The sequence below is a fragment of the Synechococcus sp. H55.7 genome, assembly GCF_047462395.1.
Classification (GTDB): Bacteria; Cyanobacteriota; Cyanobacteriia; order Thermostichales; family Thermostichaceae; genus Thermostichus.
The window spans coordinates 112,394-160,741 of sequence record NZ_JANSJD010000003.1 but is presented as its reverse complement, the minus strand read 5'-3'; the positions used below and the strand labels follow the sequence as shown (position 1 = coordinate 160,741).

Here is a 48,348-nt window from a genome sequence, read left to right as displayed (position 1 = left end):
ATAAACACGAATCTGTCGCGCTTGAGCCAGTCATCGACGATGTCGAACCATCCTCGCTCCTGGCGTACGCGCCCTACTGCGATGGTCATAGGACGATCTTCTCCAGAAAAAAGACAACCGATGAAACCAATAAAGTGCAATGCAGCAGCGCTCACAGTATTTCTGAGCGGCACTGTCCTTCTATCTTACGAAAAATTAATAAATTGCAACACCTTCTCAGGATAAGGCTCTGCCCCGGCTTGGCCGGCATAGGGATCCCTTGTGTTTTAGGATGGGGAGGGTTTTGGCCGAGGGAACTGGGCCGGGAGCCGTCCGCCTCAGCAAGACAAAGGTCATCGCGATAGGGAGGGCATTGTGGTGCAAGCCAGGATTTTGTTTGCAGCGGCGGAGGCAGCACCCCTGGCAAAGGTGGGGGGCATGGCGGATGTGGTGGGATCCCTGCCCGTCGTTTTGCGCAAGCTGGGGCAGGATGTGCGCATCATCATGCCCCTGTACGGGTTTCTCTGGGACAAGTTCGGCCCGGAACCGGAGCAATATCCCCGCTCCAAGGATCCCATCTGGTCCAAACAGGTCATGGGCCAGGTGGCCGATATTTACGAAAGCGTTTTGCCCGGCACCGATGTGCCCCTCTACCTGGTCAGCCACTATTGTTTTGCCCCCCACCGCATTTACTACGGCGAGGACGAGTTCTGGCGCTTTACTTTTTTTGCCAACGCCGTGGCCGAATTTGCCTGGACCTACTACCCTTGGAAACCCAACATCATCCACTGCCACGACTGGCACACCGGCATGATCCCGGCCTGGATGCACCAGGCTCCTGACATCGGCACCGTCTTTACCATCCACAACCTGGCCTATCAAGGGCCTTGGCGTTGGCAACTGGAACGCATGACCTGGCTGCCCTGGTATTTTTCCGCCCACAACACCATGGCTGCCGGGATCCTCTATGCCGACCAGGTGAATACGGTTTCGCCCACCTATGCGATGGAGATCCGCACCCCTCTGCATGGAGAGGGCCTACAGGATCTGCTGGCCTGGAAAGGGGAGCGCCTGCGGGGGATCCTGAATGGGATCGACACCGAGCAGTTCGATCCCCGCACCGATCCCGCTCTCGAGGCCAACTTCAGCGTTGATGATCTGAGCGGTCGGGCGGTGAACAAAGCTGCGTTACAGGCCCGCCTGGGCTTGACCGTCAACCCCGACGTATTCCTGCTGGGCATGGTGGCCCGTTTGGTGGAACAGAAAGGGATCGACTTGCTCATCCAAACCCTGGATCGCTTTTTGGCCTATAGCGATTCACAATTTGTCTTGCTGGGCAGCGGCGAAGCCTACTACGAGGGGCGGATCCGGGAGATGGCCGAGCGGCACCCGGGCAGAATGGCCTATCAACAGGGTTACCAGCCGCAACTGGCCCAGTTGATCTACGGAGGAGCCGACGCCTTTTTGATGCCCAGCCGCTTTGAACCCTGTGGCATCAGCCAGATGATCGCCATGCGTTATGGGTGTGTACCCATCGTCCGCCGTACGGGGGGGCTGGTGGATACCGTCAGCCATCATATTCCCAGCAAGGGAACCGGCACCGGCTACTGCTTTGATCGCTACGAAGCCCTGGACTTCTACACCTGCTTGGCGCGGGCTTGGGAGGCTTTCCAGCACAAAGACACCTGGCAGGCGCTGCAAAAGCGGGGCATGGCCACCGATTTCAGTTGGCATCGCTCGGCGCTGGAATACCTGCGCATGTACGAGCTGATTATGAACTTGCCGCTGAGGCCGGAAAAGACCTCCTCTCAGGCTCAACCCGCCCCATCCCTGCCCAGTTCCACTCCCGCCAAGGCTGCGCAGCCACCTCCTCGGCAACCCCTGGCTGAGGGGATCCCTGAGCTGCAGCAGAGCCACGCAGAGTGAGGTAGAGTGGAACGGGTCAACGAGGTTTTGAGGGTTACCTGCCAATGTTCGGACGACGTCCCGCTGTTGTCGGCCAAAGTCGGCGCCAAGAGGCCGCTGCCCAGGGGCTCAACCTTCTGCGCCGTTCTTGGGCGCGGCTGGCTTTCGGCTTGTTGCTCGGCCTTGTCCTGGGCGCGGGCTCGAGTCTCTGGGCCACGGCTCAAGAGCTGCCCGCCGGACAGCAGCTCGTTCCCAACCCGCAGCAGTTTCGCGCTCTCGAGCAACCCAGCAATGCCCTCAGTGTGTTGCGAGCTGAACAATTGGCCGCCGAAGCCGATGCCGCCATCCAAGCGCAAAACTACGACCAGGCCATCCAGCTTCTGCAACAGGTGTTCGACGCCTACAACCAGCGCTCCAACTACCACCAAGATCTCTCCCGTGCCTTCGCCGGGATCCAAAACCGCATCTCCGAAGAGCAGCGGGAGCTGGCCCGCGTTGCTGCCCAGGCTCGGGATCAGGCTGCCTACGATTTGGCCGTGGTCTATCGGGCTGCCGGACGTCCTGAGGAGGCCGTGGGCTGGTTGATCCAGGTCATCAAGAGCCAGACTCCAACCCGGGAGCTGGGCACCCAGGCCTACCAGCAGCTTCTGGAAATTGGCTTTGTCAGCACTCCCTTCCCCTAGCGCTGCTCTTCCAGCTTGCGATAGAAAGCCAGCGCCGTTTGCCCATAGGCCCGCTGGTCAAAGCGCAGCAGGGATCCCATCTGGTCGGGTAGCTCCTGGCCGCTGCGATGCTCGACGATCAAAGTTCCGCCTGGCTTGAGCAAGGGCGGGATCAGCGGCAGCAGGGGGGCGTACAGACCCGCCGCGTAGGGGGGAGCAAAGTAGACGTAATCAAAGGGATCCAAACCCAGCCCTCGGCTGAGCAGCTTGCGGGCATCTCCCTGGATCACCTGAAAAGCTTGCCCCGGCTGGGCCACCTTGGTCCAGTTGGCCTGGATAAGGCGACAGGCAGAAGCAGCAATTTCGATCCCGGCCACAAAAGCCGCCCCCTGGCACAGGGCCTCTGCCCCCACCGTACCGGCCCCACAGCAGAGATCCAGCCAGCGACAGCCTTCCACCTGCCCTCGCAAGATGTTGAACAAGGCTTGCCTCACCCGGCCAGGGGTGGGTCGAGTACCCAGGCCGGCAGGGGTCTGCAGCGCTCGTTTGCCGCTGATGCGCAAGCCCATAGGCATCTATCAAGGGGTAGGTGTGGCAGGCAACTGGCCGGTCAACCCGCTGCGCTGGGCGGCGCGATCCCGTTCCATCTGGATTTGCGACACCAAAGCTTCAGGCAACTGGGCAGAAGCCTGCAGAGCTTGATCGAAAAGGGGGACAGCCTCCTGGTCTTGACCCTTGGCAACCAAAATTTGCGCCTTGAGGTAGTAGAGCTCCGGGTTGTTGCAGGAAGCAGCAATGGCCCGATCCACCGCCTCCAAGGCCTCGTCAAAGCGCTGCATATCCCGATAGGCCAGAGCTTGGCCGCGGTAGGACAAATACTCAGGCGCCGCCAGGCGAAATTGATCCAACGCCTTCTCCCGGTAGGTCAGCAGCAAATCCATATAGCCGTTGAGAAGATTCAACTCAGGGTCGCTGCTGTCCACAGCCTGGGCGGCCCGGATGGACGCAAACAATTGGTTGAGGGTGGGCAATGCCTTGGGCAAGCCGAGCACCACCCCCTCCCGCACCACGATGTTGGCCGCCTCCAACCCATAGCCCACCCCCTCATACAGGTTGCCGCGCAAGGGATCCGTCTTTTTCATCTCGGCGGCCACCTGGCGGGTTTGGGTGGCCAACTGGGCAAAAGCATCCAGATCCCCCTCTTGGTAGGCCAGCGCCGCCAGCAAGGCATAGACCATCGGCTCTGCGGGAGAGGACTTCTTGGCTATTTCCAGCTTCTCTCGGCTCTGGCTGTAGCGGCCCGCGCAGAAGAACTCCTCAAACGCCGCAGCCACTTCCGGGCTGATGGGGCGGGCATTGGCCCCGCTGCGAAACGGATCCTGGGCCCAAACCGGCAAGGCGGATCCCCATACCCAGCACAGGATCCCCACCAGCTTGGCCCCTCTGCTGAACTTGTCGCTTCTCATCCTCTGTGCCTCAACACCCACTGGGACCGGTCTAGCGAATCGGCGCGTGCTTGACCTGCTCTTCAGCGCAGCAGTTGCGCAATCGCAGCAATGGCCGCATCCTGAACCAACTCGTTGGGCTCGTAGGCCAGCAGATCGTGTAAGGGATCCAGAGCGCGCGGATCCCCAATTTGGCCGAGGGCGCGGGCTGCTGCCTCCCGCACCACCGGTTCTCCATCCGCAAGCTTGGTCAGCAAAGCCGGCACCGCCTCAACCGCCCGCATTTGCCCCAGCTGGTAGATGGTTTGCAGTTGGGCCTCCAGGGGAGTTGCTGCAACCGTGGGAGCCGAGCTATACACAGAGATACCTGAAGAGCTGCCATAGGAGTAGCCGCTGCCCGCCATCGAGATGGCCGAGAGAGCCTGCAGCGCCTCTAGGGCACGATATCGCTCTGTCTCGCTCATCTGAGGCAGTTGGGCCACCAGATCATCAAAAGCTCGCTGTACAGGATCGGCAGCCTGGTGGGCAATGCGGGTTAAGTGGCGGTCAGCCTGTACCTGCTGCCAAGACTGAAACGCTGCCAGACCTGCCACCACCAAAGCCGCATCGGCCAAAACAGCCAGCAGCGCCATTCCCCCCCAGATCTTGCTGCGACGGCTGAGCTTTCGCATCTGCTTATCCACGTAGCTAAAGGCCTGGTGCTGCCGTTCCCAGAAGTCGGGGGCCACCTGCAGAGTTTGGGCACTCAGATCGGGAGACAGAAGGTTTTCCTCGCGGGCTACCTCCAAGCTTTGTAGCCTTTGGTTCAAGCGAGAAAATTGTTTCGTCCAGAGCCAAGTAAACATCAAGTCACACCCTCCCTCCAAGCTTGCCCATAGCGGCTGGTGCTGTCACTCGGTGTCAGGCAAAGTTTGCCGACCCTTCCCTGCCATAAAGGTGAACTTATGCGCCAGGATAGCAAAAGCACCGGCTCCCCACCACCCAGTCTTTAACTTGAACTTGGGGTTGCAGGATGTCACTCATTGTAGACAGGCCGGCGAAGGGTGCCGACCGCGTCAGCGGGACGGAGTCCTTGGGGTTGACCGTACTTGCGTGAGTGCTAAGCACCACTTCGCGACCGAGGGAAGCCGCAGTCTTCCCTTCTCTTTTGAGCAACAAGGGGAGTGAGGACTTGACGAGCTTGGGGGGGAACAAGCCCAAAGGCTACGGGCTACTATGCCTCATAGTTTGGCCGGAGCACTCTGGGGTTTACAGGCATCACGATGTCTGAGTTCCCCAAAGGTCTGTAGATTACAAGGACAAGCCCAGCTTGACTCCAAGCAGGGCATGGACCAGTAGCACACACAGGATGAAGCTGCCCACATAGGCATGGGTGGTGCGCAGGGCCTCGCGGTTGCCCCCAAAGCCGCTGAGAGACAAAGCGCCATTGGCCGCCAACAACAGCAACACCAGGGATCCCGTCCAAAAATGGGGGCTGCTCAGCAGGGGCTGGCCCTGCATGACCAAGGAGAGAAGGCCGCCGGTGTAGCCCAAGGCAATGAAGGTGGCCATCCAGGGAGCCAATTTGCGGTGATCCAAGAGCGGCTTTTGGGCCGATTCCGGCAGGGATCCCTCTGGCGTTGTGGAGGCGGCTGCCAGGCGCAAGACCCGCCCCCGCCAACCGGTCAGGCCGACGAAGCTGCCCATGACCACCACCACAATGCCCATCATCAGAGGATGTCCCCATTGCACAATGGGCTGGGGCAGGTTGAAGCCGGCAAAAAACTGGGCCACCGGCTGCAAGGCAGCCGTCAACTCATCCGAAGTTGCCGACAGATCGGGCAGAGCCACACTCAGCATAGGGATCCCTCCACCTTTGGGACAACTACAACTTTTTAACCAGTCTCCTTAACAAATCTACAACAAACCCACCTTCGATGACAGATGCCGGTGGAAAGCTTCAGGGGATGCAGCCGCAACGGTAAAATATCTAGCGGTGAAGCCGTGGTCGGCCACAGATCTTCGGCTACCGCCTGCTAACGAGCAAAACGGAGTTATTCACATGGCCAAGTTGTTGTTGGGGGATCAATCCTTTGAAGTCGAGCTGCTGACGGATGTGCCCACCAATTGGCCTGGAATTAAAGTCATGTCCAAGGGAGCTAAGCTGGATATCCCGGCGGGAACAGTGGTGAGGGTGGAGTCAGAAGATGACCATGTAACCGGCTCCTACAAGGTGGTTTATCGTTTGGCTCCCGCCTATCCCCGCAGTTGGCGGCTGCTTTTGGAGCGGGAGAGCGCGGCTCCTGCACCTCAGGCGGAAGCGGCCCCAGCCGCTCAGGTCGCCCCCTCGGCGGCCTCGTCCCTACCCAACAGCGACAAGATTTTCACCCTCAAAGTGTCCGGTTTGGTGGGAGGGGGCGTGCGCAAGAGCGTTGTCGAGTACAAAGTGCCCTTCAGCCGCCTTTCTCAAGAAGTGAAGCGCATCACCCAAAGGGGGGGCAAGATCGTCAGCATTACAGAGTCCAATCTGTTGAGCAACCTGGAGTAGGGCCCAGCTCCCCCTCTGGGGTCTGTCTCCAAGGCTGCCGATCCAGGCCCCTTCAGCCCAAGCCGCTTTGACGGGCGCTCCCTGCTGTTTTTCCGGCGGCGATTGCATGGGTATCCCCAATCGGAAGAGAGGGGTGGTAGTCTGGCGTTGGTTTTGCCCTTGTCTGGGGGTAGGCTTTGGGTGGGAAAAGGCATTCCAGCAAGGGCTCAACTCTTGCGCTTGAGCGCCGATAACACCATCGGGAGTGGGGAGGAGGTCATGACGTCTCGGCAGCATCCGACGCGCTTGGGAGGGTCGATACCCCAAGGCAATTCAGGCTCCAGATCGACAAGGGGATCCCAGCCGTACTCCTCGCCCACTCCAAGACAAAGCCTTTCCGATTCCTCTCGGCATGCGCCGGCAAAGGCTCGACCTAGGGTGCTCCCCTTTCTAAACTTGCTGGTGATCCTGCTGGGATTTGGGACCGGCGCCCTGGTGGCCTGGGCAACCGCTCATCCCAACTGGGCCAGCCGCCTGCCGGCGCTCTTGCCGCCTCTGGCCGAGATCCCTGCCCCCCGCGCCCAGGCCAAGGCAGCCCAACAGCGCCCGTCCCTCCCCCAAGAGCCGCAACTGCAGCGGGATCCTTTTGCGTTGGATCCCTTGGCCAGCCTCTCCTACGTGCCCGCCATCATGTATCACGATGTGGTGGCTGGCCGCAAAGAGGTCTGGTTTGACACCACAGCGGCGGAGCTGCGGCAGCACTTTGAGGCCATCAAGCAGGCGGGGCTGACCCCCATCCACATCGACCAACTCTACAAACACCTGCGGGACGGGGATCCCTTACCGGAAAAAGCCATCCTGCTCACCTTCGACGACGCTTACCTGGGCCTGTACGAGAACGCCTACCCGCTGCTGAAGGAGTACAACTACCCTGCCACCTATTTTGTGCAGACCGGCTTTGTCGGCGTGCCCACCAGCAAAGACCACTTCACCTGGGATCAGATGCGGGAGATGGATGCCAGCGGGCTGATTGACTTTGCCGCCCACACCGTCAACCATCCCCCCGACCTGCGGCTGCTGGACGATGCCCGCCTGCGGCGAGAGGTGTTGGACTGCAAGACCAAGCTGGAGCAGGAGCTGGGCCACCCCATCCACTACTTCGCCTATCCGGAAGGCAATCGGGACGAGCGGGTGAAGCAATACCTGGCGGAGGCGGGTTACTGGATGGCCTTCACGATGGATCCCGGCTTTACGGGACAGTCGCCCAACTTGCTGGAGGTGCGCCGCTTTAACCAGTTTCGCCTCACCGAGGCCATTATCGGCGCCCGCACCTTCACCCTTGGCCGCAGCCCCGACTACTGGCTGGATGGGACGCAACCCTTGACCCTGACCGATGAGGTGATCGACAGGGTGCGGGTGCTAACCATCCGCGGCGGACGGGCAGCTACAGTGCACGCGGAGCGGCGCTACGAGGTAAGAACCCTAGTCCAGCGCTACCAGGCCGATGCCGGCATTAACGGCAGCTTCTTCTCCATCCCTTGGATTAACTCGGCCAGCAACGTCATGGTGGGGCCAGTGATGGCCGCCAACCACAAGACTTTCATCCCCGGTCGCCCCGAAGACGACAAGGTGGTGCGCGGTCGTCCCCTGGTGCTGCTGGGCAGGGATCGGCTGCGCTTTGTACCCTTTGATCCCGACACCATGACCCAGCTCGACAACCTTCGCCAGCTCATGCCGGATGTCACGGATCTGTTTGTGGCGGGCTTGTGGCTGGTTAAGGATGGCCGCGCCCTCTCTCCGAGGGAGATCGACTCGTTTCGCCTCTCCAGCGCCGCCGAGTTTCGCCCCCGCGCCTTTTTTGGCGTAGACAACCAGGATCAGGTGGTGATCGGGGTTACCAAAACCCACGTCAACGCCGCCATCCTGGCCAGCCTATTGCCCAAAATCGGGATCCGTGAGGCGGTGCTGCTGGACTCTGGCTTCAGCACCTCACTGGTCTACCAAGGGGAGATCCTCGCCACCGGCCATGCCGGCCCCAACCAGCCCAGCCGCCCTGTCCCCCACGCCATTTTGCTCTACGACCTGACCCGTCTGTGGAGGGAGGATCCCCGCCCGCAGGAAAGGGCCGCTTCCACAACCGATCGGGTGGAAGGGCTGGTGCAGCTTCTGCCGGCTAGCGACCAAGATGCAGCCAAAGCCTACCTGAACAGCGTTCTGGCCGGCCAGCGCACCCTCAAGCGGGGGGAGCGGGGCCCGGCCGTGGTGGCGGTGCAACTGGGCTTAAGCCGCCTGGCCGCTCAGCAGGGACGGCTGGATCTGCTCCCCTCTGGCCCTGATGGGGTATATGGCAATGAGGTGGCCCAGGCAGTGGCAGAGTTGCTGTTGGCCGAACCTGGGCTGGGCGAGACGGGATCCCCGCAAGCGATCCCCACTCCCCTGGTGGCGGGAACGGCAACCCCATCCAGCGGCGGGGACGCCATCGATGCTCAACTGCTGCAACGGCTGCTGGAGCGGGTTAATCTCGCCCCGGCCTCTGTGTTGGTGGATACCCGTCTGGAGCGGCCAACTTGGCCTCTGGAGCACAAGCCGACCCGGAAGCTGCTGCCGAGAGCGGCTCTAGAGTAGAGTTAGGGGGCCTCGACTCTGGACCCAACTCCTTGGGGATCCAGCCCTCCCTGCCAACCTAGGCCATTGCGGAGAAAGACAGGTCTGCCGGCAACAAACACGCCCATAACCCGGAAGGGCTTCTCCCGCAAGATCACCAGGTCGGCCCTCAGCCCTGGACAAAGAGCCCCCCGATCCTGGAGGCCAACGGCCTGGGCGGGGTTGCGGCTGACCAAGGCTATGGCCTGGGGCAACTCCAAAGCCTGCTTCTCCGCCAGGGCAAAGGCAGCTCTTAGCGCGGCAGCCGGCGAGTAGTCGGTGGCCAGAGCACCTAGGGATCCCGCCTTCAGGGCTTGCAGGGCGGAGAGATTGCCCACATGGGAGGATCCCCTAAGGGCGTTGGGGGCCCCCATGACCACCAGCAAGCCCAACTGTTGGGCTTCGCCAGCGGCCTCCAGCGTGACCGGGAACTCGCTAATCTTTACGCCCAGCTTGGCCATCAACTGAACCTTGTCAGAGGAATCGTCGTCATGGGAAGCCAGCGTGACTCCCCGCTCTTTTGCCTGCTGGGCCAGCTCGGCAAGGGCAGGGAGAACTTCTAGCTGGGATGGGTTCCTGAGGCTGGCGGCAACCTCCTCAGGCTGCTGGCCCAGGTGACGGGCCATATAGCGAACGTAGTCTTCTAGGGTCGGGAACTGGCCTTGGCCAGGCGTGTGATCCATAAACGAAAGGAGATCCACCCAACCTTGGCTGAGGGCGTGGCGAACGGCTGCTGCTCCCAAAGGGCGAGAGACTTCGTAGCGGGCATGGATCCGCAAGTCCAGCGACAAATGGGAACGCAGGGCAACCAATTGCTCGGCCAGGGCCAAAGCGGTCTCCGGGCTGCGCCAACCGGGCAGGCCCTCCCAAAAGGACAGGGTGACAAAAGCAGTGGTCATGCCTGCTGCCAGAGCTCGGTTTTCCCAAACCTCCAGGGCCATCTCGGCAGCCAACTGTACCCCTGGCCGCGGCTCCAGCTCCGGCTCTAGGCTGTCGGCGTGGAGATCGATGACGCCAGGGACGAGGGTTAACCCCTGTAAAGGGATTCCTTCGTCCACCTGCCCTTCTCGAATCTCGGCAATCGACTCCCCCTCCAGCCGCAGGGATCCCAGCTGGAGCACTTGGTCAGGGAGAACCAGCTTAAGTCCGGACAGCCACATCTTGCTTCTCCTCCAGGTGGTAGGTTTTGTCCACCAAGCCCGCCACGTCTTCTGGCGAGTGGAAAACGCCAACAAGCGCAGTTCCCTGCTGCTTCAGAAGGCGAAGGCGCTCCCGCAGAGCTTTCCTGGCCCCTGCATCCAAGCTGGCCGTGGGCTCGTCCAGCAGCAGCAAGGGATAGGGATGAATGAGCGAGCGGGCCAGGTTGAGCTTTTGTTTTTCGCCCCCAGAGAAGCCCGTGGGGAAAGCCTCCAGTAACTCTGGCTTCAGGTTCAGCTCCAGGAGCAACTCTGCCGCCCGCTGCCGTGCTCGGCTTTCTTCTACACCTCGCCACAGCAGCGGCTCCGCCACCAGCTCCAGGGCGGTGGTGCGGGGTCGGGGATCCAGAAACTGGCTGACATAGCCGATGTGCTCCCGCCGGATCCACAAGATCTCGCGATCCCCCAAACGCGCCAGATCCACCCTTCCGCGAGGAGTCTGCAGAAGGATCTGCCCCCCTGTGGGACAGTAGCTGCGATAGAGCGTCCGCAACAGGGAAGACTTGCCGGCGCCATTGGGGCCCTCTAGGAGCAGCAACTCCCCTGCTTGTAGGGAGAAGCTCACCTGTCTGAAAGCCAGAACTTCCCGTCCCAGCCGGTGCAGGAAAAACCGCTTTTCCAAATCGATAACTTGCAGCATCTCTCTACAGCCTTGCGGCAACCAAATCCTGAGTAAAGGGGTGGCGGGGATCCTCCAGCACTTGGTCGGCGAGGCCTTCTTCTACCACCTCTCCTTGGTGCAAAACCACAATGCGATCCGCCAATGCCCGTACCACCGAGAGATCGTGGCTAACCAAAATCAGACTCATCCCCAACTGCCGCTTGAGGCGGCGTAGGGTGTCCAAGAAGGTTGCCTGCACCAGCAAATCTAAGCCAGTCGTTGGCTCGTCCAAGAGGATGGCCGTTGGCTCTTGAGCCAAGGCTTTGGCAATCTGCACCCGCTGCCGCTCCCCTCCCGAAAGGAAAGTAGGCGGATCCCCAGCCCGCTCCAGGGGGAAGTCTGCCCTCTCCAAAGCTGCCTGCGCTTCCTTTTGCAAAACCCCAAATCGTCGTTCCCCCTTGAGCACAAGGGGCTCAGCAACATTGGTTAGGGCGGCAAAGCCCATGCGCAGGGCCTGGGCAGCTTCTTGATAAACCATGGCCAAGTGGCGCCGCGCCGCAGGTCGCTCGTAGGGAGAAAGCGACAGCAGATTACACCCCTCCCAGCCGGGGATGTTGAGCCAGTATTCCCCTTGCGCCATCTCCTGGAGATAGAGAATTCTCAAAAGGGTGCTCTTGCCGCTGCCAGAAGCCCCCACCACCCCCAGCACCTCCTGAGGATAGAGCTTGAGGCTGACGTTCTTGAGGGCCCAGCGATCCCCGTAGGCTTTCCAAACCTTGACCAGTTCCAGCAAAGGCCTTTCTTCAACCATGCTGCTTCTCCCCAAATAAAGGCCCACTTTCTTTGCCAGCTAGGAGTTTTTCCATATAGCCCTGGTCGGAGATCTCGTAGGCCAAGCTGCCATCCTCCTGGGGAATGGCGTTGAGAAAGACGTGGCGGCAACCCGTGCGGCGGCAGGATCCCACAATGGGTTCCGGCTGGAAGGGTCGATCCACAAAGGCCAGAGGTTCTACCTGCGTGTAAGGGGGGACAGCGTAGATCCGCTTTTCCCGACCGGCGCCAAAGAGCGTGATGTGGGCTGCCTGGTGCAGCTTGGGCAGATCCCAGCGGGGCAGGGGACTGGGATCCATCACATAGCGGCCGTGCACCAGAACGGGATAGGCTGCTCCCTTGCGGCTGTGGCCGTAGTGCAAGTGTTCTTCAAACAGGTCCACCCAAAGCAGGCTGTAGTCCCCCAAGGCATGCAGCTCCCGCGCCTTGGCATCGGAAGGCTCCACGTAGCGCAGGGGCTCAGGGATCGGGACTTGCAGGATCAAGATTTGTCCTTCTTGCAGTCGCTCCTCCGGGATGCGGTGACGGCTTTGGATGAGGGTTGCTTCCAAAGCATCGGTGGTGGTTCGAGCTCCGCTGACGTGGGCAATGAAGCGGCGCAAGTTGGCAGCATTAACCGAGTCATCCGCTCCTTGGTCGATGACCTTCACCACATCTTCCGGCCCCACGAGGCTGAGGGTAAGCTGCAGGCCGCCCGTGCCCCAGCCGCGGGCTAGGGGCATCTCTCGGCTGGCAAAGGGAACTTGATATGCCGGTATGGCCAGAGCCTTGAGAACCTTGCGCCGAATTTCTCGCTTGGCTTCAGGATCCAAGTAGGCGTAGCTATGCTTAGGGTTCAAGAGCAGCCTCCTGATGGCTCATCCAATTGCTGAAGAACGTTACATAGTGAGGCAGTTTGTAGTGCAGGGCAAAGCCCGAAGCCTCCACGGGATCCGTGTGTACCAGAACAAACTCCTCGCTGCGGGCCGGATGGGTGGGGCGATCCATCTCCAAATCCAACATTGCGCCCGCGATAACCCGCCCCTCGTTCCAGCCCAAGCTGGCAGCAAAGCCTAAGCGGTATCCCTTCTCCCCATGCCCGACGACTTCTGCAAAGGCCAAGCGGATCCGCCCCAGGCGAAAGCTGCCTCCCCGCACCGGGTGGATAGCCCGCACCTCGAGATAGCCCACCCCCAACTCCGCCACTGTTGGGTGGGTGTGGACGTTGTAGGCCCGCATGGCGCTGTAGGCGAGGGCCAGGAGTCCTCCGGTGTCCCCTCGCGCCAAAGCTTGCAGGCGATGGGCTCTTGGCGCCGGAAACAGCAGCGGCTGCCGCGTTAGATCCGGGATCTCTTCCTCTAAGTCTTTCTCTGCCACTGGATCTTCTTCCAGCAGGCCTTGCTCTTTTAGCCAGGTTCGCACCGAAGGGTAGCGCTGGGGAGCAGCCGTGGTCTCTGGCTCCACCCCTTGGGTTCCGGAAAAACCCAGCAGACGCAGGCTGTAGTCGAGGGTGGGGCCGAGGACTTGGCCGCCGGGAATGCTCTTGAAGGCTGAAGAAAGCCGTCGCACCAGGAGCAAATCTTCTTTTTTCTGAAGCTGCGCTTTGCCCAGGCGAGGAAGGGTAGTTCGATGAGCTCGCAAAAGCAGCAGCGCTTCGTAGAGATCGCCCCCTGTCTGGGCCAAGGCCTCAGCAGCCAGCTCTGGAGCCCAGAGGCCAGCTTCCGCCATCACCTGATCCAAAAGATAGGGCAAGTAGCTGGCCAGGCCCTTACTCGACTGACCTGCCCCCCTCGGCAACAATTCGCGAAAAAGGGCTTCGGCATTGAGAATGGCCTCCTGACTGCCCCGCGCCACCACGTAGCCCATCAACCCACCTCCACACTTCGCGGTATGCCTACTACATGCTGCCCGTCGGTAAGCAAGATGTCCACTCCCAAAGGGTAGGCCGAGATCTGGGAGCGCAGCCGCCAAAAAGCAGGGGGCAAATCCACAGCCAAGCACACCTCCCCAGCAATGCCGGGGCCCCTGAAGACAAGAGGGGATCCCTGGCCCCAGCCAGTTCCCAGGATGAGAGTTGCCCCGCTCTCCGGCTCCAGGTAGGTGCCCCTCTTGAGAAGCGAGAGGGTTTCCCAACCGGCAGGCAAATCCGCCAGCCGCTCGGCAAAGACGAAGTCCGCCGCCTCCAAGGCCACAGGCCGGGGAGCCTGACCGCGCAGATCTAAGAGCAGCCAGTCTGGCGCCCAAACCCCCACATTCCCATCCACCAGGGTAATCGCAATGAGGCGGAAGGCTTGGCGCAGCGAGTGAGCTGGCAAGCGCCAAAGCCGGCCAGGGTAGCTCAGCGCCATCACCAAGGTTCGGAAGACCTGTTGGCTTTGCCGTTCGGCTGCGGGCATGGGCACGCTCATAGCGTCTCCACCTCCAAGCGCGTGGTGGCCACCTTGCGCCAGAGGCGCTCATCCTTCTCCTGGAGATGTTCCTGAGCTTCCAGGGCCAAGGCCTGGATCCGATCTTCAGCAATCCCCGCTTGCAACGCGGCATCCAGGTAAGCCAGGGAGCGGGCCAGGCGCGGCCGTTCCCCCAGCACTATTCCATAGCCTTCCACTCCCTTTCGGGGGAAGCGCAGCCAAACCTCGTAAACCAAGACTTCTCCCAGATAAAACGGCGTACCGCTGCGCGAGTCCTGGAAGGGGAGCAACAGCAGGCCCGCTCCTTCCTTCAGCTTCTGGCTAGCTCCCAGAGCGGGCCGTACCTCCCGCGCCAGAGCCACAACTGTCTTTTCGGGAGCCTCCTGCAGCAGCTCCAGGATTTCAAGAGCCTGCACCCTCACCTCCTATACCAGGGATTGGCGAATTCGCGCCGAGACCTTGTCGATTGTAAACACGGTTAGCAGGATGAGCAAAATGATGGTGGCGGCGTCCTGAAAGCGGAAGGCCCGCACCGTCTGCATCAGATCGAAGCCGATGCCACCAGCTCCCACCAAGCCCAAGACTGTTGCCGAGCGCACATTGACCTCAAACAGGTAGAGCGTCACCGAGTAGAAAGCTGGGGCCACCTGCGGCCAAAAGCCATAGACAAGAACCAGCAGAGGATGGGAGCCCGTAGCCCTCACGGCCTCCACCTGGCCCATATCCACCGTCTCAATGGCCTCGGAGAGCAACTTGCCTGCCACTCCAGCCGTGTGCAGCGTCAACGCCATGATCCCTGGGAGAGGCCCCAAGCCAATGGCAGCCACAAAAACCAGGGCCAAAACCAGCTCGTTGAGTCCCCTGAGGATATCCATCAGCCCGCGGACAGCCAGATAGACCACAGGAGAGCGGATGACATTTTTGGATCCCAGGAAGGCCAAGGGAAGCACAAGGAAGGTGGCCAGAAAAGTGCCCCAGAAAGCCATGATCAGGGTCTGGAGCAAAGAGTAAAGAAAAGCTGGCAGAAAGTGCAGGCTGGGCGGAAAGAAGCGAGCGACAAAGACAGCACTCCTCCCCAACCCAGCCAGCAACTTGACTGGTGAGATCTCAGCCGGCACCGCCGTCAGCAGGAGAGCCAGAAGGATCATCCCAACTAGGAGAACACCGAGGCGATCTCTCCGTTTGAGCTCTGCCGGTAAGGGGGGCAGTTTCTTAGAGTTGGCACTCAGGTTGCTTAAGAGCATTGTTAACCTTGCGGAAGGGATCATAATCTTTGTCGCTGGCCGGCTCAAAACCCTTGAGACCGCGAGCTTCTAGCCATTGCTTGCCTTCCGGTGTGTTCTCGTACTCTAGGTAGGCCGTGCGGATGGCTTCTTTGAGGTCTTCCGGCAGGTCTTTGCGGTAGGCCCAGGGAGAGGAAGGGATCGGATCGGACTTCCAGATCACCTCAAAATCTTCCAAACCCTTAATTTGGCCCTTCTTGGTGGCAATGCTGATCCCGGTATCCCAAGTCACCCCCACGGGAATGGTTCCCTGAGAGACTCCCAGGATAACCGACTCATGGTTGCCGGCAAAGGCAACTTGTTTAAAGTACTCCTTGGGCTTGATCTTGGCCTCTAGACAGAAGTAAGCCATGGGCACCTTGAAACCAGAAGTGCTCTCCGGGTCAACGAAAGCAAAATCTTTGCCCTTGGCAGCTTCTAGAGTTGTAATGCCACTGCCCTTCTTGGAAATCATCAGAGAGTGGTAAACAGTGCCCGAGCGAACAGAATCTTCCTTCACAAAGGCTTCGATGGGGGCATTGGCTTTTTCAATCGCATCGACGTAAGAGGCGGGCCCATAAAAAGCAACGTGGGTCTTCCCTTCCGCCTGGGAGAGCATCACAGCCGTGTAGTCACCAGCCACGAACAAACGCACCGGGATCCCCAATCTCTCTTTGAGGTAGTTCAGGAAAGGCGCATAGCGGGCTTCGTAATCAGCAGCACTCTCCACCGGCACTTCAGCAATGACCAGCTCCTCGGGCCAGTTCTGCTTCTGCGCCAACACCGGCACCCAACTGGCAAAGCCCAATAGGAAAGCCGCTAGAGCCAAAACCTTCCTTCTCCGCATGAGTATTCTCCTCTGCAGCTGACTTGAAATTGAAATTGATTGAAGTTGAGTTTGAGCTTACCTGTCCTCAAGCCGTCAAGGCTGAGGGCAACCCTCCGAGGGTTTGAGAGGCTTCCTCCTCCCCGAAGTAGAGATCCTTCTCTTTTTCAGGGGTGAGAGCCGAGACTGGCCCATCAAAGAAAACCTGCCCATCCTTGAAGGCAACAACTCGGTTGGCGTAATGGCGCACCATCTCCAGGTGATGCAGGGTCACTAGGAGCGGGATGCCTTGCCGACAAACCATTCCCAGCAGTAAATCCATGATCACCTGCGCATTTTTGGGATCCAAAGCCGAGATGGGTTCATCTGCCAGGATCAGCGCTGGCTCTTGGATCAAGGCGCGAGCAATGCCCACCCGCTGCTGCTGTCCCCCCGAAAGAGCATCGGCCCTCTGCCAGGCGTGCTCGAGAAGCCCCACCTCCTCCAGTAGCCTTTCTGCTTGGGCCAGATCTTGCTCCGAGAACTGCCGCAGCAAGCCCTGGGTAAGATTCAGGTGGGGCAGGCGCCCAATCAGGACGTTCTCCAAGACAGTCAGGCGGCCAATGAGCTGAAAAGTCTGGTAGATCATGCCCGTGCGCTTGCGCACCTGCTGTAGACCCTCTCCTCCGCCTTCGTGGAGGGGGAAAGAGCCAACCCAGACTTTTCCAACGCTGGGCCTAACCATTCCCTTCAGGAGCTTAAGGAGGGTGGACTTCCCAGCGCCAGAGGGGCCAATCAGGGCCACAACCTGGGCTCCATCGCCAAACAGGTCGAGACAAACCCCTCTTAGGGCAACTTTGTTTTTAAAGGTGACCCAGAGGTTTTCTACCCGGATGCGCATTGCTCTCCCTCGGCGCGTGAAAGCTCGGTATCAAACTTAGCAGCTTGACTTTAAGTCACAACTAAAACCAGGTTAAGCCCAGATTAAGATCCCCCTAGCGGCAACAAAAGCCGGGCTGGGCAGGAGGAGGTACCCTGGGGAGAGCTGGCTTTGCTATCTTGCTTTTTATGCTCTCTTTGGATTCCTGCCCTCTATGATTGCTGCCTCGGACTCCATCCCTTCAGCGGATCCGCCCCGCGCTCTTCTGCCGGAGGGGATCGCTCATCTAGACAGCCTCCGCTACAACGAACAGGGTTTGATCCCGGCCATTGTGCAGGACTACCTGGACGGGACGGTGCTGATGATGGCCTGGATGAACCGGGAATCGCTGCAGAAAACGCTGGAGACAGGCCGCACCTGGTTCTGGAGCCGCTCCCGCCAGGCGTTCTGGCCCAAGGGGGAAACTTCTGGCCATGTGCAGTGGGTCAAACAAATCCGCTACGACTGCGACAGCGACGCGCTGGTCATTTTGGCGGAGCAGGTGGGAGATGCGGCCTGCCACACAGGAGCGCGGAGCTGCTTCTTCCGCACTCTCCCAGAGAAGGAAGGGGATCCCATCCCGGCCGCCGATACCCTGTCGCAGGTGTTTGCCGTGATCAAGGCCCGCCAGGCGGATCCCCGTCCCGATTCCTACACCAGCAGCCTGCTGGCCAAGGGAGACAACGCCATCCTGAAAAAACTCGGCGAGGAGACGGCTGAAGTGGTGATGGCGGCAAAGGAGGGGGACAAGACCGCCCTGGCCCGCGAGGTGGCGGATCTCTGGTACCACTGCCTCGTGGCTCTTGCTCACTATCAGGTGGATATTCGGGATGTCTATCGCCAACTCCAAGCCCGTCGTTCCCCTCAGTGAAGGGGCTCTGTCCGAAGAGGGGGAGCCGCCTTTGGAGGAGATGGATCACCCCCCACCGTTAGATCAACCGATAGCCAAGATCCACTTGGATTTGCAGGCTGGGCGACGGGGCCAAGTGGATCTGGAGACCGATCGGGAGACTTTGGCCCGTTACCTGCGCGGCCATAGCCAGTGGATCCAGCGCTGCTTCCGGCCACTCCAGGTGGAGCCTCTCTCCGCCGACACCTACAAGCTGCAGTTTTTCCGCATGGGCGGGCTGGGGTTTGAGCTGGAGCCCTGCTTTGGGGTGAAGATCTGGCCGGAGGAAGATTACCTGTTTCGGCTGACTTCGACTGAGCTGCCGGGGGAGGCCGCCCTGCCCTATCGGGTAGATTGCCAGGCCAGTTTCCGGCTGGAGGAGCTACCGGGATCCCCTGCCACTACCCGCGTCCACTGGGATCTTCATCTCGATATCCGGCTGCATTTGCCCAAGTTTTTGCAAGTCCTGCCGCGCAAGTTGGTTCAGAGAGTGGGCAGCCAGGTGGTGCAGCAGGTTACCCGCAGCCTTAGCGATCGCTTTACCCACAATGTCTGCAGCGATTTCTATGGCTCCATTGGCCGTCCCCATCACTCCTATCGCTTGGTTGCGGTGGAAGATGGGGCGTGATACCCTATGGGTCAACGTGAGTGAGTTGTCGGTCAGCTTGCTCCGGCAACCGGTGATGGGGTTCACCGTAACCGCCTCAGGCAGGTTCTAAGAATTCTCTAAATCCAAGGCTGAGGCTGATGACTCCTACTCTTCTGGGCAGATCCAGGGGGTGGGAGTCTTTGATCTTGGGTTACCACCCCACAGCCCCCAAGGCTCTACTTCCCTCTGGGCTGCCCTTCACCATCCGGACGGCAAAGAGAGAGGTTTTGTTGATGCTGGGCAGTTGGCTGTGGATCTTAGGGATGGGCTTTTTTGTCGGCCAGATTGGGGGCCGGCTGGGGATGCCGCCACTAGTGGGGATGATTCTGGTCGGGATCCTGTTGCAAGAGGTCTTGTCCCCAGAGCTGTTGGCGGCAGCCGGGGATCTGCGCCTAGTGGCCGTCACGATCATCCTCATGAAGGCGGGCCTGGGGCTGGATTGGGAAAAGCTGGCCCAGCAGGGATCCGTGGCCCTGCGCCTGGGGTTTTTGCCGGCAGCCTGTGAGGCGGTGGCAGTGGCGCTCTTGAGCCGCTGGATCCTGGGGCTGGACTGGGGGACGGGGCTGCTTTTGGGCTGCGTGCTCGGGGCGGAGTCGCCGGCGGTGATTGTGCCAGGGATGCTGCGCCTCAAGAGCCTGGGCTGGGGGGTGGCCAAAGGGATCCCGGACGCCATTTTGACCGGCAGCGCCCTTTCCGATGTGCTGCTGTTGCTGGGCTTTAGCCTGTTGCTGAGCTTTTTGGGGCAGGGATCTGCCCAGAGCCTTCGCCTGCAGTGGCTGCCGTTCCAGGTGGGGATGGAGATCCTGCTGGGGGTGGCGGTGGGCTACCTGGGGGCGCGGGTTTTGGTGGCCCTCTTGGTACAGCAGAACTGGACTCGCAACAGCACGCAAGAGGTGCTGCTGGCGGCCTGCCTGGCGCTGGGCTTGGTGCTGGCGTCGCAGGTGTGGCCCTATTTTTCCGGCTACCTGGCGGTGATGGCCCTAGGGTTTTTCCTCGTCCAACTGGATGGGCCGCTGGCGCGGCGGCTGCGGCTTGGGTTCGACGCCCTCTGGACGGTGGCGGAGATTGTGCTGTTTGTCCTGCTGGGGGCCTCTTTGGATCTGCAGGTACTGGGATCCCTGCTCTTGCCCGGTTTGCTGCTTTTGACCCTGAGCCTGCTGTTGGGCCGAGGCTTGGGCTGGTGGCTTTCCACCCTGGGGAGCAACTGGAACTGGCGGGAGCGGCTCTTTTTGCTGCCGGGCAACATGGCCAAAGCCACGGTGCAGGCGGCCATCGGCGGCATCCCCTTAGCCCAGGGGATCCCCGGCGGGGAGACAATCCTCGCCCTAGCGGCCCTGTCGATTTTGACCACAGCACCCCTAGGGGCCTGGCTAACCCAGGTTTTTGCCCCTCGCCTATTGGAAAAGGGAGAAGTGGATCCCACCAAGGTGGGCAGCCAGGGTAAGGTGAGCTTCTTGGCCGCTGTGGATACCTCTCCCTTGGCTGAGGCGGTGCTGCGCAAGGCAGCGGATCTGGCGCGGCGGGTGGATGGGGAAGTGATTGTGCTCCATGTTACCGATGAGCCCCAGGGGAAGGGGGTGGAAGCGTTGCGGCAGCTTGCCCAGCGTCTTTTGGCGGATATTCGCCACGAATTTTGCCTGGCTTCTGGCCCCCTGGCGGAGACCATCGTGGATGTGGCCCAGGAGCGGCAGGTTACCGACATAGTCATGGGCAAGCGGGGCCACCGCCCCTGGGAGCAAGTGTTGGTGGGATCCACTTCCCAAGCAGTGTTGGAGACCAGCTCCATTCCGGTGATTTTGGTAGAGGAAGAGGATTTTGGAAAGAGAGGGATCCCCATTCTCGAAGGCGAAAAAAGCTGATGATCCTCCTTTTTCTCTGGCTGAGTTCTCTATTTAGGTTCATTGATTCGCAATCTCATTGGAATAGCTGCAATACTACATAGTATCGACCGGGTAGGCGCGAATGGCTGCATCTACTGTTGCAATGGTCAATCCATTTTGTAGAGCTTGGCAGATAAGGATTCTGTCGAACGGATCCCGGTGTAGTAGCGGAAGCTTAGCTAGTTGAGCTACACTATCCTCATCAAGGTCAAGACTGGCAATTTGATGTAGGTTTCTTTGTTTGGGTAAGTAAGTTGCAGGATGCTCCGGCAAAGGTAGCTTGCCCAACTGGTGTTTAACAGTGGCTTCCCAGATTGAGATTACGCTCAGGTAAACCTGATTGTTTGCATCGCGAATTGCGTCTCGAAGATGCTCTGAAAGTCGATTGCTACCGCTGATAAACCATAAAAAGATATGTGTATCTAGAAGAATTCTCATTGGCTCTCAAATGCGTTGAGAACATCTTCTGGCAAAGGAGCGTCGAAATCATCTGGAACGACAAATTCACCCGCACACAGACCAAACGGGCGTAACCGCTGACTACTGGAGATAGGTCTGAGCTCAGCGATAGGCTTGCCCGACTTAACAATGACAAGAGTTTTACCCGTCTCCACTTGATGAAGGTACTTTAGGGGATCACGTTGAATTTCATCAACAGTTACAATTGACATCGACTTAGCTCATCTAACTCACTATACTCAAGATACTCAATGGGCAAGCAATCTCTCAAAACTCGATCACCTGAAGCCATCTGGGTAAAAATCCTTGACTAACTGGCTTGATTTGTCCTTCAGCAAAGATGCAAGCCTCCCCATCGAAGTCAAAACCTCGCTCCTCAGCCGCCTACCTTAGAGTACCAGGTACTACACCATGTTCCGCATCAACAGCAATAGCCTAGATCTGACTCAACGCCGAGGAGCTGCTTATGTCCGATTTCCCTTCTGCGTGGCGCTTTATTGTTTTGCTGGGGATCGTCAGCCTCTGCGCCGACGCCACCTACGAGGGGGCCCGCAGCATCTCCGGAGCTTTTTTGGGATCCCTGGGGGCCAGCGGCACGGTGGTGGGCCTGGTGGCCGGCGGGGGGGAGCTGCTGGCCTATGGGCTGCGCCTGGGCGTGGGCTACTGGAGCGACCGGCTCAGTAGGGATCCCGTGCACCGCAGTCGAGGGCAGTGGCAGCTCACCACCCTGGGCTATGTCCTCAACACGGCGGTGATCCCCGCTCTGGCCTGGGTGAGCAGTTGGCCTGGGGCTGCTTTGCTTTTGCTGGCCGAGCGCCTGGGCAAAGGGATCCGCACCCCGCCACGGGACCTGTTGCTCTCCCATGCGGCGCTGCAGGTGGGCCAGGGCATTGGGTTTGGCCTGCACGAGACCTTGGATCAAATTGGGGCGGTGGGAGGGCCGCTGCTAGTGGCAGGAATGGTTGCCGCCGGCTACGGGTTCCAAGGCGCATTCTTGGCCTTGGGGATCCCGGCGGCCCTGGGGCTGGGGGTGCTGGGGCTGGCCCAATGGCTGTATCCCACCCCGCGCGACTTTGAGCCGGAGCCGGAAACCGCTCCAGCAAAAGGCTTTTCCAGGGTCTTTTGGCTCTATCTCACAGCAGCGGCCTGTGTGGCCATGGGGTTTGCCGACTTTTCCCTCATTGCCCTGCACCTGCAGCAGCAGCACGGAAGCGAAGGAGCCATTGGGATCCCCTTGCTCTACGCCCTGGCCATGGGGGTGGATGCCCTAGCCGCCCTGGGCTGGGGCTGGCTATTCGACCGCATTGGGCTGGGGAGCCTGTTGGGGGCGGTGGTCCTGTCTGCCGGTTTTGCGCCGCTGGCCTTTTCCGGCAGCTACGGGCTGACGGTGGTGGGCATGCTGCTCTGGGGGATTGGCCTGGGCGCCCAGGAATCGGTCATGAAGGCAGCAGTAGCCGGCATGGTGGCCCCTGAGACAAGAGGCTTTGCCTTTGGGCTGTTTACCAGCATCTACGGCCTGGCCTGGTTTTTGGGCAGCGCCCTGATGGGGGTGCTCTACGATCTCTTTCTCCCCGCTTTGGTCATCTTCTCGGTAGCCGCTCAAGCCGCGGGGGCAGCTATCCTCTTGGTCTTAATCCTAAGGGGACAGGCTGGGGCCGGGCGATGAAAAAGCCCTGCACCAGATCTACGCCGCGGTCGCGCACCCACTGCAGCTCTCCTGCCGTTTCGATCCCTTCCGCCAGGGTAGTGATCCTCAGCTTTTGAGCCAGCTCCAGCAGTTTCTCGGCAATCACCGCCTTATAGGGATCCCAATCGACGCCGCGAATGAGCTCCCTATCCAGCTTGATGAGATCCGGCTGCACCTGGTGCAACAGGTTCAGGGATCCGTAGCCGGCGCCCAGGTCATCCAGCGCCACCCGAAAGCCCGCCTGCCGATAGAAGCGCAAAATCCGCTGCAAGTGGTTCAAATCGGGGCTGCGGTCGGATTCGTTGACCTCAAACACCACCCGCTGGGGCGGGATCCCGGCGCGGCTGATGGCCCAGACGGTGGAGCGCAGGCAAAAGGCCGGGTCGTAGATAGCCGTAGGGCTGAAGTTGATGAAGAGATCCCCTTGTAAGCGGTGCTGGGTGGCCGCGGCAATGGCCGTGCGGCGGGCGGCCAAGTCCAAGTGGTAGAGCAGCCCGGCCTCGCGGGCCATGGCAAAGAGCAAGCCCGGCCCAATCACCTTGCCCTCTTTGTCCAACCCCCGCACCAGCGCCTCGTGGCCCACCACACAAGTGGGATCCTGCGCCCGGACAATGGGCTGAAAGTAGGTGGTGAGACGGTCTTCCTTCAACACTTCCAACAAAAGCCCAGCTTGGGTGCGGTGGAACAACTGCAGCAGCGACTCCACCCGGGCGCAATCTTGCCAGCAGGGATCCCTATCTCCGGCCAAAAACAGGGCGCGGCTGGCCCGTATCTCTTCTTGCGAGAGAATATCAGCCATTGTCTCCAGGGTCTTCTTAAGGGCTCCCTGGGCAATGGCAACAACTAGGCCAAGGTCTTCTAAAACTTGCACGGGAACCTCTGTCTTGGCCTCCAGAGCCCGCCAGAGCTTCTGGTGGGTATGAGGAGTGGGCAGCCAGAGAAACAAGCGCCCTGGCTCTTGCAGAAAGGCGGGCAGAGCTGGGCAGTCAGGACGAGACATGGGGGTTCAGGAAATGGCCAGATAGGCTCACCGAGGTTATCTATCTTACTTAGCAGTATGTCCTGCCTTCCCGAAAAAAGAAGCCAATCTTACAGAAAGCTAACTGGGGATCCCCCTCAAAACTCGGCCCTGTTGGCGTTCCAGCAAGCTTCAAAACTGATCCTTCATACCCCGCAGCCGCGCAAAAACCCGCACCGGATCTTGAACGCCGGTGGCCGCCTGCAGAGCCGGCTGATCCCAGCGCAAAAAAGGATTGGTGCGGCGCTCTTCGCCAATGGTGCTGGGCACCGTCGGGGATCCCGCCTGGCGCAGCGCCACCACCTGCTGATAGCGCGCCTGCAAGTCGGGGTTGTCGCCATCTACCGTCAAGGCAAACTTGAGGTTGTTCAAGGTGTATTCGTGGGCACACCACACCCGCGTCGGTTCAGGTAACTGGCGCAGTTGATCCAGGGATCCCAGCATTTGCTCTGGGGTGCCCTCAAAGAGCCGCCCGCATCCCCCAGCAAACAGAGTATCGCCGCAGAAGAGATCCCCGCTTTCGGGGAAGTAGTAGGCAACATGTCCCCGCGTATGGCCGGGCACAAACAGCACCTTCGCCTGCCGGCCCGCAAATTCCACCGTCTCTCCCGCCTGCAGCTCCACCCTCTGGCCAGGGATCCGCCCTCGATCCACCTGGCTGCCGTAGACGACGGCGCGGGGGTAGCGGGCCACAAGTTGCAGGTTGCCCCCCACATGGTCGTGGTGGTGGTGGGTGTTGAAGATGGCCACCAGCTCCGCCCCCAGCTCGGCCAATTTGTCCAGCACGGGCTCGGCCACTGCCGGATCCACCACTGCTGCCGTTGCCGTCTCGGGATCGTAGAGCAGATAGATGTAGTTGTCGCGCAGGGCAGGCAGTTGCAGAATGCGCATGGCCGGCTAGTCCTCAAAAATGGCCTGTTCTACATCCTGGCGGCTGAGGGAGTAGGGGAAAGACAGGGTTTTCGTGTTGCCATCCGGGTAGGTGTAGCGCACCCAGATGCTGGTCTCTTCTAGGCGCAGGCAGGCTTTCCAGCCCGGCCGCTCGCAAAACCATTGCTCCACATCCTTTGGGTCGCGGGTGCAGCCTTGCTCCTCCAGCCAGCGTTCGATGGCGTGGAGCGGGTGATTGTAGAGAGGTGTGGTGGCAGGGGGCAAAGGCATGGTGAGATTCAAACGCGCGCAGAGAAGCCGTCAAACTAGACAAAAGTTAACAGCCTATTCCATTCAAGCACTTGATCCGTGGGAGGCTCCGAGCGCTTTGTCTGAACCTCATCCCCAAGCAACCGGAGTTGGTTAGCCCACCCCGCCCTCCCGTAGCCAGGCCAAAGCAACCGCCAACACCAAACACGCCACGAAGGTGGATCCCATCAGCAGCAGGGCACAGAGCTCGCCCGCCGAGAGAGGCCGGGTTTCCATGCGCAGCTCGAGAGAATCCAGATCTGAGGATCCCGTTATACTGAGGGAGCCCATGTTGGTCGTCATCGCCCGCAAGCTGGCATCGTAGATGGCCCGTTTTGCCGGGTTGCTGAGCACGAGATAAGCTTCCTGCAGCTCTTGGAAGCAGCGAATGGCCACTTCCGGGGCCAGGGGGGAAGTGTCGGGGTGGTAGCGTTTGCTCAACTGCCGATAGGCCCGCCGAATGGCCTCAGGAGATGCCCCTGGAGACAGGCCCAACCGTTGGTAGTAGGTGAGGGAAGTCAACGAGCGCATGCAAGCTGATCTCGACTAAGTGAGACGGTGGGGACAGCAGAACGCTTCTCCAAGGAGCTGAGCTTTGATCCAGTGTAATCACTTGGCCAGCCGTCGGGATCCCCTGAGCATGGCTCTATTCTTCTTCCTCTTCTTCCGACTTGGCTTTGGGGTAGTAGAAGCCGGTGTTGCGACCGCTCAAAATTGAACGCCCAATGGTCATTGCCCGCTGGGCCTGGAGCTTGGCTTTGCCCAGCCAAACGGCATACCGCCTGCGACTGCGGGCTTTCGAGGTTTTCTTCTTAGGAACAGCCATAGCTTGTACAAGAACACAGCCTTACTAGGCTAGCACTGAGCTTGCACCGTCGATCCCGGCTTTGTTTCGTCAAGTAGTCTATTAGCAGTTGACTCCAGAGAGAGCGAGCATCTCCGCACAATAGGGTTGAGATGGGTCAACTCTTCTACGCAAACCTTCTCAATCCCTTTTCCCGGCAGCCTTGGAGTCGATAGAGTATGGGACATCTTCTGGAACAGGCGGCCAGGTGATATCGGTCACCCCCCGGAAGCTCTTTTGGGTGCAAGCTAAGAATGGACTGTGGCCACTTCCTCGATCCAGGAGATCGCTCAACCATGCGCAACCTCTTTTCCATCTTGTTGTTCGGGATCCCGCTGCTGAGCTTGGGTTGGACGGGGATCCCAGTGGCTGCCCAATCCACCAATCCGGAGCTGTGCCAGAAGTTTCCCCAAGACCTTCGCTGCAATCTCTCTGCCCCCAGCCAGGTAGGACAAGCGCCTCAACCCAGCACTCGCCCGCGCGTTGCGGTTTTGGATTTTGATTTCAGCAGCCTCAGCAATTCCTACAGCCTGCGCGAGGCTTCCCGGGGGGTGAGCGATCTGCTGGTGGATCGGCTGGTGAGAGATGGCACTTTTTCTGTTATCGAGCGCTCGCGGCTAGACGCGATCTTGGCCGAGCAGAACTTGGGGCTATCGGGGCGGTTGGATGCCAACACCGCCGCTCAGGTGGGCCGGATCCTCGGGGTCGATGCGGTGATCCTCGGCAGTGTTACCCAGTTCGATGTGTCGGTGCGCCGTTCCGGCGGTGGGGCGCCGGTCTTAACCCCCTTCGGCAGCTTTCCGCTGGCGGTGGGGGCCGAGTCGGTGGATGCCGATGCCAACGTGCAGCTCAATGCCCGCCTGGTGAGCACCAGCACGGCCGAGATCTTGGCCGTGGTCGAGGGCCGGGGCAACGCCAGCCAGTCGGATAGCACGGTCACGGTTGCCGGCTTTGGCGGGGGATCCGCCACCAGCAACGAAGAAAAGCTGCTGGTTTTGGCCAGCCAGCAGGCGGTGGAGCAAATTGCCCAGCAGTTGGCCGGTTTTGCCAGTCGCTTGGCGGCCCAGCCCCGCTCTTTGCCGACCATCGATGCCTTGGTGGCGGATGTCTACGGCAATCAGGTGATCTTGAACAAAGGCAGCCGCGACGGCTATCGCGTGGGCCTGATCCTTTCTGTGGAGCGCGTCGTTCGCGAGGTTAAGGATCCGGCCACAGGAGCAGTCCTGCGCAAATTGACCGAGCCAGCCGGCCAAATTCAACTGACAGAGGTGGATCAGGGATCCAGTGTGGGCCGCATTCTCAGCGGCACAGGCTTTAAGGTGGGAGATGTAGCCAAGCCTCTCCAGTAAACTCCCAACGCTCTATCTTCAAGACCCTTCAATCGGGGCAAAGCCCTGGCGTTGAATATTTTCGGTAACGGTGCGCGGCTCCAGAAATTGCAGCAGGTAGTCGGGGCCACCGGCTTTGGATCCCACGCCGGAGAGCTTGAAGCCGCCAAAGGGCTGCCGCTCGACCAAAGCGCCGGTGATCTCGCGGTTGATGTAGAGGTTGCCGACAGCAAAGTCTTGGCGGGCCTGTTGGATGTGGGAAGGAGTGCGGCTGTAGACGCCGCCGGTGAGAGCGTAGGGAGTGGCATTGGCCAGCTCCAGGGCAGAGGAGAAATCCGCTGCCGCAATCACCGCCAGAACCGGTCCAAACAGCTCCCGCTGTGCCAGTTCCGATTGGGGATCCACCTGGCTAAACACCGTGGGGCCGACGAAGTAGCCTTTTTCCGGCACGGGCAGGCTGAGTTCCAAGCGGGCGTAGGCTTGGGCCGCTTGAATGGCCTGTTGCAGGCGGGCTTGGGCCTCGGCATCGATCACCGGGCCGACCTGGGTGCTAGGATGAGCCGGATCCCCCACGTTTAACGACCGCACCGCCTCGATCAACCGCCCCAAGAACAGGTCGTGGATCGACTGCAAGACAATGGCCCGCGAGCAGGCGGAGCATTTTTGGCCACTGTAGCCAAAAGCAGAGTTAACCACCCCCTTCACCGCCAGATCCAGGTCGGCGCTTTCATCCACAAGGATGGCGTTTTTGCCGCCCATCTCGGCAATCACCCGCTTGATGTGGTGCTGTCCCGGTTGCAATTGCGCCGCCTGGGCAAGGATCTGGCAGCCCACCGCCTGGGATCCAGTGAAGGCAATCAAATGTACCCGTGGATCTTGCACCAGGAGAGGGCCGATCTCTTCCCCAACTCCTGGCAGAAATTGAAAGACGCCTTCCGGGATCCCGGCTTCGGCGAGGGCCTTGAGGATGAAGCCTGCCAGCTTGGCGGCGACCAGCGAAGATTGCTCTGCCGGCTTGAGGAGCACGCAATTTCCAGCCACCAAAGCCGCCATCGCCATGCCACAGGGGATGGAGAGAGGAAAGTTCCAAGGGGCGATCACCACCGCCACACCGCGGGGCTGGTAGTGGTAATGGTTGGTTTCGCCGGGCAGGTTGCACGCCCGTCCTCGATCCAGAGCCTCCATCTGCTGGGCGTAGTAGCGGCAGAAGTCGATGGCCTCTGAAATCTCCCCATCGGCCTGGGCGATGGGCTTGCCCACCTCCAGCACCATCCAGGCGGCCAGCTCTGCCCGTTGAGCCTCGATTTGCTCCGCCACCCGCCGCAGGATCCCCGCCCTCACGGCCACAGGCGTGCGCCGCCAGCGGGGAAAGCTGGCCTGGGCCGCCCGCAGGGCTTGCTCCACCTGTGCGGGACTGGCCAACCCAATCTCACCCACCACTTGCTCGGGATCGGCAGGGTTTAAAGAAGGAATAGACTGTCGGGTTGGGCGATATTCTCCGGCAATCCAGGGCTGAACTGTCTGGCCCAGTTGCGTTTGAACTTTTTGCAGGGCCTGAAAAAAGGGATCCCGCTGCTGGGGCTGGCTGAAATCCGTATCGGCAGCCGCGACAAACGAGAGGGAAGGTGGCTGAAACATGGATCCCTCCTCCAAGACAGGGGGGGCCAACAACTGTTCGGCGTCGTAGCCCTGGACACTTTGCCGCAGGAAGGACGTGTTGGCGGTATTTTCCAGCAAACGCCGAATCAGATAAGCCATGCCCGGCAGCAGCTCTCCATAGGGACAGTACACCCGCACCCGCTGTCCCTTCTGCACCAGGGCCTTGGCCAAGGGGTCGGCCATGCCGTAGAGCACCTGCAGCTCAAAAGCAGACTGAGGGACCTCCAGCGCCTGGGCGATGGCAATGGCTTTGGCCTGAGAACGCACATTGTGGCTGGCAATGGCGGCACGCAGATGGGTGTGGTGCTCTAACAAAAGCTGGGTCAGGCGCTCAAAATTGGCGTCGGTGGCGGCTTTGTCGTTGTAAACCGGCTGCGGCCAGTGCTTTTGCGCCGCCAGGATGGTCTCTTGATCCCAGTAGGCGCCCTTGACCAGGCGCACCGTCACCGGGGATCCCCGCTCTTTGGCCCAGGCGATCAGGTTTTGCAAATCGGTGTAGCTATCCCGCAGGTAGGCTTGTAGGGTCAGGCCAATGTCGGTGCGGCTGCGGAACTCCGGCTCCAGCAGCAGCTCCTGTAAAATGGCCAGGGTAAGGGATTTGTAGCGGTACTGCTCCATATCAAAGTGGATCCCGACTCCCAGGGCCTCGCCCCGGCGCAACAGGATGCGGATCCGTTCTCCCACCTTGGCTTTGGCCCCTGCCGGGTCGATGGGGTCGAACTGGGAATAGAAGGCCGTCAGCTTCACCGACACTTGGGGCATAGGCTGCGGCTGCGGCCAGGTTTTGACCACCTTTGCCAATTGCTCCATCGCCTGTAGGTAGCGCTCCAGGTAGGATTGGGCTTCGGCTTCGGTGAGGACGGCTTCCCCCAGCAAATCCAGGGTAAAAGCCATGCCTTGGCGGTGCAGAGTTTCCAGCGTTTGGCTCACCTGCTGCAGGGTTTCTCCGGCAATGTAGCGACGGGCCAGGGCTTCTACAGCAGCGGTGAGGGTGCTGGCGGCCAACTGTCCAGGCAGAGAATGGGGGTCGGCAAAGTTGAGTAGGTTTTTCAGTATCCCCGGCAACTCTACTGCCGGATCCAAGAGATACTCTTGAAGATGGCGAGCCATCTCTGCTTTGCTTTTCAGGCTGGGCAAAACATCGATCAAGCGGAACAACTGGGTGCGCAAATGGGGGTTCTCCATCGCCCAGGCCAGCAGCCTGTCCTCCCAACGCAGTTGATCCCGCCATTGGGCCAGCAGGGATCTCCCCTCGCCCCGAAGGGAATTCAACAGAGACTGGGCAAGTGCTTGGGTTTGAGCCTCATAGGCGAGAGGAGCAGCTTGGGCAACCATAGGGCAATCGGAAGTAGAGCTGGCGGGATCCCACTATCCTGTCACGGGCGGGATTGAGCCTGAGCTAGATTTTGATAAAGATGATAGTTTCGACGGCCCTAACAGGGCCACTGCGGGGCCTTAAACACCACGAGCAAAATAGTTAAAACCATTTGGATACAGGAGAGCTATGCGGGCTTTTGTTGCAGGGGCTACGGGAGAAACGGGGCGGCGCATCGTCAAAGAGTTGGTGGGCCGCGGCATCCCGGTACGGGCGCTGGTGCGCAGCCGCGAGCTGGCCGCACAGGTTCTGCCCCCCGAAGCGGAAGTGGTGGTGGGAGATGTGCTGGACCCGGCCACGCTAAGGGCCGGCATGGAGGGATGTACGGTGGTGCTCTGTGCTACAGGAGCTAGGCCCAGTTGGGATCCCTTTCTGCCTTACCGAGTGGATTATGAAGGCACCAAGAACTTAGTGGATGTGGCCAAAGCCCAAGGGATCCAACACTTTGTTTTGATTTCTTCTCTGTGCGTGTCCCAGTTGTTCCACCCCCTCAACCTGTTTTGGCTGATCTTGGTGTGGAAAAAACGAGCCGAAGAATACTTGCAAAACAGCGGCCTCACCTACACCATCATTCGGCCAGGGGGCCTGAAAAACCAGGACAACGAGGATGGCATTGTCCTCTCCCAAGCTGACACTCTCTTCGAGGGCAGCATCCCTCGCCTCAAAGTAGCTCAAGTGGCTGTTGAAAGCCTATTTCAGCCGGCAGCAAAAAACCGCATCTTCGAGATCATCGCTAAGCCCGGCGTTCCCAGGCGGGAGTGGAGTGACCTCTTTGCCCTAGAAGGATAGGGCCCCGTCGGAAGAAAAGTAGTATAGGGATCTCACGCCCGAGGCTGAGGGCGTTATAATCTCCCCAGCCCTAGCGGAGGTCCCCGAGATGGCTGTGCAACTCTTGCCTCAGTGTGAGAACTTACGGGAGCATGTTGAAACGATTCTAAACCTTTGGCAGCAGGATCCCACGCTCTCAGCAAAGCAAGATACAACCCGAGTTCAGGCTTCACTGAGCAAGGCTATTTCCCCAACTTTTGAGATTGTCTTTGCCGGTGCTTTTAGCGCTGGCAAGTCGATGCTGATCAACGCCTTGTTAGAAAGGGAGCTTCTCTATAGCGCTGAAGGACACGCCACAGGGACAGAGTGCTACATCTCCTATGCAGAGCCTGACGCCGAGAGGGTAGTACTCACCTTCCTCAGCGAGCGGCAGGTGCAGGAACAGATGGCTGCCTTCTGCACTCGCTTGGGCTTAGCCCTACCCAGCGGCAACAACCTAGAGGAAGTCACCCTCAATCGCCTAAAAGAGCAGGCTGAGGCCATTGTTCAGCAGGAGGGCGGCAAAAGTAAGTCGGAACGAGCAAAGCAGGCAGATGCGCTGCGCTTATTAATTGAAGGTTTCCAGCAAAACCGCGCCAGAATTCACCCAACCGAAAACAGAGTATTTTCGATGGAACAGCTTAACCTTGGCAACCTAAGAGAAGCGGCCAGTTTTGCGCGGCGCGGTGCCAATAGTGCAGTTCTGCGGAAGATTGAGTACTACTGCCATCATCCTCTATTAGAAGACGGAAACGTTATTGTCGATACCCCTGGAATTGATGCTCCGGTTAAAGCGGATGCCGAGCGCACCTATCAAAAAATTGCCGATCCAAACACTTCCGCAGTTGTCTGTGTCCTCAAGTGTGCTACAACAGGTGAGCTGACTAAAGAAGAAACAGAACTCATTGAGCACATCCAAAGTAGCGAAAGTATTCGCGATCGAGTTTTTTATGTGTTCAACCGCATTGATGAAACTTGGTACAACTCCCAGCTAAGGCAGAGATTAGAGACCATCATTGACCAGCAGTTTCGTCAAGCCCGCCTATTTAAAACTAGTGCCCTGCTTGGCTTCTACGGCTCGCAGATCAGGGAAACGACTCGAGAAACAAGGTTTGGTCTGGATACCATTTTTGCAGAAAGTATAAAAGAGCTAGGTGGCAGAGAGCAGACACCTCAATTTATTAGCGAATTTGTCAAGTACTGTAGCTCCTCAGGCAGGCTTGTGGGATCCCCCTTCCGCCCTTCGGTGCACGGCTATGAGACTCCTATCGATAACTACGTTCGAATTCTAAGCGAGTGGGGCAAGCCCTTGATTGAGTACATGATCAAAGATAGCGGCATAGAAGAATTTCTCAGTGGGATTACTCGCTATCTGAAGGAAGAAAAGCGCCCGCAGTTGTTTATAGCTCTTGCCGATGACCTGCAGCCTCTGTGTATTGAGCTCAGAAAATCCTACCTAGATCTTTATGGAGACCTAGACAGCCAACCCAGAGAAGTCGATAGCATGATTGCCCATGAGTTAATGCTTATTAATCAGCAGTTGAATAGGATTGGTCAAGAGTTTGATGAACACATTCAAACTATGGTTAGTGAAATTATCGACGGAACGGATAAAGAGTTTGAGTATGACTTCCGAAGGCTGCAGGCCAAGATGGTGCGTAGGCTGGATGAGCTTCTGGACACATTCTCAATAGATAGTGCCTATAGCCAAGCTGTTCGCATCCACCACCGTAACTCCACAGCTCCCTTTTTGGCTGTGCTGGTTGAGGCCCTTTACTACCTATCGAATCACCTAGAGGATATACTGGTCGAGTCTGCCACCACAGTTGTGGAGAACTCCTTCCGGCGGATTATCGATCGGGTACGCAGTGCAGACTACTACAAGCAGTTGTTTCGCCTACTGGGATCCGACGGTGATCTAGAGAAAAAACTACTAGAGGTTAAGGAAAAAGTTTGCACTGCATTAGTCAGCGGCGCTCGAAAAGAGTGCGATCGGTATCTAAGAGAAAGTCCTCGCTTCTATGACGAGGGCACTTTCTCCATTTACCAGTTCCGGGAAGTTTTAAAGCAAACATCTCAGTCCTACGATATTTCCGCTATTCGAGATGCGGAGCCGGGGATCCGGCAATTGCTGAAGCTTGACTTTGAGCCCAAAGTCAGCCAGACAATACGCTCTAACTTCCGGCAAGAAACCAACAATACCCTCAAGACTCAGCTCTTGCCCGTTGCTAAGGAAGTGGCTGATGAAATTCTGCAAAAGTATCCCGAAGCAAAGCAATTTATGGAAGCGACACTTAGAAAGGAAGCAGAAGAAAGAATTACCTTAAACCAACAGCGTCTAAGGGATCTAGAAGCAAAGATCGATAGCTACAACCAAGCCGTTTCTGGGATTAACCTATGCTTACAGGCTATGGGCCTAGGTCGTGAACTTTTGCCCTCGATTTCTTTACTGAAACCTTCTTCGACCGGTGAATTAGCTGACAGCTCAGCAGGTTCTTCCGAGCAGCCAGCGAGCGAAAGTGAGCCGAGTGATGAGATCTCTGACTTAGGTAAGATTTTCCCCGAGCTGGACAGCATACTTGACGATCTGAGATAAAGCAGTTTGTTTCTCCCTACTATTTGAGGAGGTGAAGTTTTGTTGCCTAAGTCCCTGCCCTTGCAGCAATACTTAGAAGGGATCCTCTCTGTAGGGGAGAAAACTTTCAAGGTTGCTAGCCTGGTCAAAGCTGCCCAAGAGGATTTGGCCAAAAAGGAAGAGCTCAATCGCTTGTTTATTGCAGCCTTGAGATCCTCGGGGATCCTCCCACCGGAAAACCTGATTAGTATTGCCAGTAGCCTTCTTGCCACTAAACCCGAAGAAAAGCTACTGCAAGAAACCAAGTGGTTTGATCAGGGCCTGACCTGTCAGCTCTTGGTGCCGGGTAAGAAGGAGTGGGAGAAAGGCAGGGTCAGATTGCGGATCACTGTAGAGTTTGAGCCAGAGCGTACGGGCTCAGAAAGTAGTGATGGATCCCCTCTAGATGACCTTCGCACAGACAAGGAGTAGCTTAAGTTAGCGGGATGCATTAGGAGGCTGGGTCAGTGTCAAGCAACGATCAACCTCAAGATCGCCAAGATCGCTTTGTCGAGATAGATGCTTCTCCAAACACCGTCGTTGATATAGGAGGAGGCCTGATCTACTCAAAAGAGTTTATTTGGGCTTGCTTGCAAAGTGCTTATGATAACTTTGGATCTCGTTTATTCGACAAACTTAGAGCCAAAAACATTTCTGGCTCGGTCAATTTTTACCAAATAACTGATGCGAGAGGGATCCCTGCTAAACTTTTACGTCCTAGCTTGCCATGGGTTGATGGCAGAGTTAGGGTAAGGCTAATAGTTGAGTTTGAGCCAGAAGATCCAGGATCAGCAAGCGATGGATCTTCTCTGGATGACCTTCGAAAGGATGCCGATTAGCCAGGTCTGTTAGCACTAGGAAACAAGACATGCTTGACTCGATACTTCTCAAAGTAGATGATAAAGAAACTGCCGTTGCGATTGGCGACCAAATCTATCTTCCTAGTGTTTTGCACAGTGCAATTATTGATTACCTTCTTGCAGATATTGCACGAACAAATAGCCACCTTCGCTCAAAAAAGGTTCACGTAGAAATTAGAGCTTTAGTAGAGGGAGTAAAATCCCGAATCTTACAGCCTAGAAGGGATTGGTCTGAGGGAAAGGTATCCCTTAAAGTTTGTCTCGAGTTTATTCCCGATAGCCCATCTCGAGACTCCGAACTAGATAGTTTTCGCAATACAGGTGAGTAATGGATGAAAGAGAAAAAACCTGGTGAGAGGCTCCCGATCCCAGCATCTGTGCGGGAGTATGTCTTCCAAAGGGATGGCTTCCGCTGCCGCAGTTATGGCAAATCGCCCCCAGAGGTGCAGCTTCAGGTTGATCACATCGTCCCCCTTGCCCAGGGCGGCAGCAACGACATCAGCAACTTGCAAACCCTGTGCAAAGTCTGTAATCAGCGCAAAAAGGACAGGTGGGATCCCCGCTTTCGCCGCCGTTTCGATCTCTAGGGAGCTGAGACCTACCTCAAACAACAGACGGAAAGCCTATCCCTAACCCCCCTCTCCCTCAGAGGGGTTGGGGGTGAGGGCAGCAGCGCGAAGTGCTTGGGTAGGTGGCAAAGTGAAAGTGTTTGAATTGTGTTTGAACCGACTATAAAGCTTGTGCAGCGCCTCTAAGGAGAGCTCGCAGAGTCGCCAACAGCTCAGTCCTCCTCCGCTGCAGGAGCAGGGGCCTCGGCTAGCCGACACACCTGCTTGAGGAGCTGGGCCTCAACAGCGGCGTCGTAGAGCCGCAAAGTTAGGCGAGGCACCCGCAAGGAAGCGGTAATTCGCCCTGCCGGCAGATCCAACCACACCAGCTGTTTTTGAAAGCAGCGGCAGGTGGCCCCTATCTCCTGCGCCAGCTCTTCCACCTCCGGCCAGCTCAGGCAGCGCGGCAGCAGCAGGTCTGTGGCCCAGCCCCTTCCACACTCTCGCCGCCTCAGGATGCGCACCTGCATGGATCCCTAAATCCGCTCGGCGTAGAACTCACACCAGGGATCCCCTTTCTCTCTGGCTTTGGTCTCCTTCCCGTGAAACAGCCCACCCCGCTGGAAGAGGCGGTTGTAGAAGACTTGATCCAGAATCGGCTTCTGCTGAATGTTGCCGTCGTAAACCAGATTCATCAGCGCCGGCACCGCCCCTTGGGCAAAATAGCAGGTCGGATAATCTGCCCGTGGGTAGGAAGCCAAAAAGTAGCTGGTCTCGTAGTTGCCGTCAATCACTGCCCGGCAGGAATGATCGCTCACCACCTCCAAAGCCTGCCAACGACCCCACCCCAAGCTGCTGGCTACGGCATAGGCCCCGTGGATCCAGTCGGTATCCTTTTCCAGCATTGGCCCCACAAGGGTTTCCCACTCCAGGGACTCCATGATGTTGCCAAAGGTGTAGAAGACACAGACATGGCCCGATTCGCGCACCAGATCCTCTGCCACCTGCTGCAGACCGGGTTGCACTGCTTTCAGCTCTTCCAAAAAGCGGTACTGGATGCGGTTGTAGTAATTGGCAGGCATGCGCGTGAGCAGCACGTTGAAGGCGCGAATCTGCCCCCGTTCATCTCCTGCCAAAGGCAGGCTCCACAGAGCTTCGTTGACCGCGTCATAGTCCACCGCTGTTATCGGCTTGGGCAGATCGGCTGGACGTTCGATGAGCTTGCCCATGCCGGGGCTAGGAACCAAAGTCTGAGGCCGTGGCAGCCGAGTAGCCTGGATCAGGCAGCGATCCTTGCGCGTAACCGCCATGCACTCCGTTTCCTCTGCCGTGTAGCTGCCCAGCTCGCCAAAAGTGGCATCCAGCGCCGCCGCCACATAGCCCACGGCCAGATGATCGATGGGACGAGTGCGGTTAGCCTGATCCCCGTACTTGCTCAGCCAGCCTTCTGCGTAGTGGGAGTGGGTGAGCTGGGCTTCGCCACCGCTGGGGCTGGCCTGCAGCTCCAGTCGCCCCAAGCCGAGAAAGCCGAACAACTGGCACGCCACCGCCAGCCGCTCTGCTGCCTGCTGCACTCCCAAGGTTTTAAAAGCGCCCTGGAGCAAGCTGTGGAAGATCTCCTGAGCTGCCGTACGCAGGATGCTCACCCCATCGATCCAGTCCGGATCCTCAATGGTCTGCTGCAAAAATAGGTTGTAGTGGTGGCAGTGGAAAATCACCGGCTCGCCAAAGAGAGAGAGCAGCTTGCGAGCGCGGTCAAGGCGTAAATGCTCCAACATAGATGGCCTGATCTCGAGGGGATAGGAAGGGAGAACAGTTAACGACTCCCACAACTTTAGCCTTTAGCTAGGCAAGGCAATCGGCAGATGTTCTCTGCCCAAAAGATCGGCCACCGCTTTGTAGAGAATGCGCAGCTCCTGTCGGTTCAGGGTGCCTTTTTCAAGGCGGTTGCGGTCAATGCCCGTTTTCAAAGACAGGCGCAGGGCGACAAAGTTGGGATCCGGAGCGTAGCGCTTGGCGTAGCTAATCAAAGCCTGAGCAGTGGATAGAGTGTCGTCTTGAACAGGGGGCAGCAGTGGTTTGCCGTCGATGAGAATGGCCTTAAGCCGGTCTGAAATCGTCTTGAGGTCGGTGATGGAACGGGTCAGAAACAAAACAAAGTAGGGGCTTTTGGGAAAGGCTTTGATGACAACCCGCAACGCCGGAGTACCTGCCAAAAGGTAGTCCGCCTCTTGGACGGGGCTAACGGTTTGACAAAGGCGGCTATTGGCCTGCAACAAGTCGCCGGCGTAGGTGCCTAAACGTTCTAGGGCTTGCTCCTCTTGGGAGTCGCTGGCATAGGTTACTTTGGCTACTGTGGCACCGTCAGTGACCCGCCCTGTCAAGACGGCAATCAGGCCAGGGAGTCCAGCAATATGCTGCTCAATTACACTTTGCAGGGTGCGGACAGCCATGCTCTCCTCTGAGGTTAAGACTAGGTTTCCCCTTATTGTAGCGGTTAGGAAGCCTAACCTACGAATGTTTACTGATGTTAACGAAGCTCCCCGAGGAGGCTCAGCCCTCGCGCCACGGATCCCAGTTCTCATGAAATTTGCCTTCCAGAATGGCCTGGCGCATTCTTCGGGTGTAGCGCACGAGCTCCGTGATATTGTGGATGGAAAGCAGAGTGTAGCCCAGGATCTCTTGGGCGCGGATGAGGTGGCACAAATAGGCGCGGCTGAAGTGGCGGCAGGTGTAGCAAGGGCACTCAGGATCGATGGGATCCAGGCTGCGGCGGTGTTCGGCATTCTTGATGTTCCAGCGTTGGCCGCGGCTGATCACGGTGCCGTGGCGGGCATAGCGCGTGGGAATGACACAGTCAAACAAGTCCATGCCGGCAGCCACTGCCGCCCGCATCTCGGCATAGGTGCCCACCCCCATGAGATAGCGGGGGCGATCGGCTGGCAAGAGGGGGGCTGTTTGTCGCACCACCGCGTGCATTAGCTCCACCGGCTCTCCTACGCTGACGCCGCCGATGGCATAGCCGGGTAGATCCAGCCGACAGACTTCTTCCGCTGCCTGCCGACGCAGCTCCGGGTAAACCCCCCCCTGAACAATGCCAAACAAAGCCTGATCGGAGCGGCGGTGGGCTTCCACGCAGCGCTTCAGCCATTGAGTAGTCCGCCGCACCGCTGCTGCCACCGCCTCAGGGCTAGCAGGATAGGGCGGGCACTCGTCAAAGGCCATGATGACGTCTGCCCCCAGAGCATTTTGGATTTGGATAGACAGCTCCGGGGTGAAGTGAATAATTCGCCCATCGCGGGGCGAGCGAAACGTTACCCCTTCCTCGTCGATTTGGCGGATGGCGCTGAGGCTAAAAACTTGGAAGCCGCCTGAATCCGTGAGGATGGGGCCTGGCCAGCCCATGAAGCGGTGCAGGCCCCCCGCCGCTTGAATGATCTCTTCGCCGGGCTGTAGGTGCAGGTGATAGGTGTTGCTGAGGATAATGTGGGCGCCGGTTTCCTTGAGTTGAGCAGGCGTGAGGGTTTTCACATTGGCCAGCGTTCCCACCGGCATAAAGCAGGGGGTTGGGATCTCGCCGTGGGGGGTAGTGAAATAGCCGGCCCGCGCCTGCGTGTTGGGGCAGGTGCCCTCGCAAACAAAAGTAAAAGCCGCCAAGGTTAGCGCTCTGGATCCACTGCCTGCGCAGCCGAGCTTAGCATAAGAATAGGATCCCCTTCTAAAGCCCCCCAGCCCTTGACAGGGATCCCCTTTCTTGGGCATTCTTATAGATCGCCGCGGAACTGGCGGAATGGTAGACGCGCTAGATTCAGGTTCTAGTGGCAGCAATGCCATCGGGGTTCAAGTCCCCGGTTCCGCATTTCTTTGGATTGGTTGCTACCTACTCCATCACCTCAACGTAGAGCAAGCTCTAAAAGAATCTTGCTTGGCTGCAGAACTCCTGTGAGGCCGGCAAAGGCCGTAACTTTTAGAGAGTCAGCTCTTTTTCGATTTGGGAGAGCTTGATACGAGCAAGAGCCAAGTTGCCTTTCTCTCGATCCAAAGCCAGATAGAAAAATAGCCCAGGTATGTGCTTAAGTAGATACATCAGGTGATACTGAGTCTCCAGAATAATAAGTATCTCTTCGATTCTGTCGGTGAACTTAAGAGACTCTGCAACTCGCATCTTGGCGCGGATCACCTCTGTGTTTCCGGCAATGGCCAACTCCAGATTAGCTTCGGGAAAGGCAGGGCTGTTGGTGCCCTTAAACCCCAGACACATTCCGGTCTTCCAGTCCCCCAAAGCGACGCCCAGTGCCCCGTCAATGGTGAGAGCCTTCACCAGACTGTCTTGAAGCTTGTTCATAAGGCTGCCCTATCCCAGAAGCTTGATCCTAAAGTGCGTCCGATCATGATAGGCCCTTCATTAGAAGGTTTCAACTTAAAAATACTAGAACTTGTTTATTATTAAGATAAGTACAACTAAATGCTAAATGCGTTAAGCGAGAGTCGTCGAGATTTTCTTGCCTTTACGTGCATCTGTATAGCTTCTTGAAAGCCAAGTCCCTGAGATCACGCTGGCTTTCTATGAAAACAAGGGCATCTCCCCCAAGGCAGGCAGTACGGCTCCCGCTTGGTTCGTTTGGGGGCATAGATCCTTGAGGATTTCGGCAAGGCGGTCGGGGAGTTATGCTGGGGTTGTCTCTTTTACCAGGCTGCTGAGGTTCACCCACGGCAGCGCCGGATCCCGTCTCTCCAGCTTGACCCATGCCCAAGGCTCCCCTTCCCCCCAACGAAGAAGAGCGGCTGGCTGCCCTACGAGAGTATCAAGTTCTCGATACAGCCCCTGAAACTGCCTTTGACGAGATCGTCCGGCTTGCTGCTTACATCTGCGGCACGCCCATTTCGCTAGTAACTCTTATTGACGAGCATCGCCAGTGGTTTAAGGCCAAGTTCGGCATTGAGGGCATCGAGGAAACGCCGCGGGATGTGGCCTTCTGTGCCCACGCCATTCTCTCGCCCAAAGAGCCGCTGGTGGTGCCCGATGCCACCCAGGATCCGCGCTTTGCCGACAACCCTTTTGTAACCCAAGAGCCGCATATTCGCTTTTACGCCGGTGTGCCCTTGGTAACGCCGGAAGGGCAAGCGCTGGGTACCCTCTGCGTGGTGGACTACCAACCCCGGCAGCTCAGCCCGGAGCAAGTGGAGCAGCTCAAGGCCCTGGCCCATCAGGTGGGGGCTCAACTGGAGCTGCGCCGCACCTTGCGGGAGTTGGCCAAGGCTCCCTTGCTTCCCAAAGCTGGCGAGAGCAAGCCTGCTCGCAAAAACCGCTTTCTCCTCAAGGTCAGTGCTGGCCTGGGCCTGGCTGCCCTGATCTTGGGCGGGATCGCCTACTCTGCCCAGCGCAACGCCAGTCGCCTGCCCCAACTGACGGAGCAAGTGGCCGATACCCTGGAAGTGATCCAGAACCTGGAAGGATTGCTCTCAGAGATCCGTGCTGCCGAGGCAGGTAAACAGGGCTACTTTTTGACCAACGAGCCTGGCTACCTCGACGAGTACAAGGCCAGCCTTGAGGCCATTCCCACTCGTCTTAGCCGGCTGCAAGAGTTGACAGCCGACAACCCTCTCCAGCAAGGGCGCCTGAAGTGGCTGGAGCTGCTTTTGGAACAGCGTCTGAACCTTGCCCAAGATCTTATCCGGCTCCGGGATCAAGAGGGGCTGGCCGCTGTTCAAGAAGCCTTGAAGAGGAGCGAAGGGCAAAGGTTGATGGAGCGGATCGCCAACCTAGTGGAGGCGCTCCAGGAGCAAGAGCGGCTTCTGTTGCAGCAGCGCAGCGAGCAGTTCCAGCTTGCTTGGGTTAGAACCAATGCCATCCTGCTGGGGGGGCTGGCTTTTACCTACTTGCTGTTGGCCGCAGTTTATGTCCTCATTCGCCGCGAAACTGCCGAGCGGGAGCGGGCGGAAACCTTCCTCAAGCAAGAGCGGGACTTTACCAACGCCATCCTCGACACGGCAGGCGCTGTGGTGGTGGTCATGGATCCCGAAGGGCGCATCCTGCGCTTTAACCGCGCTGCCGAGCAGCTTTCTGGCTATTCGCTGGCAGAAGTCAAGGGCCAACTGCTCTGGGACTTGGGCTTGATCCCGGCGGAGGAGATGGCCGGCCTGAAGCAAGCTTTTCAACAACTTAAGGGCAGTCGCTCCCTTTTCTTGAATCGCTATGAAAACTTCTGGCGCACCAAGCAGGGGGCGCTGCGGCTCATTGCTTGGACCAACACCGCCCTGGTCAACGCCGAGGGCGAGGTGGAGTTTATCATCAGCACCGGCATCGACATCACCGAGCGCAAGCTGGCGGAGCTGGCTCTCAAAGAAAGCGAAGAGCGCTACCGGGATCTCTTTGAAAATGCCAGCGATCTCATTCAGGCTGTCGATGCCGAAGGGTACTTTCTCTACGTCAACCGCGCCTGGAAGGAGACCCTGGGCTACGACGAAGCTCAAATCCACCAAATGAGGGTTTTCGACATCATCCACCCCGACTATCGAGAGCACTGCCAGGTGGTTTTCCAGAAGCTTTTGGCTGGCCAACCTCTGGACAAGGTGGAGACGGCCTTTGTGACTGCCAAGGGCGAAACCATCTGGGTGGAGGGAAGTGTTAACTGCCGCCTTGAAGATGGGGTGATGGTCTCCACGCGGGGCATTTTCCGCAACATCACCGAGCGCAAAAAAGCTGCCGAGGAGCTGGAGCGGCAGAGCCGGCGGGCCCAACTGCTGGCCGATCTCAGCTTAAAGATCCGCCAATCGCTGGATATTGCCGAGATCCTGGAAACGGCAGTAACGGAGATCCAAGCCCTGCTCAGGGCGGATCGCGTTTTGGTCTACCGCTTCCAGCCGGATGGATCCGGGATCATCTCCAACGAGAAAACCCAGCCCGGCATCCCTTCCCTTTTGGGCGAGGTGATAGAGGATCCCTGTTTTCAGGAAAAATACGCTGAGCTCTACAGCCAGGGCCGGGTTCGCGCCATCAGCGACGTGGAGGCCGAAGGGCTGGAGCCCTGCTACCTGGAGCTGCTGCAAACAATGCAGGTGAAGGCCAACCTGGTGGTGCCCCTCTTCATGGAGCAGCGGCTATGGGGGCTGTTGTTGGCCCACCAGTGTTCCGCACCCCGCCAGTGGCAGCCGTTTGAGATCGAGCTGCTGGTACAACTGGCCAACCAAATCGGCATTGCCCTCACCCAGGCAGAGCTCCTGGAGCGGGAGCGCCAGCGCAGCCTTGAGCTAGAACAAGCCCGCAAAGCGGCAGAGCAGGCTTCTCAGGCCAAAAGCAGCTTCTTGGCCACCATGAGCCACGAGATCCGCACCCCCATGAACGCGGTGCTGGGGATGACGGGCTTGTTGCTGGAGACGCCCCTGACCCCCGAGCAGCGGGACTTTGTCGAGACCATCCGCATCAGCGGCGATGCCCTGCTGACCCTCATCAACGACATCCTGGACTTCTCCAAGCTGGAAGCCGGGGAGATGGAGCTGGAGATCCTGGACTTCGACCTGAGGGCCTGTTTGGAGGAGGTGGCGGATCTCTTTGCCCCCACTGCCCACGCCAAGGGCCTGGAGCTGGCGGTGCTTATGCCGCCGGAAGTGCCCCGCTATCTGCGGGGGGATGCGTCGCGGCTGCGCCAAATCCTCAACAACTTGGTGAGCAACGCCATCAAGTTCACCCATCAAGGGGAGGTGGTCATCCAGGCCGAGCTGCTGCAAAAAACGGCCACCCATGTCCAACTGCGGCTCTCGGTAAGGGATACAGGGATCGGGATCCCCAAGGAAGCGCAAGCCAAGCTGTTTCAGCCCTTCACCCAAGTGGATGCTTCTACCACCCGCAAATACGGGGGCACAGGGCTGGGCCTGGCCATTTGCAAGCAACTGACAGAGCTGATGGGGGGCAAGATCTTCCTAGAGAGCGAGGTGGGCCGCGGCAGCACCTTCAGCCTCGAGCTGACCCTGGAAAGACAACCCTACGCCCGACAAATCTCCCAGCACCCCGCCCGCATCCCTGTCAATCTCCAGGGCAAGCGGCTGTTGGTGGTGGACGACAACGCCACCAACCGCAAGATTGTCCGCTGCCAGGCCACCGCTTGGGGCATGGTGGTGGAAGAAGCCGAAAATGCCTACCAGGCTCTGGACAAGCTGCGCCAGGCTGCGCGGGAAGGGATCCCCTTCCCCTTGGCGGTTTTGGACATGCAGATGCCGGAGGTGGATGGGGAAACCCTGGGCCGCTGGATCAAGGCGGATCCCGAACTGTCCCCGACGCAACTGGTGATGATGACCTCGCTGGGGTTGGGGGAGCACTCCCGCCGCGCCGCCGAGATTGGCTTTGCTGCCTACCTAACCAAGCCGGTCAAGCAAACGCGATTGCAAGAAGCTCTGGTCATGGCCCTGGGCAAGTCTTCCGGCCTGGCCACCGCGCTGCTGGGCATGGGCCCACCCCTTTCGCAGAGTGCGCCCTCGGCCAGCCGCCCCCAGCAACCCCTGCGCATCCTCTTGGCCGAAGACAACCCCGTCAACCAGAAGGTGGCCCTGCGCCAGCTGCAGAGCTTGGGCTACCTGGCGGATGTGGTGGCCAACGGCCAGGAGGTGCTGGATTTGCTGCAGCAAGTCAAGTACGACCTCATCCTCATGGATTGCCAGATGCCGGTGATGGATGGCTACGAGGCCACCCGCCGCCTGCGCCAGCAGGAGCGGGGATCCGGCCACCGCACCGTGGTGATTGCCATCACGGCCAACGCCATGCAGGAGGATCGGGAGCGCTGCCTGCAAGCGGGCATGGACGACTATCTCAGTAAGCCGGTGCTAAAGGAGGATCTGGAAAAAGTGCTCAACCACTGGAGCCAAAGGATCGCCCCTTCCGCAGCAGGAGCAGCCAACGGGGCGGCTTCGTCCGATCCGCCTTCTCCTGAAGCTGCCGGCGGTGACCCTGCTCCCACGCTGCCCTACCCCATCGACGCCGCCTACTTGGAGCGGGTTACGGGAGGTGACCGCCAGTTTCAGCGGGAGCTGCTGCAGGTGTTTGTCCAAGATGGCCAGGACCAGTTGCCGCGGCTGCGCCAAGCTCTTGCAGCGGGTAATGCCGAAGACTTGAGGAAAATTGCCCACCGCCTCAAGGGAGCTAGCGCCAACGTGGGAGCCAATGCCTTTTGTCAAGTAGCTCGCGAGCTAGAACACCTGGGGGTGCAACTGGCGCAGCCGGGATCCCCGGCTGATGACCCAAAATGGGCAAGCGCTTCCCAGGGCCTGGAGGAGCTGGAGCGCATCTTGGCCGACATTTGCCAGTACCTGCAGGAATTGGAAGGCTAGGGCGATCCCAGACTTGTCGCCCTCACCCCCAGCCCCTCTCCCAAAAGGAGATGGGGATCAAGCGGCGAACCATTGGAGGTAGGAGGAACAAATTGGCGCGGCTGTTTGGCTGCGCTCTGGCTCGGAAATGCAGCAAAAGCCCGGCTGCTTGATCAGTCTGGAAGAGGACAGCCGGGCAGAAAGTATCTAGCTAGTGCTTCGACCCAATCAGGCGGGCTGGGATCACATCAGGCCAATTTGAGAGAGGATCCCTTGGCCGGTCAGCAACTCGGTGGCCACGCCGATCACAAAGCCCAACATCGCCAGACGGCCATTCCATTTTTCGGCAAAGGTGGTAAAGCCGAACTTAGCTTCTTGGTTTTCCATAGTCTTAACTCCATCAAGGGGTGACATCTCTAATGTGGCTCAAGTATTAAAAACTGTCAAGTTTTGTGTCGAGAGCTAACAAGTGCAGCTTCTCCCCTTGACTCAGCGCCTTTGGTATTGGCGGTCGCCAAACAGGACTTGCCGTTCCTCGTCGCTGAGGGGCTGGTCTGGGGATCGGCGCGCCTCTGCCAACAGTTGCAGGCCCTTCTGCACAGCAGGGCGGGCCTCGATGGCTGCCAACCAGCGTTTGACGTTGGGGAACTCTTCGATGTTCAGCCCCTGCCGTGGGTAGCTTCGCATCCAGGGGAAGCTGGCAATGTCGGCGATGGAGTAGTCGCCCGCCAGGTACTCCGACTCGGCCAAGACCCGTTCCGCCACGCCAAACAAGCGCCGGGTCTCGTTAACGTAGCGGTCGATAGCATAGGGGATCCGCTCTGGGGCGTAGTGCTGAAAGTGGTTGGCCTGGCCCATCATCGGCCCAATGCCGCCCATTTGGAACATCAGCCACTGGATGACGCGATAGCGGGATCCGATGTCGCTGGGCAGGAGTTTCCCGGTTTTCTCGGCCAGGTACATCAAGATGGCGCCCGACTCGAACAGGGCATAAGGCCGGCCTCCAGGCCCATCGGGATCCACAATGGCCGGTATTTTGTTGTTGGGGCTGATCTTGAGAAATTCCGGGTCGAACTGGTCGCCGCGGCCAATGTCGATGGGAATGACCCGGTAGGGGATCCCTAGCTCCTCCAGCAGGATCGAGACTTTGTAGCCGTTAGGGGTGGGCCAAGCGTAGAAATCCAGCATGGGCAAGGGTTCTTAGGCCGGTTGTTCTGCCCATTCTAGCCCGCCTACCCCAAAGCCCCCGGCATCAACCCCTTAGTGTTGGTTTTTCCTAAGCTTAAATCGGTTTTTTCCAATACACCAGCCCATCTTCTCCGTTGTTGTAATAGCCCTTGCGGCGTCCCAGCAATTGAAACCCTGCCGATTCATAGAGGTGGATGGCGGCGTGGTTGGAAGCCCTCACTTCCAACGTGGCCCAGCGACAGCCTGCTACCCTAGCTTGGTCTAGGAGCGCTTCTAGGATCCTGCGGCCCAAGCCTTGTCGCCGGTGACCGGGATCCACCGCCAGCGAGATGATGTGGCCTTCTTCTTCGATGCGCCAGAGGATGCCAAAGCCCACCAGCGCTGGTGCTGTTTGCGTCGCGAGGTCTGGAGAGGGAAGGGAGAACTCTGTTCGGCCCGAGCCACAGGAAGCGCCAACGGCAACCGGTTCCGCCACAACCCCAATCACCGTGCTGGTGGGCCGTTCCAGCTCCGCGCGATACCCCTGTTCCCCCCAGTGTCCGCCGTAGCAGCGTCGATCTAGCTCCAGCAATTGGGGCAGGGCGGTGATGTCGAGCATCTGCAGCCGATAACTTGTGCTACTCATGGTGGTCTAGTCCCGCAATTCGCAGAACTCCGATAGCAACAACTGCCCAAAGGGATCGTCATCCGGGGCGGCGTAGGGCAGGGCTCGGCGGCTAAGGCTCAAGATCTGGCCCCCCGATTGGGAATGGGGCTTGAGCTCGTAGTCGATCCCTTCTTGGAAGCCGGCCTCCTGGAGGTAATCTTGGGCGGCTTTGAGGATCCCTGCTCGCAGTTGGGCTTTGACGGCGGGGGCCATGAGGTGGCGAACAAACCAGCGGGCACTGTCGGGATCCACCTCAGCAAGGTATTGGAGAGCGGGGGTCAACACCGCGGAGCGCTCTTGGGGAGAGAGGCTGTTGACCTGCTGCGCCACCGCGGGCACATCCCGCCGTTGCAGGGCCGCGATCAGGGCTTGGATGGCAGGAGAAAAGGTGGGATCCATGGCTGGGGATACCAGAGGGCTTCGAGGGTATGGACAAGGTCTGCCGCTTCCGCAGGAGAAGGAGGATGGGGTAGACAGACCGTGACATGGCCCAGCTTGCGCCCGGGGCGGGCAGGGGTTTTGTGGTACCAGTGCAGCGTGGCATTGGGGATCCCCGCCAGGCGCTGCCGCTTTTGGGCATAGTCACTGCTGGAGTGCTCATAACCCAAGAGGTTCACCATCACTGCCCCCCCACACTTGAGAGAGGGATCCCCCAAGGGGAGGCCGGTGATGGCCCGCAGGTGCTGCTCAAACTGGGAGGTGTGGCAGGCTTCCAGGGTGTAGTGGCCGGAGTTGTGAACCCGCGGCGAGATCTCGTTGATCCAGATCCCGGCCTTGGGGTGGGGCGGCGGCACCCAGAAGAGCTCGATGGCGAACACACCCACCGCGTCCAACTTGTCCATCACCTTGACCGCCAGGTCGCGAATCTCGGCCTCGACAGTCGGGGGAATGCGGGCGGGCGCCAGCACATAGCGGCAGACCTGCTCGATCTGCACAGTTTCCACCACCGGGTAGAGTTGGATCTCCCCCGCCAGCCCGCGGGCCACGATCACCGCCAGCTCCCGCTCAAACGGGATCCACTCTTCCAGCAGCAGCGGGATCCCGGCATACTCGGCCAGAGCCTGTTGCAAGGTTGCTCGGTCGGGCAGGATGCGGGTGCCCTGGCCATCGTAGCCCTGCCGCCGCCGCTTGAGCACCACCGGAAAGCCCAACCCAGATAAGTCTGCCGTCTCCGCAGGGCAAAAGGCCGGCACCGGCACCCCCAACTCCGCCAAGAACTGTCGTTGGTGCAACTTGTCCAGCAGCGGCTCTAGGGTGCTCAGGCGAGGGCGAAAGCGGGATCCCTGCGGATCCAACTTGCGCAGCTCCGGCAGCGGGATGAACTCGTTCTCAAAAGTTACCACCGGGCAGCGTTGCAGCAACTGGGCTGTGGCCTGAGTGTCCGTCACAGCACCCCAGACCACACCGTCGGCTACTGCCGCCGCCGGATCGGTGGGGGCAGCGGCCTGCACGATCAGCGGGATCCCCAAGGGGCGGGCCGCCAAAGCCAACATCTGCGCCAACTGCCCGCCGCCGATCACCCCCACCGGTTGGAAGCTCTGGGTTTTTGGGGATACCTGGGGTTCCACCACTGTCTCGCTATACTGACGGGTATGCTGCTATCTGTTGCATCTTGGATCCAGAAATCATTATGGGATCCCTTGCCCTCGAGCGCTAGGAGCAAAACAGTGCAACCCCCTCAACCCTCTGAGCTCAGAGCTTTGATTGACCGGGCCTTGGCAGATAAGATCTTGACCCGTGCTGAACAACAGCAGATCCTCAATGCCGTCATGGCCGATCAAGAGATTTCCCCAGAAGAGCACGAGCTGCTGGAATTGGTTGTGGAGCGCCTCAGCAGCGGCGAGATCCAAGCTGTGGATTGAGCCCCATCCCCAGGTTCTCCTCAAAACTTCAGAGAACGGATCCCTACTTGGGCTGCCGGGCACTCTGTCGTCCTGGGCCAGTTCCGGTGGGCGGATCGCCTAGAATAATTCAGAACCCACCTGTTTCTGCTGCCATGAGTTCTCGCTCTTCAGATTGGTTCACGCGGGCTCGCCACCTTTTCTACGGCGCGGCCACTGCCCTGGTGGAGATCCTCCAAGACCCGGAAAAGCGGGCCGAAAACCTCAACCGCCTCTCGATGGATCTGGCACAACTGGCAGCAGAACTGGAGCAAAAGGGGGAGCTGATCGAACAGGAAGCCGTTCGCTACGTTGAAAGTCTCAGGGATCCAGCCGCCAACGCCCCCGCCCCAGAGAGCGAGAGGCCCGCCCCTGCCGAGAGCAGCCCCCCGACCAC

Annotated in this window: 50 protein-coding genes, 1 tRNA gene and 1 riboswitch (1 of these 52 running past the window's edge); of the genes, 19 read left to right on the top strand and 32 right to left on the bottom strand. The window is 59.0% G+C overall.

Going from position 1 to position 48,348, the window contains the following annotated elements:
- Nucleotides 1-354: 354 nt before the first annotated feature.
- Both glgA and NW851_RS02530 read left to right on the top strand, forming a co-directional pair.
- On the top strand, nt 355-1,905 hold the full coding sequence (glgA, locus tag NW851_RS02535; protein WP_414336905.1) for a glycogen synthase GlgA: 1,551 nt from the start codon (nt 355-357) through the stop codon (nt 1,903-1,905).
- Between the two features lie 44 nt (nt 1,906-1,949).
- Nucleotides 1,950-2,567 (top strand): hypothetical protein, encoded by a 618-nt coding sequence (locus NW851_RS02530; RefSeq protein ID WP_414334486.1) that lies wholly within the window; start codon nt 1,950-1,952, stop codon nt 2,565-2,567.
- On the opposite strand, the gene rsmD is transcribed toward NW851_RS02530, so the two are convergent.
- The 4 genes from rsmD to NW851_RS02510 all read right to left on the bottom strand — a co-directional run bounded on the left by rsmD (nt 2,564) and on the right by NW851_RS02510 (nt 5,830).
- Nucleotides 2,564-3,115, bottom strand: coding sequence for a 16S rRNA (guanine(966)-N(2))-methyltransferase RsmD (gene rsmD / locus NW851_RS02525; protein WP_414336903.1), 552 nt, complete (start codon nt 3,113-3,115; stop codon nt 2,564-2,566). The genes NW851_RS02530 and rsmD overlap by 4 nt on opposite strands.
- A gap of 9 nt (nt 3,116-3,124) precedes the next feature.
- The gene (locus NW851_RS02520) at nt 3,125-4,012 is read right to left on the bottom strand and encodes a Sll0314/Alr1548 family TPR repeat-containing protein (RefSeq protein ID WP_414336902.1); all 888 of its coding nucleotides are present in this window, start codon (nt 4,010-4,012) and stop codon (nt 3,125-3,127) included.
- Nucleotides 4,013-4,074: 62 nt separating this feature from the next.
- On the bottom strand, nt 4,075-4,836 hold the full coding sequence (locus NW851_RS02515) for a HEAT repeat domain-containing protein (protein WP_414334518.1): 762 nt from the start codon (nt 4,834-4,836) through the stop codon (nt 4,075-4,077).
- Between the two features lie 445 nt (nt 4,837-5,281).
- Complete coding sequence (locus NW851_RS02510) at nt 5,282-5,830, bottom strand: DUF4079 domain-containing protein (protein WP_414334492.1); 549 nt, start codon at nt 5,828-5,830, stop codon at nt 5,282-5,284.
- A gap of 202 nt (nt 5,831-6,032) precedes the next feature.
- Here NW851_RS02510 and NW851_RS02505 point away from each other — a divergent pair, with 202 nt between their 5' ends.
- Entirely contained in the window at nt 6,033-6,518 is a 486-nt protein-coding gene (locus NW851_RS02505) for a phycobilisome linker polypeptide (RefSeq protein ID WP_414334493.1), read from the top strand.
- A 441-nt stretch (nt 6,519-6,959) separates the two neighbouring features.
- Nucleotides 6,960-9,122 carry a polysaccharide deacetylase family protein gene (locus NW851_RS02500; RefSeq protein ID WP_414336910.1) on the top strand — a complete coding sequence of 721 codons (2,163 nt, stop codon included), beginning with the start codon at nt 6,960-6,962 and terminating at the stop codon, nt 9,120-9,122.
- 2 nt (nt 9,123-9,124) lie between these two features.
- Here the strand turns inward: NW851_RS02500 and NW851_RS02495 are convergent, their stop codons facing one another.
- The 10 genes from NW851_RS02495 to NW851_RS02450 form a co-directional block, all read right to left on the bottom strand.
- Nucleotides 9,125-10,300: an alpha-D-ribose 1-methylphosphonate 5-triphosphate diphosphatase gene (locus NW851_RS02495; RefSeq protein ID WP_414336899.1), complete on the bottom strand. Its 1,176-nt coding sequence runs from the start codon at nt 10,298-10,300 to the stop codon at nt 9,125-9,127.
- Entirely contained in the window at nt 10,281-10,976 is a 696-nt protein-coding gene (locus tag NW851_RS02490; RefSeq protein WP_414334497.1) for an ATP-binding cassette domain-containing protein, read from the bottom strand. Before NW851_RS02490 ends, NW851_RS02495 begins: the two co-directional genes overlap by 20 nt.
- 4 nt (nt 10,977-10,980) lie before the next feature.
- Entirely contained in the window at nt 10,981-11,748 is a 768-nt protein-coding gene (locus tag NW851_RS02485; protein WP_414334499.1) for an ATP-binding cassette domain-containing protein, read from the bottom strand.
- On the bottom strand, nt 11,741-12,607 hold the full coding sequence (locus NW851_RS02480) for an alpha-D-ribose 1-methylphosphonate 5-phosphate C-P-lyase PhnJ (protein ID WP_414334500.1): 867 nt from the start codon (nt 12,605-12,607) through the stop codon (nt 11,741-11,743). The genes NW851_RS02485 and NW851_RS02480 overlap by 8 nt, the downstream gene beginning before the upstream one ends.
- Nucleotides 12,597-13,613 (bottom strand): carbon-phosphorus lyase complex subunit PhnI, encoded by a 1,017-nt coding sequence (locus NW851_RS02475; protein WP_414334502.1) that lies wholly within the window; start codon nt 13,611-13,613, stop codon nt 12,597-12,599. Before NW851_RS02475 ends, NW851_RS02480 begins: the two co-directional genes overlap by 11 nt.
- Nucleotides 13,613-14,155 carry a phosphonate C-P lyase system protein PhnH gene (gene phnH, locus NW851_RS02470; RefSeq protein ID WP_414336896.1) on the bottom strand — a complete coding sequence of 181 codons (543 nt, stop codon included), beginning with the start codon at nt 14,153-14,155 and terminating at the stop codon, nt 13,613-13,615. Before phnH ends, NW851_RS02475 begins: the two co-directional genes overlap by 1 nt.
- A complete protein-coding gene (gene phnG / locus NW851_RS02465; RefSeq protein ID WP_414334505.1) occupies nt 14,152-14,571 on the bottom strand; it encodes a phosphonate C-P lyase system protein PhnG in 420 nt (139 codons plus the stop codon). The genes phnH and phnG overlap by 4 nt, the downstream gene beginning before the upstream one ends.
- A 9-nt stretch (nt 14,572-14,580) precedes the next feature.
- Nucleotides 14,581-15,399, bottom strand: coding sequence for a phosphonate ABC transporter, permease protein PhnE (gene phnE / locus NW851_RS02460; protein ID WP_414336894.1), 819 nt, complete (start codon nt 15,397-15,399; stop codon nt 14,581-14,583).
- Nucleotides 15,368-16,264 carry a phosphonate ABC transporter substrate-binding protein gene (gene phnD / locus NW851_RS02455; RefSeq protein ID WP_414334509.1) on the bottom strand — a complete coding sequence of 299 codons (897 nt, stop codon included), beginning with the start codon at nt 16,262-16,264 and terminating at the stop codon, nt 15,368-15,370. The genes phnE and phnD overlap by 32 nt, the downstream gene beginning before the upstream one ends.
- A gap of 67 nt (nt 16,265-16,331) precedes the next feature.
- Complete coding sequence (locus NW851_RS02450; protein WP_414334510.1) at nt 16,332-17,123, bottom strand: phosphonate ABC transporter ATP-binding protein; 792 nt, start codon at nt 17,121-17,123, stop codon at nt 16,332-16,334.
- A gap of 193 nt (nt 17,124-17,316) precedes the next feature.
- Here NW851_RS02450 and hisIE point away from each other — a divergent pair, with 193 nt between their 5' ends.
- From hisIE to NW851_RS02435, 3 genes are all read left to right on the top strand, one after another.
- Nucleotides 17,317-18,012, top strand: a complete 696-nt coding sequence (gene hisIE / locus NW851_RS02445) for a bifunctional phosphoribosyl-AMP cyclohydrolase/phosphoribosyl-ATP diphosphatase HisIE (RefSeq protein WP_414336892.1) — start codon at nt 17,317-17,319, stop codon at nt 18,010-18,012.
- Nucleotides 17,972-18,658 carry a DUF1997 domain-containing protein gene (locus NW851_RS02440; RefSeq protein WP_414336891.1) on the top strand — a complete coding sequence of 229 codons (687 nt, stop codon included), beginning with the start codon at nt 17,972-17,974 and terminating at the stop codon, nt 18,656-18,658. The genes hisIE and NW851_RS02440 overlap by 41 nt, the downstream gene beginning before the upstream one ends.
- Before the next feature lie 42 nt (nt 18,659-18,700).
- A riboswitch (Fluoride riboswitch) is annotated at nt 18,701-18,794 on the top strand.
- 118 nt (nt 18,795-18,912) lie between these two features.
- Nucleotides 18,913-20,538, top strand: coding sequence for a cation:proton antiporter (locus NW851_RS02435; protein WP_414336889.1), 1,626 nt, complete (start codon nt 18,913-18,915; stop codon nt 20,536-20,538).
- A 75-nt stretch (nt 20,539-20,613) separates the two neighbouring features.
- Here NW851_RS02435 and NW851_RS02430 read toward each other — a convergent pair whose 3' ends face one another.
- Together NW851_RS02430 and NW851_RS02425 are read right to left on the bottom strand one after the other, a co-directional pair.
- A complete protein-coding gene (locus NW851_RS02430; protein WP_414336209.1) occupies nt 20,614-20,997 on the bottom strand; it encodes a type II toxin-antitoxin system VapC family toxin in 384 nt (127 codons plus the stop codon).
- Complete coding sequence (locus tag NW851_RS02425; protein ID WP_414336207.1) at nt 20,994-21,230, bottom strand: type II toxin-antitoxin system Phd/YefM family antitoxin; 237 nt, start codon at nt 21,228-21,230, stop codon at nt 20,994-20,996. Before NW851_RS02425 ends, NW851_RS02430 begins: the two co-directional genes overlap by 4 nt.
- A gap of 254 nt (nt 21,231-21,484) precedes the next feature.
- Here NW851_RS02425 and NW851_RS02420 point away from each other — a divergent pair, with 254 nt between their 5' ends.
- Nucleotides 21,485-22,684 carry an MFS transporter gene (locus NW851_RS02420; protein WP_414336887.1) on the top strand — a complete coding sequence of 400 codons (1,200 nt, stop codon included), beginning with the start codon at nt 21,485-21,487 and terminating at the stop codon, nt 22,682-22,684.
- Here the strand turns inward: NW851_RS02420 and NW851_RS02415 are convergent.
- From NW851_RS02415 to NW851_RS02395, 5 genes are all read right to left on the bottom strand, one after another.
- Nucleotides 22,635-23,705 (bottom strand): EAL domain-containing protein, encoded by a 1,071-nt coding sequence (locus tag NW851_RS02415; RefSeq protein ID WP_414336885.1) that lies wholly within the window; start codon nt 23,703-23,705, stop codon nt 22,635-22,637. The genes NW851_RS02420 and NW851_RS02415 overlap by 50 nt on opposite strands.
- 150 nt (nt 23,706-23,855) lie before the next feature.
- A complete protein-coding gene (gloB, locus tag NW851_RS02410; RefSeq protein WP_414335175.1) occupies nt 23,856-24,614 on the bottom strand; it encodes a hydroxyacylglutathione hydrolase in 759 nt (252 codons plus the stop codon).
- Nucleotides 24,615-24,620: 6 nt separating this feature from the next.
- Nucleotides 24,621-24,884 carry a DUF3143 domain-containing protein gene (locus NW851_RS02405; protein WP_414335177.1) on the bottom strand — a complete coding sequence of 88 codons (264 nt, stop codon included), beginning with the start codon at nt 24,882-24,884 and terminating at the stop codon, nt 24,621-24,623.
- 132 nt (nt 24,885-25,016) lie between these two features.
- On the bottom strand, nt 25,017-25,433 hold the full coding sequence (locus tag NW851_RS02400; RefSeq protein ID WP_414335178.1) for a J domain-containing protein: 417 nt from the start codon (nt 25,431-25,433) through the stop codon (nt 25,017-25,019).
- 115 nt (nt 25,434-25,548) lie between these two features.
- Nucleotides 25,549-25,728: a 50S ribosomal protein L32 gene (locus NW851_RS02395; RefSeq protein WP_414335180.1), complete on the bottom strand. Its 180-nt coding sequence runs from the start codon at nt 25,726-25,728 to the stop codon at nt 25,549-25,551.
- 314 nt (nt 25,729-26,042) lie between these two features.
- On the opposite strand from NW851_RS02395, the gene NW851_RS02390 reads away from it, so the two are divergent.
- A complete protein-coding gene (locus NW851_RS02390; RefSeq protein WP_414336882.1) occupies nt 26,043-27,095 on the top strand; it encodes a CsgG/HfaB family protein in 1,053 nt (350 codons plus the stop codon).
- A gap of 18 nt (nt 27,096-27,113) precedes the next feature.
- Here the strand turns inward: NW851_RS02390 and pruA are convergent, their stop codons facing one another.
- A complete protein-coding gene (gene pruA, locus NW851_RS02385) occupies nt 27,114-30,068 on the bottom strand; it encodes an L-glutamate gamma-semialdehyde dehydrogenase (protein WP_414336880.1) in 2,955 nt (984 codons plus the stop codon).
- 169 nt (nt 30,069-30,237) lie between these two features.
- On the opposite strand from pruA, the gene NW851_RS02380 reads away from it, so the two are divergent.
- From NW851_RS02380 to NW851_RS02355, 6 genes are all read left to right on the top strand, one after another.
- Nucleotides 30,238-30,897: an SDR family oxidoreductase gene (locus NW851_RS02380; protein WP_414336878.1), complete on the top strand. Its 660-nt coding sequence runs from the start codon at nt 30,238-30,240 to the stop codon at nt 30,895-30,897.
- Between the two features lie 88 nt (nt 30,898-30,985).
- Nucleotides 30,986-33,511, top strand: coding sequence for a dynamin family protein (locus NW851_RS02375; protein ID WP_414336876.1), 2,526 nt, complete (start codon nt 30,986-30,988; stop codon nt 33,509-33,511).
- 39 nt (nt 33,512-33,550) lie between these two features.
- Nucleotides 33,551-33,961: a KGK domain-containing protein gene (locus NW851_RS02370; protein WP_414336874.1), complete on the top strand. Its 411-nt coding sequence runs from the start codon at nt 33,551-33,553 to the stop codon at nt 33,959-33,961.
- Nucleotides 33,962-33,996: 35 nt separating this feature from the next.
- Nucleotides 33,997-34,368, top strand: a complete 372-nt coding sequence (locus NW851_RS02365) for a KGK domain-containing protein (RefSeq protein WP_414335190.1) — start codon at nt 33,997-33,999, stop codon at nt 34,366-34,368.
- Between the two features lie 29 nt (nt 34,369-34,397).
- On the top strand, nt 34,398-34,718 hold the full coding sequence (locus tag NW851_RS02360; RefSeq protein WP_414335191.1) for a KGK domain-containing protein: 321 nt from the start codon (nt 34,398-34,400) through the stop codon (nt 34,716-34,718).
- 48 nt (nt 34,719-34,766) lie between these two features.
- Nucleotides 34,767-34,976 (top strand): HNH endonuclease, encoded by a 210-nt coding sequence (locus NW851_RS02355; protein ID WP_414336872.1) that lies wholly within the window; start codon nt 34,767-34,769, stop codon nt 34,974-34,976.
- A 194-nt stretch (nt 34,977-35,170) separates the two neighbouring features.
- Here NW851_RS02355 and NW851_RS02350 read toward each other — a convergent pair whose 3' ends face one another.
- The 4 genes from NW851_RS02350 to tgt form a co-directional block, all read right to left on the bottom strand.
- Complete coding sequence (locus NW851_RS02350; RefSeq protein WP_414333933.1) at nt 35,171-35,467, bottom strand: hypothetical protein; 297 nt, start codon at nt 35,465-35,467, stop codon at nt 35,171-35,173.
- Nucleotides 35,468-35,473: 6 nt separating this feature from the next.
- Nucleotides 35,474-36,715, bottom strand: coding sequence for a hypothetical protein (locus tag NW851_RS02345; RefSeq protein WP_414336870.1), 1,242 nt, complete (start codon nt 36,713-36,715; stop codon nt 35,474-35,476).
- A 63-nt stretch (nt 36,716-36,778) separates the two neighbouring features.
- The gene (locus NW851_RS02340; protein ID WP_414336868.1) at nt 36,779-37,390 is read right to left on the bottom strand and encodes a hypothetical protein; all 612 of its coding nucleotides are present in this window, start codon (nt 37,388-37,390) and stop codon (nt 36,779-36,781) included.
- A gap of 100 nt (nt 37,391-37,490) precedes the next feature.
- Entirely contained in the window at nt 37,491-38,594 is a 1,104-nt protein-coding gene (tgt, locus tag NW851_RS02335; RefSeq protein WP_414336866.1) for a tRNA guanosine(34) transglycosylase Tgt, read from the bottom strand.
- A gap of 119 nt (nt 38,595-38,713) precedes the next feature.
- On the opposite strand from tgt, the gene NW851_RS02330 reads away from it, so the two are divergent.
- Nucleotides 38,714-38,796: transfer RNA gene (locus tag NW851_RS02330), tRNA-Leu, on the top strand.
- A 108-nt stretch (nt 38,797-38,904) separates the two neighbouring features.
- On the opposite strand, the gene NW851_RS02325 is transcribed toward NW851_RS02330, so the two are convergent.
- Entirely contained in the window at nt 38,905-39,282 is a 378-nt protein-coding gene (locus NW851_RS02325; RefSeq protein WP_414333939.1) for a hypothetical protein, read from the bottom strand.
- Nucleotides 39,283-39,683: 401 nt separating this feature from the next.
- Here NW851_RS02325 and NW851_RS02320 point away from each other — a divergent pair, with 401 nt between their 5' ends.
- A complete protein-coding gene (locus NW851_RS02320; RefSeq protein ID WP_414336864.1) occupies nt 39,684-44,258 on the top strand; it encodes a GAF domain-containing protein in 4,575 nt (1,524 codons plus the stop codon).
- A 222-nt stretch (nt 44,259-44,480) separates the two neighbouring features.
- Here NW851_RS02320 and NW851_RS02315 read toward each other — a convergent pair whose 3' ends face one another.
- The 5 genes from NW851_RS02315 to NW851_RS02295 all read right to left on the bottom strand — a co-directional run bounded on the left by NW851_RS02315 (nt 44,481) and on the right by NW851_RS02295 (nt 47,639).
- Nucleotides 44,481-44,651, bottom strand: a complete 171-nt coding sequence (locus NW851_RS02315; protein ID WP_414333941.1) for a chlorophyll a/b-binding protein — start codon at nt 44,649-44,651, stop codon at nt 44,481-44,483.
- A 75-nt stretch (nt 44,652-44,726) separates the two neighbouring features.
- A complete protein-coding gene (locus tag NW851_RS02310) occupies nt 44,727-45,425 on the bottom strand; it encodes a glutathione S-transferase N-terminal domain-containing protein (protein WP_414333942.1) in 699 nt (232 codons plus the stop codon).
- A gap of 94 nt (nt 45,426-45,519) precedes the next feature.
- A complete protein-coding gene (gene rimI / locus NW851_RS02305) occupies nt 45,520-46,050 on the bottom strand; it encodes a ribosomal protein S18-alanine N-acetyltransferase (protein WP_414336862.1) in 531 nt (176 codons plus the stop codon).
- A gap of 6 nt (nt 46,051-46,056) precedes the next feature.
- The gene (locus tag NW851_RS02300; protein ID WP_414336860.1) at nt 46,057-46,470 is read right to left on the bottom strand and encodes a hypothetical protein; all 414 of its coding nucleotides are present in this window, start codon (nt 46,468-46,470) and stop codon (nt 46,057-46,059) included.
- The gene (locus tag NW851_RS02295) at nt 46,434-47,639 is read right to left on the bottom strand and encodes a 5-(carboxyamino)imidazole ribonucleotide synthase (protein WP_414336858.1); all 1,206 of its coding nucleotides are present in this window, start codon (nt 47,637-47,639) and stop codon (nt 46,434-46,436) included. Before NW851_RS02295 ends, NW851_RS02300 begins: the two co-directional genes overlap by 37 nt.
- Before the next feature lie 99 nt (nt 47,640-47,738).
- Between NW851_RS02295 and NW851_RS02290 the strand changes: the two genes are divergently transcribed.
- Nucleotides 47,739-47,933 (top strand): hypothetical protein, encoded by a 195-nt coding sequence (locus NW851_RS02290; protein ID WP_414336857.1) that lies wholly within the window; start codon nt 47,739-47,741, stop codon nt 47,931-47,933.
- A 134-nt stretch (nt 47,934-48,067) separates the two neighbouring features.
- Nucleotides 48,068-48,348: the 5' portion of a hypothetical protein gene (locus NW851_RS02285; protein ID WP_414336855.1), read on the top strand. It continues 124 nt past the right edge of the window; the window shows 281 of its 405 coding nt (coding positions 1-281); its start codon is at nt 48,068-48,070; its stop codon lies beyond the right edge, outside the window.

Excerpts from the sequence above, each read along its gene's own strand:
- NW851_RS02415 (WP_414336885.1), bottom strand. The coding sequence starts at position 23,705 with ATGTCTCGTCCTGACTGCCCAGCTCTGCCCGCCTTTCTGCAAGAGCCA.
- phnD (WP_414334509.1), bottom strand. The coding sequence starts at position 16,264 with ATGCGGAGAAGGAAGGTTTTGGCTCTAGCGGCTTTCCTATTGGGCTTT.
- NW851_RS02345 (WP_414336870.1), bottom strand. The coding sequence starts at position 36,715 with ATGTTGGAGCATTTACGCCTTGACCGCGCTCGCAAGCTGCTCTCTCTC.
- NW851_RS02390 (WP_414336882.1), top strand. The coding sequence starts at position 26,043 with ATGCGCAACCTCTTTTCCATCTTGTTGTTCGGGATCCCGCTGCTGAGC.
- NW851_RS02430 (WP_414336209.1), bottom strand. The coding sequence starts at position 20,997 with ATGAGAATTCTTCTAGATACACATATCTTTTTATGGTTTATCAGCGGT.
- NW851_RS02310 (WP_414333942.1), bottom strand. The coding sequence starts at position 45,425 with ATGCTGGATTTCTACGCTTGGCCCACCCCTAACGGCTACAAAGTCTCG.
- NW851_RS02360 (WP_414335191.1), top strand. The coding sequence starts at position 34,398 with ATGCTTGACTCGATACTTCTCAAAGTAGATGATAAAGAAACTGCCGTT.
- phnE (WP_414336894.1), bottom strand. The coding sequence starts at position 15,399 with ATGCTCTTAAGCAACCTGAGTGCCAACTCTAAGAAACTGCCCCCCTTA.
- NW851_RS02505 (WP_414334493.1), top strand. The coding sequence starts at position 6,033 with ATGGCCAAGTTGTTGTTGGGGGATCAATCCTTTGAAGTCGAGCTGCTG.
- NW851_RS02375 (WP_414336876.1), top strand. The coding sequence starts at position 30,986 with ATGGCTGTGCAACTCTTGCCTCAGTGTGAGAACTTACGGGAGCATGTT.
- NW851_RS02315 (WP_414333941.1), bottom strand. The coding sequence starts at position 44,651 with ATGTCACCCCTTGATGGAGTTAAGACTATGGAAAACCAAGAAGCTAAG.
- NW851_RS02435 (WP_414336889.1), top strand. The coding sequence starts at position 18,913 with ATGCTGGGCAGTTGGCTGTGGATCTTAGGGATGGGCTTTTTTGTCGGC.
- NW851_RS02490 (WP_414334497.1), bottom strand. The coding sequence starts at position 10,976 with ATGCTGCAAGTTATCGATTTGGAAAAGCGGTTTTTCCTGCACCGGCTG.
- NW851_RS02350 (WP_414333933.1), bottom strand. The coding sequence starts at position 35,467 with ATGCAGGTGCGCATCCTGAGGCGGCGAGAGTGTGGAAGGGGCTGGGCC.
- phnH (WP_414336896.1), bottom strand. The coding sequence starts at position 14,155 with ATGAGCGTGCCCATGCCCGCAGCCGAACGGCAAAGCCAACAGGTCTTC.
- NW851_RS02515 (WP_414334518.1), bottom strand. The coding sequence starts at position 4,836 with ATGTTTACTTGGCTCTGGACGAAACAATTTTCTCGCTTGAACCAAAGG.
- NW851_RS02325 (WP_414333939.1), bottom strand. The coding sequence starts at position 39,282 with ATGAACAAGCTTCAAGACAGTCTGGTGAAGGCTCTCACCATTGACGGG.
- hisIE (WP_414336892.1), top strand. The coding sequence starts at position 17,317 with ATGATTGCTGCCTCGGACTCCATCCCTTCAGCGGATCCGCCCCGCGCT.
- NW851_RS02475 (WP_414334502.1), bottom strand. The coding sequence starts at position 13,613 with ATGGGCTACGTGGTGGCGCGGGGCAGTCAGGAGGCCATTCTCAATGCC.
- NW851_RS02340 (WP_414336868.1), bottom strand. The coding sequence starts at position 37,390 with ATGGCTGTCCGCACCCTGCAAAGTGTAATTGAGCAGCATATTGCTGGA.
- NW851_RS02530 (WP_414334486.1), top strand. The coding sequence starts at position 1,950 with ATGTTCGGACGACGTCCCGCTGTTGTCGGCCAAAGTCGGCGCCAAGAG.
- NW851_RS02450 (WP_414334510.1), bottom strand. The coding sequence starts at position 17,123 with ATGCGCATCCGGGTAGAAAACCTCTGGGTCACCTTTAAAAACAAAGTT.
- NW851_RS02520 (WP_414336902.1), bottom strand. The coding sequence starts at position 4,012 with ATGAGAAGCGACAAGTTCAGCAGAGGGGCCAAGCTGGTGGGGATCCTG.
- NW851_RS02495 (WP_414336899.1), bottom strand. The coding sequence starts at position 10,300 with ATGTGGCTGTCCGGACTTAAGCTGGTTCTCCCTGACCAAGTGCTCCAG.
- NW851_RS02320 (WP_414336864.1), top strand. The coding sequence starts at position 39,684 with ATGCCCAAGGCTCCCCTTCCCCCCAACGAAGAAGAGCGGCTGGCTGCC.
- rimI (WP_414336862.1), bottom strand. The coding sequence starts at position 46,050 with ATGAGTAGCACAAGTTATCGGCTGCAGATGCTCGACATCACCGCCCTG.
- NW851_RS02395 (WP_414335180.1), bottom strand. The coding sequence starts at position 25,728 with ATGGCTGTTCCTAAGAAGAAAACCTCGAAAGCCCGCAGTCGCAGGCGG.
- NW851_RS02405 (WP_414335177.1), bottom strand. The coding sequence starts at position 24,884 with ATGCCTTTGCCCCCTGCCACCACACCTCTCTACAATCACCCGCTCCAC.
- NW851_RS02440 (WP_414336891.1), top strand. The coding sequence starts at position 17,972 with ATGTCTATCGCCAACTCCAAGCCCGTCGTTCCCCTCAGTGAAGGGGCT.
- NW851_RS02510 (WP_414334492.1), bottom strand. The coding sequence starts at position 5,830 with ATGCTGAGTGTGGCTCTGCCCGATCTGTCGGCAACTTCGGATGAGTTG.
- pruA (WP_414336880.1), bottom strand. The coding sequence starts at position 30,068 with ATGGTTGCCCAAGCTGCTCCTCTCGCCTATGAGGCTCAAACCCAAGCA.
- NW851_RS02400 (WP_414335178.1), bottom strand. The coding sequence starts at position 25,433 with ATGCGCTCGTTGACTTCCCTCACCTACTACCAACGGTTGGGCCTGTCT.
- rsmD (WP_414336903.1), bottom strand. The coding sequence starts at position 3,115 with ATGGGCTTGCGCATCAGCGGCAAACGAGCGCTGCAGACCCCTGCCGGC.
- NW851_RS02425 (WP_414336207.1), bottom strand. The coding sequence starts at position 21,230 with ATGTCAATTGTAACTGTTGATGAAATTCAACGTGATCCCCTAAAGTAC.
- NW851_RS02420 (WP_414336887.1), top strand. The coding sequence starts at position 21,485 with ATGTCCGATTTCCCTTCTGCGTGGCGCTTTATTGTTTTGCTGGGGATC.
- NW851_RS02380 (WP_414336878.1), top strand. The coding sequence starts at position 30,238 with ATGCGGGCTTTTGTTGCAGGGGCTACGGGAGAAACGGGGCGGCGCATC.
- NW851_RS02300 (WP_414336860.1), bottom strand. The coding sequence starts at position 46,470 with ATGGATCCCACCTTTTCTCCTGCCATCCAAGCCCTGATCGCGGCCCTG.
- gloB (WP_414335175.1), bottom strand. The coding sequence starts at position 24,614 with ATGCGCATTCTGCAACTGCCTGCCCTGCGCGACAACTACATCTATCTG.
- NW851_RS02485 (WP_414334499.1), bottom strand. The coding sequence starts at position 11,748 with ATGGTTGAAGAAAGGCCTTTGCTGGAACTGGTCAAGGTTTGGAAAGCC.